General features: G+C 43.2%; 52 protein-coding genes, 1 tRNA gene, 1 pseudogene and 1 other annotated feature (1 of these 55 running past the window's edge). Of the genes and pseudogenes, 26 read left to right on the top strand and 28 right to left on the bottom strand.

The genetic code is table 11. From position 1 onward, the window contains the following. Positions 1 to 585, bottom strand: a 585-nt coding sequence (locus tag CSQ79_RS25900) for a transglutaminaseTgpA domain-containing protein (RefSeq protein WP_143755507.1), incomplete at its 3' end; no start/stop codon positions are given. A gap of 488 nt (positions 586 to 1,073) precedes the next feature. Here CSQ79_RS25900 and CSQ79_RS25905 point away from each other — a divergent pair. Next, positions 1,074 to 1,550 carry a hypothetical protein gene (locus tag CSQ79_RS25905; protein WP_099703995.1) on the top strand — a complete coding sequence of 159 codons (477 nt, stop codon included), beginning with the start codon at positions 1,074 to 1,076 and terminating at the stop codon, positions 1,548 to 1,550. A gap of 104 nt (positions 1,551 to 1,654) precedes the next feature. On the opposite strand, the gene sds is transcribed toward CSQ79_RS25905, so the two are convergent. From sds to CSQ79_RS25920, 3 genes are all read right to left on the bottom strand, one after another. After that, positions 1,655 to 2,626 carry a solanesyl diphosphate synthase gene (gene sds, locus CSQ79_RS25910; RefSeq protein WP_099703996.1) on the bottom strand — a complete coding sequence of 324 codons (972 nt, stop codon included), beginning with the start codon at positions 2,624 to 2,626 and terminating at the stop codon, positions 1,655 to 1,657. Between the two features lie 268 nt (positions 2,627 to 2,894). Next, positions 2,895 to 3,743 carry a glutamate racemase gene (murI, locus tag CSQ79_RS25915; protein ID WP_099703997.1) on the bottom strand — a complete coding sequence of 283 codons (849 nt, stop codon included), beginning with the start codon at positions 3,741 to 3,743 and terminating at the stop codon, positions 2,895 to 2,897. Positions 3,744 to 3,826: 83 nt separating this feature from the next. Next, complete coding sequence (locus CSQ79_RS25920; protein WP_099703998.1) at positions 3,827 to 5,695, bottom strand: N-acetylmuramoyl-L-alanine amidase; 1,869 nt, start codon at positions 5,693 to 5,695, stop codon at positions 3,827 to 3,829. Between the two features lie 1,512 nt (positions 5,696 to 7,207). On the opposite strand from CSQ79_RS25920, the gene hpsJ-B reads away from it, so the two are divergent. The 7 genes from hpsJ-B to argH all read left to right on the top strand — a co-directional run bounded on the left by hpsJ-B (position 7,208) and on the right by argH (position 15,610). Continuing rightward, the gene (gene hpsJ-B, locus CSQ79_RS25925; protein ID WP_099703999.1) at positions 7,208 to 8,017 is read left to right on the top strand and encodes a hormogonium polysaccharide biosynthesis protein HpsJ; all 810 of its coding nucleotides are present in this window, start codon (positions 7,208 to 7,210) and stop codon (positions 8,015 to 8,017) included. 246 nt (positions 8,018 to 8,263) lie between these two features. Continuing rightward, on the top strand, positions 8,264 to 8,947 hold the full coding sequence (locus CSQ79_RS25930; protein WP_099704000.1) for a DUF502 domain-containing protein: 684 nt from the start codon (positions 8,264 to 8,266) through the stop codon (positions 8,945 to 8,947). Positions 8,948 to 9,073: 126 nt separating this feature from the next. After that, entirely contained in the window at positions 9,074 to 9,709 is a 636-nt protein-coding gene (gene nusB / locus CSQ79_RS25935; protein WP_099704001.1) for a transcription antitermination factor NusB, read from the top strand. A 100-nt stretch (positions 9,710 to 9,809) separates the two neighbouring features. Further along, positions 9,810 to 11,561: a signal recognition particle-docking protein FtsY gene (ftsY, locus tag CSQ79_RS25940; protein WP_099704002.1), complete on the top strand. Its 1,752-nt coding sequence runs from the start codon at positions 9,810 to 9,812 to the stop codon at positions 11,559 to 11,561. Positions 11,562 to 12,029: 468 nt separating this feature from the next. Then, entirely contained in the window at positions 12,030 to 12,284 is a 255-nt protein-coding gene (locus CSQ79_RS25945; protein WP_099704003.1) for a DUF1816 domain-containing protein, read from the top strand. A 194-nt stretch (positions 12,285 to 12,478) separates the two neighbouring features. After that, the gene (locus tag CSQ79_RS25950; protein ID WP_099704004.1) at positions 12,479 to 13,891 is read left to right on the top strand and encodes a PP2C family protein-serine/threonine phosphatase; all 1,413 of its coding nucleotides are present in this window, start codon (positions 12,479 to 12,481) and stop codon (positions 13,889 to 13,891) included. 285 nt (positions 13,892 to 14,176) lie between these two features. Beyond that, positions 14,177 to 15,610 carry an argininosuccinate lyase gene (gene argH / locus CSQ79_RS25955; protein ID WP_099704049.1) on the top strand — a complete coding sequence of 478 codons (1,434 nt, stop codon included), beginning with the start codon at positions 14,177 to 14,179 and terminating at the stop codon, positions 15,608 to 15,610. A 41-nt stretch (positions 15,611 to 15,651) separates the two neighbouring features. Here argH and CSQ79_RS28505 read toward each other — a convergent pair whose 3' ends face one another. After that, positions 15,652 to 15,816 (bottom strand): Asl3888 family RNA-binding protein, encoded by a 165-nt coding sequence (locus CSQ79_RS28505; protein ID WP_193934777.1) that lies wholly within the window; start codon positions 15,814 to 15,816, stop codon positions 15,652 to 15,654. 680 nt (positions 15,817 to 16,496) lie between these two features. Between CSQ79_RS28505 and CSQ79_RS25960 the strand changes: the two genes are divergently transcribed. Beyond that, a complete protein-coding gene (locus CSQ79_RS25960; RefSeq protein ID WP_099704005.1) occupies positions 16,497 to 16,952 on the top strand; it encodes an NUDIX hydrolase in 456 nt (151 codons plus the stop codon). 214 nt (positions 16,953 to 17,166) lie between these two features. Here CSQ79_RS25960 and CSQ79_RS25965 read toward each other — a convergent pair whose 3' ends face one another. Further along, on the bottom strand, positions 17,167 to 17,976 hold the full coding sequence (locus tag CSQ79_RS25965) for a pantothenate kinase (protein WP_099704006.1): 810 nt from the start codon (positions 17,974 to 17,976) through the stop codon (positions 17,167 to 17,169). A gap of 154 nt (positions 17,977 to 18,130) precedes the next feature. On the opposite strand from CSQ79_RS25965, the gene CSQ79_RS25970 reads away from it, so the two are divergent. Then, the gene (locus CSQ79_RS25970; protein ID WP_099704007.1) at positions 18,131 to 19,858 is read left to right on the top strand and encodes a diflavin flavoprotein; all 1,728 of its coding nucleotides are present in this window, start codon (positions 18,131 to 18,133) and stop codon (positions 19,856 to 19,858) included. A gap of 160 nt (positions 19,859 to 20,018) precedes the next feature. Further along, positions 20,019 to 21,728 carry a diflavin flavoprotein gene (locus CSQ79_RS25975; protein WP_099704008.1) on the top strand — a complete coding sequence of 570 codons (1,710 nt, stop codon included), beginning with the start codon at positions 20,019 to 20,021 and terminating at the stop codon, positions 21,726 to 21,728. Between the two features lie 160 nt (positions 21,729 to 21,888). On the opposite strand, the gene CSQ79_RS25980 is transcribed toward CSQ79_RS25975, so the two are convergent. Then, positions 21,889 to 22,428 (bottom strand): phycobiliprotein lyase, encoded by a 540-nt coding sequence (locus CSQ79_RS25980; protein ID WP_099704009.1) that lies wholly within the window; start codon positions 22,426 to 22,428, stop codon positions 21,889 to 21,891. 376 nt (positions 22,429 to 22,804) lie between these two features. Here CSQ79_RS25980 and rplS point away from each other — a divergent pair, with 376 nt between their 5' ends. From rplS to rplL, 8 genes are all read left to right on the top strand, one after another. Continuing rightward, on the top strand, positions 22,805 to 23,167 hold the full coding sequence (rplS, locus tag CSQ79_RS25985; RefSeq protein WP_099704010.1) for a 50S ribosomal protein L19: 363 nt from the start codon (positions 22,805 to 22,807) through the stop codon (positions 23,165 to 23,167). Positions 23,168 to 23,258: 91 nt separating this feature from the next. Further along, positions 23,259 to 23,331 (top strand) — tRNA-Trp (locus tag CSQ79_RS25990). Positions 23,332 to 23,544: 213 nt separating this feature from the next. After that, the gene (gene secE, locus CSQ79_RS25995; protein WP_099704011.1) at positions 23,545 to 23,769 is read left to right on the top strand and encodes a preprotein translocase subunit SecE; all 225 of its coding nucleotides are present in this window, start codon (positions 23,545 to 23,547) and stop codon (positions 23,767 to 23,769) included. Then, entirely contained in the window at positions 23,766 to 24,398 is a 633-nt protein-coding gene (gene nusG, locus CSQ79_RS26000; RefSeq protein WP_099704012.1) for a transcription termination/antitermination protein NusG, read from the top strand. The genes secE and nusG overlap by 4 nt, the downstream gene beginning before the upstream one ends. A gap of 6 nt (positions 24,399 to 24,404) precedes the next feature. Beyond that, positions 24,405 to 24,830: a 50S ribosomal protein L11 gene (rplK, locus tag CSQ79_RS26005; protein ID WP_099704013.1), complete on the top strand. Its 426-nt coding sequence runs from the start codon at positions 24,405 to 24,407 to the stop codon at positions 24,828 to 24,830. 101 nt (positions 24,831 to 24,931) lie between these two features. Then, on the top strand, positions 24,932 to 25,645 hold the full coding sequence (rplA, locus tag CSQ79_RS26010) for a 50S ribosomal protein L1 (RefSeq protein WP_099704014.1): 714 nt from the start codon (positions 24,932 to 24,934) through the stop codon (positions 25,643 to 25,645). Between the two features lie 104 nt (positions 25,646 to 25,749). After that, positions 25,750 to 25,912: a sequence feature (ribosomal protein L10 leader region), on the top strand. Positions 25,913 to 25,946: 34 nt separating this feature from the next. After that, positions 25,947 to 26,504 (top strand): 50S ribosomal protein L10, encoded by a 558-nt coding sequence (gene rplJ / locus CSQ79_RS26015; RefSeq protein ID WP_099704015.1) that lies wholly within the window; start codon positions 25,947 to 25,949, stop codon positions 26,502 to 26,504. A 50-nt stretch (positions 26,505 to 26,554) separates the two neighbouring features. Then, a complete protein-coding gene (rplL, locus tag CSQ79_RS26020; protein WP_099704016.1) occupies positions 26,555 to 26,953 on the top strand; it encodes a 50S ribosomal protein L7/L12 in 399 nt (132 codons plus the stop codon). A 193-nt stretch (positions 26,954 to 27,146) separates the two neighbouring features. Here the strand turns inward: rplL and CSQ79_RS26025 are convergent, their stop codons facing one another. The 3 genes from CSQ79_RS26025 to CSQ79_RS26035 all read right to left on the bottom strand — a co-directional run bounded on the left by CSQ79_RS26025 (position 27,147) and on the right by CSQ79_RS26035 (position 30,382). Continuing rightward, the gene (locus CSQ79_RS26025) at positions 27,147 to 28,880 is read right to left on the bottom strand and encodes a serine/threonine protein kinase (protein WP_289501563.1); all 1,734 of its coding nucleotides are present in this window, start codon (positions 28,878 to 28,880) and stop codon (positions 27,147 to 27,149) included. 203 nt (positions 28,881 to 29,083) lie between these two features. Then, positions 29,084 to 29,620, bottom strand: coding sequence for a GIY-YIG nuclease family protein (locus tag CSQ79_RS26030; RefSeq protein WP_099704018.1), 537 nt, complete (start codon positions 29,618 to 29,620; stop codon positions 29,084 to 29,086). Positions 29,621 to 29,779: 159 nt separating this feature from the next. Then, positions 29,780 to 30,382: a TetR/AcrR family transcriptional regulator gene (locus CSQ79_RS26035; RefSeq protein ID WP_099704019.1), complete on the bottom strand. Its 603-nt coding sequence runs from the start codon at positions 30,380 to 30,382 to the stop codon at positions 29,780 to 29,782. 297 nt (positions 30,383 to 30,679) lie between these two features. On the opposite strand from CSQ79_RS26035, the gene CSQ79_RS26040 reads away from it, so the two are divergent. Then, on the top strand, positions 30,680 to 32,083 hold the full coding sequence (locus CSQ79_RS26040; RefSeq protein ID WP_099704050.1) for an efflux RND transporter periplasmic adaptor subunit: 1,404 nt from the start codon (positions 30,680 to 30,682) through the stop codon (positions 32,081 to 32,083). A gap of 166 nt (positions 32,084 to 32,249) precedes the next feature. Continuing rightward, the gene (locus CSQ79_RS26045; protein WP_099704020.1) at positions 32,250 to 35,399 is read left to right on the top strand and encodes an efflux RND transporter permease subunit; all 3,150 of its coding nucleotides are present in this window, start codon (positions 32,250 to 32,252) and stop codon (positions 35,397 to 35,399) included. A 253-nt stretch (positions 35,400 to 35,652) separates the two neighbouring features. Here the strand turns inward: CSQ79_RS26045 and CSQ79_RS26050 are convergent, their stop codons facing one another. Beyond that, positions 35,653 to 36,012, bottom strand: a complete 360-nt coding sequence (locus tag CSQ79_RS26050) for a Lin0512 family protein (protein WP_099704021.1) — start codon at positions 36,010 to 36,012, stop codon at positions 35,653 to 35,655. Positions 36,013 to 36,047: 35 nt separating this feature from the next. Next, entirely contained in the window at positions 36,048 to 36,512 is a 465-nt protein-coding gene (locus CSQ79_RS26055; RefSeq protein ID WP_099704022.1) for an EVE domain-containing protein, read from the bottom strand. 12 nt (positions 36,513 to 36,524) lie between these two features. Between CSQ79_RS26055 and CSQ79_RS26060 the strand changes: the two genes are divergently transcribed. After that, complete coding sequence (locus CSQ79_RS26060) at positions 36,525 to 36,989, top strand: hypothetical protein (RefSeq protein WP_099704023.1); 465 nt, start codon at positions 36,525 to 36,527, stop codon at positions 36,987 to 36,989. 20 nt (positions 36,990 to 37,009) lie between these two features. Here the strand turns inward: CSQ79_RS26060 and CSQ79_RS26065 are convergent, their stop codons facing one another. Both CSQ79_RS26065 and CSQ79_RS26070 read right to left on the bottom strand, forming a co-directional pair. After that, on the bottom strand, positions 37,010 to 37,408 hold the full coding sequence (locus CSQ79_RS26065) for a response regulator (RefSeq protein WP_099704024.1): 399 nt from the start codon (positions 37,406 to 37,408) through the stop codon (positions 37,010 to 37,012). Positions 37,409 to 37,421: 13 nt separating this feature from the next. Further along, positions 37,422 to 37,883 carry a response regulator gene (locus CSQ79_RS26070; protein WP_099704025.1) on the bottom strand — a complete coding sequence of 154 codons (462 nt, stop codon included), beginning with the start codon at positions 37,881 to 37,883 and terminating at the stop codon, positions 37,422 to 37,424. Positions 37,884 to 38,133: 250 nt separating this feature from the next. Here CSQ79_RS26070 and CSQ79_RS26075 point away from each other — a divergent pair, with 250 nt between their 5' ends. After that, positions 38,134 to 38,520: a hypothetical protein gene (locus CSQ79_RS26075; protein ID WP_143755508.1), complete on the top strand. Its 387-nt coding sequence runs from the start codon at positions 38,134 to 38,136 to the stop codon at positions 38,518 to 38,520. A gap of 24 nt (positions 38,521 to 38,544) precedes the next feature. On the opposite strand, the gene CSQ79_RS26080 is transcribed toward CSQ79_RS26075, so the two are convergent. The 14 genes and pseudogenes from CSQ79_RS26080 to CSQ79_RS26145 form a co-directional block, all read right to left on the bottom strand. Then, on the bottom strand, positions 38,545 to 39,210 hold the full coding sequence (locus tag CSQ79_RS26080) for a response regulator (protein WP_099704027.1): 666 nt from the start codon (positions 39,208 to 39,210) through the stop codon (positions 38,545 to 38,547). A gap of 9 nt (positions 39,211 to 39,219) precedes the next feature. Further along, positions 39,220 to 40,719: a sensor histidine kinase gene (locus CSQ79_RS26085; protein ID WP_099704028.1), complete on the bottom strand. Its 1,500-nt coding sequence runs from the start codon at positions 40,717 to 40,719 to the stop codon at positions 39,220 to 39,222. A 70-nt stretch (positions 40,720 to 40,789) separates the two neighbouring features. Beyond that, positions 40,790 to 42,109 carry a two-component system sensor histidine kinase RppB gene (gene rppB / locus CSQ79_RS26090; protein ID WP_099704029.1) on the bottom strand — a complete coding sequence of 440 codons (1,320 nt, stop codon included), beginning with the start codon at positions 42,107 to 42,109 and terminating at the stop codon, positions 40,790 to 40,792. Next, a complete protein-coding gene (gene rppA, locus CSQ79_RS26095; protein WP_099704030.1) occupies positions 42,096 to 42,800 on the bottom strand; it encodes a two-component system response regulator RppA in 705 nt (234 codons plus the stop codon). Before rppA ends, rppB begins: the two co-directional genes overlap by 14 nt. Positions 42,801 to 42,811: 11 nt before the next feature. Then, on the bottom strand, positions 42,812 to 43,282 hold the full coding sequence (locus CSQ79_RS26100; protein ID WP_099704031.1) for a hypothetical protein: 471 nt from the start codon (positions 43,280 to 43,282) through the stop codon (positions 42,812 to 42,814). Positions 43,283 to 43,382: 100 nt separating this feature from the next. Continuing rightward, the gene (locus tag CSQ79_RS26105) at positions 43,383 to 46,475 is read right to left on the bottom strand and encodes an efflux RND transporter permease subunit (RefSeq protein WP_099704032.1); all 3,093 of its coding nucleotides are present in this window, start codon (positions 46,473 to 46,475) and stop codon (positions 43,383 to 43,385) included. A gap of 239 nt (positions 46,476 to 46,714) precedes the next feature. Next, positions 46,715 to 48,352 carry an efflux RND transporter periplasmic adaptor subunit gene (locus CSQ79_RS26110; protein ID WP_099704033.1) on the bottom strand — a complete coding sequence of 546 codons (1,638 nt, stop codon included), beginning with the start codon at positions 48,350 to 48,352 and terminating at the stop codon, positions 46,715 to 46,717. 238 nt (positions 48,353 to 48,590) lie between these two features. Beyond that, a complete protein-coding gene (locus CSQ79_RS26115; protein WP_099704034.1) occupies positions 48,591 to 49,223 on the bottom strand; it encodes a class I SAM-dependent methyltransferase in 633 nt (210 codons plus the stop codon). A gap of 155 nt (positions 49,224 to 49,378) precedes the next feature. Further along, positions 49,379 to 50,056: a DUF305 domain-containing protein gene (locus CSQ79_RS26120; RefSeq protein ID WP_099704035.1), complete on the bottom strand. Its 678-nt coding sequence runs from the start codon at positions 50,054 to 50,056 to the stop codon at positions 49,379 to 49,381. A 229-nt stretch (positions 50,057 to 50,285) separates the two neighbouring features. Next, a complete protein-coding gene (locus CSQ79_RS26125; protein WP_099704036.1) occupies positions 50,286 to 52,223 on the bottom strand; it encodes a DICT sensory domain-containing protein in 1,938 nt (645 codons plus the stop codon). A gap of 80 nt (positions 52,224 to 52,303) precedes the next feature. After that, positions 52,304 to 52,555: pseudogene (locus tag CSQ79_RS26130) on the bottom strand (DUF1830 domain-containing protein); the annotation flags it as partial. Between the two features lie 27 nt (positions 52,556 to 52,582). Further along, on the bottom strand, positions 52,583 to 53,062 hold the full coding sequence (locus tag CSQ79_RS26135; RefSeq protein WP_099704038.1) for a pentapeptide repeat-containing protein: 480 nt from the start codon (positions 53,060 to 53,062) through the stop codon (positions 52,583 to 52,585). 216 nt (positions 53,063 to 53,278) lie between these two features. Beyond that, positions 53,279 to 54,241, bottom strand: a complete 963-nt coding sequence (locus tag CSQ79_RS26140) for an orange carotenoid protein N-terminal domain-containing protein (protein ID WP_099704039.1) — start codon at positions 54,239 to 54,241, stop codon at positions 53,279 to 53,281. A gap of 57 nt (positions 54,242 to 54,298) precedes the next feature. Continuing rightward, a complete protein-coding gene (locus CSQ79_RS26145) occupies positions 54,299 to 54,511 on the bottom strand; it encodes a CAB/ELIP/HLIP family chlorophyll-binding protein (protein WP_099704040.1) in 213 nt (70 codons plus the stop codon). Between the two features lie 222 nt (positions 54,512 to 54,733). Here CSQ79_RS26145 and CSQ79_RS26150 point away from each other — a divergent pair, with 222 nt between their 5' ends. The 3 genes in view from CSQ79_RS26150 to CSQ79_RS26160 are tightly spaced (at most 23 nt apart) and all read left to right on the top strand, a layout consistent with a single transcriptional unit that may run on beyond the window. Then, entirely contained in the window at positions 54,734 to 55,366 is a 633-nt protein-coding gene (locus tag CSQ79_RS26150) for a DUF305 domain-containing protein (RefSeq protein ID WP_099704041.1), read from the top strand. 23 nt (positions 55,367 to 55,389) lie between these two features. After that, positions 55,390 to 55,584, top strand: coding sequence for a heavy-metal-associated domain-containing protein (locus CSQ79_RS26155; protein WP_099704042.1), 195 nt, complete (start codon positions 55,390 to 55,392; stop codon positions 55,582 to 55,584). A gap of 16 nt (positions 55,585 to 55,600) precedes the next feature. Further along, positions 55,601 to 57,671 carry the 5' portion of a heavy metal translocating P-type ATPase gene (locus CSQ79_RS26160; protein ID WP_099704043.1) on the top strand. It continues 203 nt past the right edge of the window, so the window shows 2,071 of its 2,274 coding nt (coding positions 1–2,071); its start codon is at positions 55,601 to 55,603; its stop codon lies off the right edge, out of view.

The raw sequence follows: 57,671 nt of genomic DNA on the forward strand, positions 1-57,671 counted from the left end.
CGCCCCTCGCCCCTCTATCCCCAACCGCGAACGATAATCTAAGACTAATACTGGTAAGGCGATCGCCAAAAAGAGTAGTAACATTGGTGCAAATGTCAAAGTCTGACTCAACGTTCCTGCAACTGCGAGTAAAATTAGCCCGATGACAATCGAATAGCCTAAATCTTTACGACGGGGTAAATCAAAGCTATGACATACCTGAAGTTGAATCAAAAGTTCGGCTAGCAGTACCCTGGTATCGTGTAGTTCACCTAATAAACGTCCAAAAAAGACAGCAAGTGCTGCTAACATTGCGATCGCAATGCAAAACTTAGTAGGAACGTTGCGATCGTGACGGCGATACCAAGCCCAAACTGCGCCGACAATACTCAAAGGTACAGCCCACAAGCTAAATTGCGTTTCTGCTGCAACATCTGTAGCGATAATTCCTACAATGACTAATGCTTGAACAAGCGATCGCAGTAGTCGCGATTCTTCTACTTCGGTTACTTCTCTAGATCTAGGCTGTCGCTGCTGATTCCAACCAGATAGCGATAGCGATATTTTTATTCGATTTCGCTGACGCATTCTGGATGATTTGGTCATATTGAGATAGCAAGTTGATGTGAGTTATGTAACATTTTTAACGAACTTTATTAGAAACAGAGATCGCAAAGTATGTAGCAAGAGAGGATTTTATAAATGATTTTTGTTGATAAAGTTACGAAAAATTCACTGTACCTACTGAGTTTTTACTGTACTTTATTGAAGTTTATAGAGTAAATTGACGACTAATGCTGTAGTAGCATGTTTATCTTATTCAGTACACAAAAATAAGTTAACGAACAATTGCCTCAGTAACCTAGCGCAATCCTACTGATCAATTTATTGATATTTAAATGTTTTTGTTGAATTGTTTATGTAAATGTACTGAGATACAAGCAAATTATTTATGCTTGACACCATTAGGGAATTCTGTTTTGAGAAATTCAGTATAATTACAATCTTTCTACCAGCAGACTCATCACAACGAGCAACCATCTACATTTGCTCGCTAAACTCAAAGGGTAGCAAGAGCTTTTTTGCGCTCGATTATGAGTTTAGACAAACAAATTCAATTATTAATTAATGATGCCCCCCAAGATGGCATTACACCCAAAGTTGTTGCCGCGATCGCACCAGGGCTAAAGCTACTCGCCGAGAGGTTAGGTCACTTACAGTACTATATTCTGCAAAGTTTAGAACAAGAGTGGGTGGTCACAACTCTACGTAGTCGTGATGAACTCCATCATGAAAAGCGTGTTGTTTATGCTTTTCCCACCTTGAAAGATGTTGTCGCATCAGAACTTGAGCCACAACTAATTGCTATCCCAATTCCCGTAACTCTCATTTTGTTTCAGCTGATTGCTTTAGAAACAGTAGACAGTATCATCTTTTTTGAAACACCAGGTGATACAACTAACGGCATTGAAATTCGTCGCGAAGATATGCAGCGTCTGATTCAACTTCAGTTACAGCAATCTTCTCTATCCAATACACCTTCTAACTACATCCCTCCAGATATTGCCTAATATCCTTTTGCTTTAGGGTTGATACAAAGAAGTGCAGGAAAAGTAGAGGAGTAGAGGAGAATACCTTTTCTATCTACTCATAACTCATAATTAGCCAATAGTCACTAATACAACCGACTTAAAACATAATCAGCCATATTAATCAAGGCTTGGCGTGATTCAGAATGTGGTAGATCGTTGAGATGCTCAACGGCTTGAGTGGCGTGCTTGGCAGCTAATTCCCGTGCTTGTTCGAGACCTTTACTGTCTTGGATTAGGGCGATCGCTTGTTCTAAATCGCCTTCTTGAGCGAATTCTCTTGCGATCAAGACTTCTAAATATGGTTTTTCTGCTAAAGCGAATAACACTGGTGCTGTTAGGTTGCCACTTTTGAGATCTGAGCCTACGGGTTTACCTAAAGTGTCTGCCGAACCGGTAAAGTCGAAAATGTCATCGACAATTTGATAGGCTAAGCCTAAGTAACGTCCATAGCTATACAAATGGTCTGCAGTTTCACTTGATACATCGCTGAGTAAACCTGCTGCTTTACAACTATTGGCAAATAAAGTCGCTGTTTTGTAGTAGCTTTTCTTTAGGTAAGCTTCGATAGATAAGCTTGTATCAAATAGAATTTCGCCTTGCTGAATTTCGCCAGCAGCAAAATCCATAATGACTTCTGACAAAAGTTTAACGACGTCTAAATTATCTAAGTTAGCTAAATACCAAGAAGATTGAGCGAAAAAGAAATCTCCTGCTAACACAGCTACGCCATTGCCAAATAAGCTGTGAATTGTCGGAACACCTCGCCGCGTTACAGATTCGTCCACCACGTCATCGTGAATCAGACTCGCAGTGTGAATCATTTCTGTAATTTCAGCTAAGCGGCGGTGACGCAATGTAATGTCTTCATCCAACATAGTTGCTCGCGATACAAGTAGCACAATTGCTGGTCGCAGCCGTTTTCCTCCGGCTCCGAACAAGTGCTTTGCTGCTGCGAAGAGTTTAGGATGGCGCGTACCTACTAACTGAATTAAGTTTTCTGACAGTATCCGTAGGTCTGCTTCAACTGGGGAAAATAGGAAGGTGGCTGAGGTCATGTATAAGCCGACTCAAGCTTTAGTTAAGAAAATTTACATAATCTGTACTCATTTTAAGCTAAGCCTTGGCGTGGGGGAAGTTTTATGAGGAAATCAGCAGAAATTAGGTGAGGGACGAGGAGCGTGGAGCGAGGGGCGAGTGACTAATAGCTAGTTTTGAGTCCTGAAGAGTTTTGAATTTTAAGTTTTGTTAGCGTAGCGGTGCCTTAGCACGTTTTAAATTAAAAGAATTTTCTTAACTCAACACTCAACACTCATAACTCAACACTCACCTGCTCACCTGCTCTTCTTTCGTCACGCAGACAGATTCAACAGTCGGAGTATAGCCCAACCATTGTAAGGAAGACTGCGCAAACTGTTGCGGACAACCAGTAACACAGAAGCGTGTTGGAGAGGGAGGATGCGTACTGCTTAATCCTAATAGTTCAAGTTCCTGAACTGTAGCGGCGACAACATACTCAGCAGGATCGATAAATTTTACAGATTGTGGTAAGAGCGATCGCAGTACTGGCGCTAGATGAGGATAATGGGTACAGCCGTACACTAAAGTATCAATACGTTGCTGTAATAAAAAAGTTAAATATTGACGTGCAACCTCTTTTGTACAAGGGTCGTGAATGCGATTTTGCTCAATAAGAGGCACAAACTCAGGACAACCGACTTGCCAAACTTGGACACTCGGATCAATTTCCAACATTGCCCGTTGATAAGCATTGCTCGCCGCAGTTGCTGGAGTCGCAATTACACCGATCCGTTTACCTTGCTGGACTGCTGCCTTTGCCCCTGGCAAAATCAAATCGATAATTGGGATAGGAAATTCCTTTTGCACAACATCAAGTGCTAGCGCCGAACTTGTATTGCAAGCCGTAACCACCATTTTGACTTTTTGCTGAAGCATCCAGGTGAGAATTTCGCGCATGAATTGGACAATTTCACCAGGCGAACGATTGCCATAAGGAACCCGCGCTGTATCGCCAAGATAAATAATAGACTCTTGCGGTAGTTGTCGGTAAAGCTGACGTAGCACCGTCAGACCACCTAAGCCACTATCAAAAATGCCAATTGGAGCGTTTTGTACTTGAGGGACATACAAATAGGAGACAGAAGTATCAGCCACAGGTTGTTCACTAAATTAAACGAAGCACAGATGCCAAGTATGAATTTTGGCATAAAAGACCAAATTCACCAAAAATAACACACCTATCGCCCAAGATACTGCAAAATCCCGCGTGCGATCGCCTCTGCCATTTGTGATTGATAAGCAGCAGTTCGCAGCCTAGGATTATCTTCACGACCAGTTAGATAACCAATTTCAACGAGAACCGAAGGCATGGAAGATTTGCGCAGCACATAAAATCTGGCACGTCTCACTCCGCGATCGCGAATAGTCACGCGCTGCAAAATGTTGCGATGGATCGCCTGTGCTAAACGCTGACCACTAGAAAAATAATAAGTTTCTAACCCATTGACATCAGGACGACTCAACCCCATTGAATTCGCATGGATACTCACGAAAACATCTGCATTGGCGCGTTCGGCGATCGCGACACGAGGAGCCAAGTCTACAAAGTAATCGGAATCGCGTGTCATTACGACTTTTACGCCTTCTTTTTCCAGAATGGCGGCAATTTGTTTGGATAGAGGTAAAATGACCTGCTTTTCTTGTAATCCCCCAATTCCTATTGCTCCAGGGTCTTTACCACCGTGTCCTGGATCGATCACTACCACAGGACGCTGTTTAGGAGGACTAGGCTTAGCTGGAGGCGTGGCTGGTTGCGGTGGTGTAGTTGCTTGAGGAACTGGTACAGGAACAGGTTGTGGCTCAGGTGGCGGTGTCTGAGCATTTGCAGGTGGCAGTAAGATTGAGTTGGCACGGGAAAGTTGTAAGGCGAGTACGTCCTGTCCTGCTTGATTGAGTTCCCCGATCCGAATTCCTGTTGCAGGTTGTACCCAAATAGCTACTGTGCGCGGATCAGCTTGCTGTAAACGCACTCTTAGCACAGGGCTATTAGAAGTCAATGATGGTCCTCTAACGTTACTCGCTAACTGCGCATTGGGAATCGTAATGCGATACAGTCCAGTAGAACGGTCCCAGCCACCTGTATAGTTGACCTTTTGGCTCGCGCGAATCAACAATTGGGCACCATTAATCGTCAGTTCTGCGGCGTGAATTGTTGCCAAGCCTGACGACGAGGGAGTGTTCGTAGTTGTGTTCTGAGTTAGAGTATTGACAACAGTGTTGGTAGCACTTCTGCCCTGTGGTAAGACTACCAAACCACCAAAACGACTGACTGATGCTTGCCAATCAGGTCCGTTTCTGTCAACCCGCATCGTCATCCGCGTCACGGGCGGTGAATTTTGAACTTGATTCAGTTGAATGCGACTAACACCGTAGCGATTAACTGTCACAGTCGGCTTTTTGCTCAACTGTGGTGCTAGCGAAGCACCCACTAAATCAATATCAATCGTACTGCGATCGCTACTGCGATTCACTTTAACTTGAGGAGTTCCACCGCCACGGGTTCGGACAAACAGCCCGTCTCCTGTAACTTGAATATTTTCTACCTGTACTGTTGCAGTTGTCTGTGGAACTACAGAATTATTGTTTGGACGACTACTGCCTGGCACAATGGCTGATAGCGATCGCTGTGGTGTTACGGATGGTGGTGGGCTAACCGCAATTCTTTCAGGCTGTGGTAACTGTACTGTCCATTGACTTGGTGTTGCTCCTTCAAATTTCACCTTCTCCGGATCGATCTTGTAACCAGGACTTAATTCAATTACTACACGAGCCGTTTGGTCGTCAAATTGACCAACTCGAATACTGCGAATTGTACCGCCAAGCTCTTGTTTTACTGTGGGACGCTCGAGTTTGGTTCCTGGTAAATCGATCACCAATCGCATGGGATTAAAGATGAGTTGTGCTTTTGGTTGAACAGCACCATCCGTCTTGAAGTCCAATCGATTGCGATTAGCATCAAAATTCCACGATCGAAGTTTCGCCGCCTCTGCGGGAGACGATAACAGAAAAATGCTTAAAGTACTGGGTAGTAGCCAGTGAAATCTCACAATGCTTTCTCCTAATTCATCGCATTCATTTCGTGCAGTCTACGTCTCCTCTATCTGCTCTTAATTCACTCCATCACACATTGACATATCTGGTATGCCGCCCTTGAGTATACCTGAGGACAAGTACATAACACGTATGGCGGCGATAAAACTCACTTCACGATTTGAGAGCAGTGAGCTTGAAGACTCAATCTAGACTCAAAGGCGACATACACTAAGTCGTGAACCACAATCAACAGTAGCTAGCTCCAAGTAAAATGACTGGTACAACCGTGACTGTATGGCTGAGATTTCGTCTTGATTGAGCTGAAGGTTTGAGATGCATCCTTTGCTGCTAATAAGGTGACTGATACTGAAATCAGCTTCTCGTCTCAACTTTGGTGGCAAAATCCAGCTTGAGTTGAGAATTTTAGTTCAGCAAATTTATTAAACCTGCGGACGGAGATTGAGAGATTTAAGTTTCCGCTGTAGCCTACAAATTTAAACTGAGAATAAACTTGGAATAAATTTAACTTCAGATTTGTCTAAAATCAATTACTTATTCAGCTCAATTGAAAGTTATTTACCAAAAATCCTTTTTGAGTTTGGGTAAGTGCAAAAAAACTGTCTCGATTTGCTACAGAATCTTGACAGCTTGTATTTACTGCACAGCTAGCTGATGCAGCGCTAAAAACTGAGATTTTTGTCAGTGCTAGACAGCTTTATTAATGTAAAGCTGCTTTCTGCTATATAACTAGCAGCAAACATATTAACAGAATTGTGAGAAGAAAGTAATCGTGGATATTGGCAAAAGAGGAAGCGAACGATCTAAAAAGACTGTCTTGAGGCAAGTACGTTGGGTTATGCTCGGATTTAATTGCTAGTTGACTGAAATACTAACTGACCCAGGTTACTTAGTTCATGTAAGAGAGGATTCTTGATTTTCGATTTACATTAGAGTTTTCACTATAAGTGTCAGGATCTACCTTATTACAAAAGACTTCATTTCTGTTATCATCCTCGGTATCTATGATGCAAAGCCACAAACGCTAGTGAGTATTCAACCGAAGTTACATTACTACATTTGAGTTTGTCCAATCATTCGGTGCTAAAGTCTTCTCATTAGCTGCTGCGAATCATACCTGTCAAATAGAATTATGGAATATTTTGAGCTTATGCAGCATTTGCGACACCAAGGACGCATTGCACTTATCTCAGTTTGTGCGATCGCTTCAGTAGGTTGCTGGTTAAAATTAGGAGTGCAGCAAATAACAATTATTGTATTAACCAACTAGCAAGTATTGGCTATTTCCTAAAAATTCTCCCTCAGTAAAAGGTTTAATATTATCATTAAAATAATGATTTTAGCACCAGATCTTGACAGAATATTTTCTAGTTCTTTACAGCGTTCACTAATATTAATTTTTATCTATAAAACTTGTCATTGAAAAATAATTTCTCGAAAACCAAATTAAAGATAAAATACTTTCCTAACGTTCGCGCCCTGAACCTTACGCTGGAAAAATCACAACAATGAAAGCACTTAATAACAACATATTATTTTCTGTGCTAGCATCTCGAACTCTAAAAATAGTAGGAATTATCCTAATTTTGGCTTTTCTACTTGATTTTGTGATGTTGTTATTTCCGTTTCGAGCACAAACTCAAGAGTGGCAAATTAATTTTGCCACTCAAATTATTGACCGTGGAACAATCCCAATGGTGGGAACAGCTTTGCTCTTAGCTGGTTATTGGATAGAAAATATTGTTACAGATTCTTCTTTAAGTCGCCAATCAGGACTTAACTTAAGATTTCTAGTACTAGTGCTGGCAAGTCTATTAGGGCTACTCTTTCTGCTACTTGCTCCTCTACATATTAATAATATTTTACAAGCAAGAACAGAGGCGATCGCACGCATCAATCAAGAAGCATCGCAAGCCGAAACACAATTGCAAACCCAAATTGCGGCGCAACGAACTCAAATCCGCACTCAGATTTCCGCGATTTTGCAAGACGAACAGCAGGTAAATGCTGCACTCCAAAGTCCACAAGTTCCAGAACAAATTAGAAATATCCTCCAACAGGCAAGAGAAAATCCTCAAGCCCTCGATCAAATCATCGATCAACAACTTAACGCCGATGCACTACGCAATCAAGCTTTAGAGCAGATTCAGCAACGCAGGCAAGAAGTTGAACAACGCGCTCAAGAACAAGTTCAGTCAGGGATTGGCAGTGGTATTCGTAGTTTGCTACTGTCTATTGGTTACATCCTTATTGGCTGGACAGGGTTGAGAAATATGAACTCGCTGCCACCAGATCGCCCTAACTACACCGACTATTGATAGAGAAGGTAGTTTGAAGCAATTGATGACTAAATTTTCAGTGCTACACTGATTGCAATAAATCTTTACAGCTTCTTAAAGAATACAATAAGAGATATAACCAGTTACAAATGACGCTGATGAGTGCAAGGAGCGGTGTAAAGCATCAACAAATAACTATTTGCGATAAGCGGATCGTAGTCCTAAATTATCAAACCACAACAAAGACATTAATCAAGCGCCAGTTACAAGGAGAGTGGGCGATTTGTGTTTGAACGCCTTAAACAAGATTTAAAAAATGACTTGATAGCAGGGTTGTTAGTAGTCATTCCCTTAGCTACCACGATATGGCTAACAGTGACCATTGCCACTTGGGTTATTGACTTTCTCACACAAATTCCTAGGCAACTAAATCCCTTCGATGGTATGCATCCACTTTTAGTGGATTTATTGAGTCTAGCAGTAGGATTTACCGTACCTTTACTAAGCATTCTGCTCATCGGTTTGATGGCACGTAATATCGCAGGGCGGTGGTTGCTTGATGTGGGAGAGGAACTGTTACAAGCAATTCCTTTAGCAGGCTCAGTATACAAAACTCTCAAACAGTTACTCGAAACTTTGCTAAGAGATACCAACGGCAAGTTTCGCCGTGTCATTTTAGTAGAGTATCCCCGTAAAGGAATGTGGGTTATTGCATTTGTGACAGGTACAATCAGCAATGATATTCAGTCGCAATTGCAGCGTCCTGTGCTAAGTATTTTTATTCCTACAACTCCAAACCCGACAACCGGCTGGTATGCAATTGTTCCTGAAGATGAAGTCATTAACTTAAAAATGTCGATAGAAGATGCTTTTAAGGTCGTTATCTCCGGAGGCATCGTCGCTCCCAATACACTAATAACACCTTTGGTCATCTCCAAAGAACGTAAACTCGAATCTCCATTACAGTAGAAAGGAGCGAGGAGCAATTGACTAGTTTTGAATTTTAAGTTTTGAGTTTTGAATTAAAAGAATTGTCTCAACACTTCACAACTCACAACTCATAACTCACAACTCATAACTCATAACTCACACATTATGCAACCCCGTAGAATTGCCCGTGAACTTGCTTTGCTAAGCTTGAGCCAACTACCAAGCTCACAAGAGAAACTTGAAACACAACAATTGTCAAATATGGTATTGGCAGCGGTTAGAACTCTGACAACCGAAGTTCAAGATACTCTGACGACTGCAGCAGCAGAGTTACAACGTGCCAGCGATCGCCTATTAAGCAGCGAGACACGCGCTGGCGATTTACGTACTTCCAGATCGCTATTAGACGAATCCATTCAACTTACTCAAAGTGCAATTAATCGAGTTGGTGCAGCACTTGAGATACCAGAACTCATTCAACTGGCAAACCAACCAGACTTTGACGTTCGTACCTACGCACTCCAAATTGTCCGAGCAGTCAATATTCATCGTACAGAAATTGATGAAAAGCTTAACGATGCCTTAGTCGATTGGCAAGTATCTCGCTTAGCGCGAATTGACCGCGACTTACTCCGCATTGCAGTAGCAGAAATACTGTACTTAGGTGTTCCAGATCGCGTTGCTATTAATGAAGCAGTAGAACTTGCTAAGCGTTACAGTGGAGACGAAGGACACCGCTTTATTAATGGTGTTCTCCGCCGGATTAGCGAACAAGCACAAGCAACCTATCCAAAATCTTAGCAGTAACATCTCGCCTGCTCCCAAGAGTTGGTAAATTAAAGAATAGTTGATGTCTGCTATTTAAGTAGTCTGTTTTAGCTGGCAATTTACAGTAGGTGCAATGGTTTTTAATTGGTTCCGTCGTCAATTTAGTCAAGAGCAAGCTGCTCCCTCAACTGAGGAACAAGCTACAACCACTCCACCTGAGATAGAAGAATCAACAGCTGAAAAACAAAGTGATGCCTCACCAGAAATTTCAGCTGACTACTTAAGCTTTGCTAAGGCAGCCTACAAAAATATTCAGCAACGACAAGCACAAAGTGAGTCTGTTACTGAACCTGCACCTGTCGAATCAACAACAGATCAAGTCACCTCAAGCGAATCCTCAGAACCAGAAACGATTTCAGATGAACCTATTGTTGGTGAACCGTCAACTGAGATAGAACCAGTCGTTGTAGAAACAGAACTAGAGACTGCCTCAACAAAAGCAACTCTTAGCGAAACACCCACGCCTGAGATAGAACCAGTCGCTGTAGAAGCTGTAGAAACAGAACCAGAACCCTCTTTAAAATCAGATGCTCTTGAAAATGTCAGTGAATCGCCCGTAGCTGAGACAGAATTACTCACAGAAGATGAACCAGCAGCTAGTCAACCTGAAGCAGAATCAGCTATCACTGAAGACACACCAATAACGAGTGATGAATCAACAGAAGCCCCAGCTGAATCATTACCCTTTTGGGTAAGAGCAGAAGCTGACCGACAAGCGCGGCTAGAAAGACTCAAAGCAACAGCAATTGAAGAACCGGAACCAGTTCTAGCTGCGACGGAAACGCCACAAGTCGCAGACGAAGCTTCAAACCTTGATTTAGCATTTGATGAAGGTTTTCTGTGGTCAGCAGAAATTTTAGCGGCTCAAGGGCGCAAACCAGAAGATGTTTCAATCGAAGAAATTACTTGGCTTAAAAAGCTACGGCAAGGATTAGACAAAACTCGACGCAATCTTGTTAATCAAATTAAGGCGATTGTTGGGCAAGGACCACTCAACCAAGCAGCAGTACTTGAAATTGAGGCTTTGTTGTTACAAGCAGATGTTGGAGTTGAGGCAACAGACTATATTATTAATGCCTTGCAAGAGCGAATTAAGCAAGAGGCACTACCTCCAGAAGTCGCGATCGCCTATCTCAAAGAAATTCTACGAGATATGCTTGATCGCCCTTTAACGTCGCATAATGCTACTTTTGCTCCCGAAAAAGACACCCTCAACATCTGGTTAATGACAGGAGTTAATGGAGCAGGTAAAACGACAACTATTGGCAAAATTGCTCATATTGCTCAAAAATCAGGATACACCTGCTTGATTGCTGCTGCTGATACCTTCCGTGCAGCTGCTGTTGAACAAGTCAAAATTTGGGGTTCGCGCAGTGGAGTTGAAGTCATTGCCAACCCAGGACAAAATACAGATCCAGCGGCAGTCGTCTTTGATGCAATTACAGCTGCTCAATCACGCAACATTGAATTACTCTTGGTAGACACTGCGGGACGACTTCAAAATAAGAAAAATCTCATGGACGAACTGAGTAAAATTCGTCGCATTGTCGATAAAAAAGCTTCTAACGCCAAAATTGAATCGCTCCTCGTACTTGATGCGACTTTAGGGCAAAATGGTTTACGGCAAGCTGAGGTTTTTGCTCAAGCGGCTCAACTTAGTGGCGTTGTCTTAACAAAACTTGATGGCACGGCCAAAGGAGGAGTCGCATTGGCTGTGGTGCAGCAACTCAATCTCCCGATTCGCTTTATCGGTGCAGGTGAAGGTGTTGAGGACTTACGTCCTTTTTCCAGCTATGAATTTGTGGAAGCGCTGCTAAGTAGTTAATTCACGCACAAAATCTGAAACTGTAGCAAAAGTTAAAGTTCAAACTTAAAAGCGTGAATTCGCGATCGCATTCGCGCAGAAGGTGTTTTGTTCAACAAAGCAAAACTTATCTTTATCTTTTGCCGCCAGTGTTTCTCTAACTAAACTTAAAAAGTTCTGGTTGCTTTTTTGAACTATACCAATAGGAATAGTAGCAAGGACAACCAGTAGCAATCTCTAACATTATTAAAAACAAACTTGTTTAAACATTGAACTTTCCTACATAATCTGACAGTTCATACATTCTTTCCCTTCGGATTTATTTCAAAACAGAGGCGTAACAAAAGGCTTCTTCCGAGTAGCCTGTATAGCTCAACACAGGTCAACTTAATTTAACGGTCTAACATTTGATAGAAGTCGTTATTGAGAATCAACGTTTACTCTACTTATCAGTAAAACTCTTACCAAATCATCTTCCCACCAGTTCTTATGAAACTACTCCAACGGCTTAATCAGCTATTAAGAGGTAAGAGGCAAAAACAAAATTCGGCTTGGTGGGCAGAAGTTATTACGCATTCGCCTCATTGCATCTACTACTTTGGACCCTTTTTAACGTCAAATAGAGCTATAGTTGCAAGTACTGGCTATATTGAAGATCTTGAAGGTGAAGGAGCTGAAGAGATTGAAGTCGTTATTAAGCGCTGCCAGCCAACGATGTTAACAATATCTGATGAAGTTGAATAGTTAGCGATTATTAAATTGACTTACTAAAAAAACTTTGTAAAACAACTGTATTTTGTTATTTCAGTCATTATACTACACAAAAGACATTCTGCTTCCAAGCTCAATGTAGTGAGCAATACATTTTCATCTATACTAAACGAGATGATTTTTGCTTCCTCACTTAATGGCTAAAATCCTCAGGTAAGAGAATAAAGATGGTGTCTGTGCCTCAACCTTCTTCACACCCCACTGCCGATCGCGATAGCAATGCCAACACTGATGCCGCTCCTATTTTGGCACTCAAGCAACTTGTCGCGCGTCTGCATAAGGAACAGCACAAGATCCACGATTTACTTGGTTCTCTAGGATTTGCCTTGAGAAGCTTCAGTAACCTTAATCAGTTTTTAGAACTCATTCCGTTGATGGCAACACGAGTAACTGATGCTGATGGCGGTGCACTTGTTTTGTTTAAGCCTAATGGTCAAGTACGACTAGAACGACTTCATTGTCAAGATAGTCATCAAAGTAAAACTATCCGCAAAGCACTAGAAACCGCAATTGGAGTCGTTACAGCTTCTTTAGCAACTGCTACAGGAATTGTTCCAGCTACAGCTACGGCTGCTTTAGACGATCAAGTTAGTCAATATTTAGGTTCAGAAATTCAACTATTTGGCACAACAGTTTTTGTAAAACAAGTAGAACGCGGGCGACTGTACGTTTTTAGCAGTAATCCAGAATATAGTTGGACAGAAAGTAGACAAAAACTAGTCCGCCTTGTCGCAGATTTAACTGCGGTTGCTGTTGAAAATGATGAGTTAACAGCCGAATTGCGCAAAAAAGAACGCATGAACCGAGAATTGGAAATTGGTGCAGAAATTCAACTAAGATTGCTACCACGCCAATGTCCTAAAATCGCCGGAATTACGTTAGCTGCACGCTGTCAACCAGCAAGTCATATAGGCGGCGATTATTATGACTTTATTCCAACAAACTGTCACCCAAGTCAAGTAGCACTCGGTAATGGAAACGATCCTTGTCGTTGGGGAATTGTCATTGGCGATGTCATGGGAAAAGGCGTTCCCGCAGGTTTACTAATGACAATGACGCAGGGAATGTTACGTACAGAAGTTCCTAACGGTAATTCTCCTGCACAAATTCTGCAAAAATTAAATCAGGTAATTTATGCAGATTTAGAAAATTCTCACCGCTTTATTACGTTGTTTTGTTCAGCTTACGATCCCCAAACTCAAACGTTATACTACAGCAATGCCGCACACAATCCTCCTTTGTTGTGGCAAGCAGCTACGGGAAATATTAAGCGCTTGGATACGTGGGGAATGTTGATTGGATTAGATGCAGAAAGTCAGTACGAAGACGCCCATATTCAATTGCATCCAGGAGATACAATTATTTACTATACAGATGGTTTTACTGATGCCGTCAATCAAAGCGGCGATCGCTTCGACGAAGAAAACCTGATTCGCAAATTTTACTGGGCTTGTCAGCACTGTCAAGGACCACAAGCCATTCTTGAGTACTTATTTGAGCAAGTTTATCGCTTTATTGGTTCAGCTAATCAGAATAAAGACGATATGACACTGATTGTCTTGCAAGTTAAGAATGAGTAATATCAACCTTGGCTGAATAAGCAGACCATTGCGGGGGATTGGTAACTGGTAACTGAGAATTGGTAATTGTTTTGTCAAGTTATGAGTCACTCACCACTATAAGAACTTCTTTCTCACTCTTCCACTCTTGCACTAGCTACTAATTACTAGTCACTAGCCACTAACCCTTAAAAAAGCAGATTTGGTAACAGCAATTTAAAATGAATTACTCATATCATCTAATTTTCCATCAAAATTTTATGTTGATGGGACTAATGATTTTGAGTGAAGGAACATAAATTAGCTGTGAATCAACAAAAAACATGGAGCCAGCGATTTGAATCAGCGCTACACCCTGCGATCGCTCGCTTCAATGCTAGTATCGGCTTTGATATTGAATTAATCGAATACGACATCACAGGTTCAATTGCCCACGCCAAAATGCTGGGGCACACAGGAATTATTTCACCTGATGAAGCCGCACAACTTGTCGCAGGTTTAGAACAAATTCGTCAAGAATACCGACAGGGAAATTTTACTCCAGGGATCGACGCTGAGGACGTTCATTTTGCGGTTGAACGACGCTTAACTGAAATTACTGGAGATGTCGGTAAAAAACTGCACACTGCGCGATCGCGTAACGATCAAGTGGGTACTGATATTCGGCTTTATTTACGCGATCAAATCGGGCAAATTCGTCAAGCTATTCGCGAATTTCAAGGCGTTCTCCTCGATTTAGCCGAAACTCACATTCAAACTCTCATTCCTGGCTACACGCATCTGCAACGCGCTCAACCTGTAAGTTTGGCACATCACCTTATGGCATACTTTCAAATGGCACAGCGCGACTGGGAACGCTTAAAAGATGTGAATCAGCGCGTCAATATCTCACCACTAGGAAGTGGTGCTTTAGCCGGAACGACCTTCCCGATTGACCGACATTATACGGCGGAACTCTTGCAATTTAACCAAATTTATGCTAACAGCATGGATGCAGTGAGCGATCGTGACTTTGCCATCGAATTTCTCGCCAGCGCTAGCATTATTATGGTTCACCTCAGCCGTCTTTCAGAAGAAGTGATTCTGTGGTCGTCGCAGGAATTTAGCTTTGTCAAACTCAAAGATAGTTGTGCGACAGGTTCTAGCATTATGCCCCAAAAGAAAAACCCCGATGTGCCAGAACTGGTACGGGGCAAAACTGGGAGAGTCTGCGGTCATCTCCAAGCACTACTTGTTTTAATGAAGGGCTTGCCTTTGGCTTATAACAAAGACTTACAAGATGACAAAGAAGCCATTTTTGATACAGTCAAAACTGTCAAAGCTTGCTTAGAGGCAATGACCATTTTGCTAAGAGAAGGCTTAGAATTTTCTACTCCGCGTCTAGCCGCAGCAGTCGCCGAAGATTTTTCTAATGCCACTGATGTTGCTGATTATTTAGCAGCACGAGGAGTTCCCTTCCGTGAAGCTTACAACCTTGTCGGCAAAGTTGTCAAAACTTGCATCGCTGCGGGGAAGCTCCTCAAAGATTTGAGCTTAGAGGAGTGGAAAGCTTTACATCCCGCCTTTGAGCAAGATATTTATCAAGCGATCGCTCCTCAGCAAGTTGTTGCAGCTCGCAACAGCTACGGGGGAACTGGTTTTGAACAAGTGAGTCAAGCAATTACTGCTGCTCGTCAGCTCATGATTGTGGAAGATAGCTCCGCAACCACAGCCATATCAAATCAGCACCGAACAGTATAAGTAGTATGCTGGCTCAAGCCTTAACAAGTGCTGTTGGCAATTTATGTATCAGCTGCTGCTGTTGTATCTTCTTCTTCTCGTTGCTGCTGCGGATTTTGTTGATATCTTCGCTGGAAACGCCCTGTAGTAGTTCTCTTACGAAACTTACGGGCGTACGCCTGATTCCGTAGCGCCTTTTCTTTTTTTGGATTACGGCGCTTAGCCATGTTCACCTCATTAAATAAACAACAATTTCTGCCTCTAGATCTATAAAGGCAATACTAGATACCGATAATAAACGGTATACTTCCAGCCTAGCGAATTTAACTTGACAATTGCACATTTATCTGTGTAGCACACAGTTTTCTATGAGCGTTTGGTCATCTCATTCCCAGATTATGCTGCCATAAACTGAGTGTTGAGGCTAGACAAAATGTCATCAACTAGGGCACAAGCAACTGTTGTGCCACTGTGTAGAGTTCATTATAAGCTAACTAGTATTACTAATGGGCAATTCAAAGCAGTAAACCTCTTGCTTTTATGCTTCGTACTGGCAGGCAAACTAGCACAGTATATTAGAACTTGGCGAATTTATTCGCTGCCAGATAAACAAAGTCTACCTGTGTAGAGATACTGATTACTTAGTACCAATCGAAAAACAGTGGCAACAAATCATAATGGACTGACTTCTTTTTCCCCAGTTTCTCAGTACCATGTGTAGCAACTATCAGACAAGCAGTATCAGCGCTTTTTTTGTAGCACATGCAGATTGTGACTTGAGTATTTCTCTTTTCCTAGATAGAGATTATGACTATGCTTTAAATGTTATTGATGGTATTACTTACGGCAGTTGATTACAAAAATTGTAAGCTTGAATAATATTTCTCGCGTCCCAGCTTTTCGTTCTATGAGCCGCTTATGGCAATTTGGTCAAACTGTCTTAGGCATTATCTTTCGGCATCCAATTCCTGGTACTAGCATCATTCCTATTTTGCCAGATGGTCAAATCGTTTTGATTCGCCGCCGTGATAATGGTAAATGGTCGCTACCTGGAGGAATGGTAGATTGGGGAGAAGATATTCCTACAGCTGTGCGTCGGGAGTTAGCAGAAGAAACAGGACTTGAACTCGTTAAAATTCGCCGTTTGGTGGGAGTGTATTCCGCACCCGATCGCGATCCCCGAGTGCATTCAATTTGCGTGCTTGTCGAAGCCGAAGTTAAGGGAGAAATGAAAATTCGCGATTCTCTAGAAGTCATTGATATTAAAGCTTTTTCTCCAACATCTCTACCGCCAGGCGAGCTTTCTCACGATCATACCCAGCAGTTACAAGACTATTTTGCAGGATTGACGACTGTGGCTTAGGGAGTGGTTAGTAGCTAGTTTTGAGTTTTGAGTTTTGTTAGCGTAGCGGTGCCTTAGCACGTTTTGAATTGTTCGCGAAGAAAGGTGCCGGAGGCATTATTATCAGTTTTGAGTTTTGAATTAAAAGAATTTTTTTACTCAACACTTAACACTCAACATTCGTAACTCTCTTCAACTCAACACTCAACACTCAACACTCAACACTCATAACTCTCTATCTCCCCTGCTCCCCCAGATCTTCTCCTCGACTTGCCCAGCAACAACACATTCCTTGAAAGATTAAGTGCGGAGCAGGGATGATCTTAGCGGTAATATTTGGGTGTTCTGATTGAAGACAATTGAGGAGTAAAGCGCAATCGCCTCCTGTCATCGCAACACAACTTTCAGGAAATTTTTGCCACCAAGCATCAACAAAGTCTTTTATCCCAGCTATCAACGTGTAAATTACCCCACTTTGAATTGATTCTGGCGTATTCAATGCCCAGCGAGATGGCAATGATTTTGTGGTATTTACTAAGGGTAATGCAGCAGTTCTCTCACCTAGCGAGCGCAGTTGTAAGCGAACACCAGGAATAATCGCGCCACCAACCAAAGTGCGATCGCCGTTTGCACCTGTCAAAGTAAGCGCAGTTCCAGCATCAATAACGAGCGCAGGAAAACCCCATATCGCTCCTGCACCCCACACAGCTAATGCTCGATCAATTCCCAATGTTGGATAAACTTCTTGCAGTGGAACCTGATCCAACGTAATTTCGCGTAAGTTAGGGTATGTTCGCCAGATTACTGTTGCTTGAGGAACGACTGAAGCCAAGTAAATAGGGGGTAGCGATCTCATATTAATCGTCCCAGGAGCTAGAATTTCTCTAGAAAAATCGGCAATGTTTTGGCAGCTAGCAAGATTTTGTACTACCGATACTGGTAAATACTCAGTATCCCATGCAAATTGCAGCGCTTCTTCAACAAACCACGCCCAGTGCAACCGCGAATTACCAATCATCAAAGCTAGCCAGTGCGATTCACTCATAAATCAACCGCTATTTTACTCACTCCTCACCCCTCCTCACACACTTTTAGTTTTTTAAACTGAAACATAAATTTATTAATAAACCTTTACAAAGAAAGCATGAGAAAATGAAGGTAGATAAAAAAAAATTATAAATTGCTAAGGAGGCTGACTAATGGTAGCGCTCACCGAAAAAGTCCAGAACCGGCTGACAATGCAAATTGCTGATATTGCTCCAAATACAACAGCGATTCGCTCTCTAGATTGGGATCGCGATCGCTTTGATATCGAGTTTGGCTTGCAAAATGGCACTACGTACAATTCATTTATCATTCGAGGTGAGCAGACTGCTTTAGTTGATACCTCCCATGAAAAATTTCGTCAACTCTATCTAGACACGCTGCATCAGGTCATTGATCCAGCAGAGATTGACTATATCGTCATTAGCCACACCGAACCAGATCACAGCGGCTTAGTCAAAGATGTCTTGCAGCTTGTTCCCGAAGCAACTGTCGTGGGGTCAAAAGTCGCACTTCAATTTCTAGAAGACATGGTGCATCAGCCGTTTAAGCGGCAAATTGTCAAAAATGGCGATCGCTTAGATTTAGGTAATGGACATGAATTAGAGTTCGTCAGTGCTCCGAATTTACACTGGCCTGATACGATGTTCACCTACGATCGCAAAACGCAAGTTCTCTATACTTGTGATGCTTTTGGATTGCACTATTGCGACGACAATACATTCGATGAAGATCTCGGCGCAATTGAGGCTGATTTCCGTTTTTACTACGACTGCTTGATGGCTCCTAATGCGCGTTCAGTATTATCCGCAATGAAACGCATGGGTGAATTAGGAGAAGTCACCACGATCGCCACAGGACATGGACCACTCCTCTATCACAACGTGGAAGAATTGACTCGCCGTTATCGCGTTTGGAGTCAATCACAAGCTAAAGCAGAAACAACAGTTGCAGTTTTTTACACGTCCGATTATGGCTATAGCGATCGCCTTGCCCAAGCAATTGCTCAAGGTATCACTAAAACAGGTGTTGCGGTAGAAACACTTGACGTGCGATCGGCAGATCTCCAAGAAGTTCAAGAACTGATTAGCCGAGCATCAGGAATCGTGATTGGAATGCCCCCTGCATCAGGAGATGTCGCAGAAACTGCCCAGACAGTGCTCAGTACAGTATTAGCTGCTGCTAAAGCAAAACAATCTATCGGTATCTTTGAGGCTGGTGGTGGTGATGATGAGCCGGTTTACCCACTGTTAAACAAGTTCCGTGACTTGGGTCTTTCCGTTGCTTTCCCTGCGATTCAAATCAAAGAAGCCCCCACAGGAGCAATCTATCAGCGATGTGAAGAAGCAGGAACCGACTTAGGACAATGGCTAACGCGCGATCGCAGCATCAAAGTCATGAAATCTTTAGATGCAGATCTTGATAAAGCTTTAGGCAGAATTAGCGGCGGATTATATATCATTACCGCTAAAAAAGGCGATGCATCCAGCGCAATGCTGGCATCTTGGGTAACACAAGCAAGTTTTAAACCCTTGGGAGTGACAATTGCAGTTGCGAAAGACCGTGCGATTGAATCACTAATGCAAGTCGGCGATCGCTTCGTTTTAAATGTTCTAGAAGAAGGCAATCACCTACACTTAATGAAACACTTCCTCAAGCGTTTCTCGCCTGGTGCAGATCGTTTCGAGGGCGTTAAAACCCAACCTTCTCAAGGCGGTGCGCCAATTCTGACCGACGCTTTAGCTTATATGGAGTGCGAAGTCACAAGCCGCATGGAAGTCAGCGATCACCATATCGTCTATGCCACTATCGAGACAGGTAAAGTCAGTAATCCTGAAGCTCTCACCGCAGTTCACCATCGCAAAGTCGGTAATCATTACTAGGGGCGAGGAGTGAGGGGTGAGTGGAAGAGTGGTTAGTAGCTAGTGGCTAGTTATGAATTTTGAGTTTTGAGTTGATAGAAAAAAGTATTCCCCTCTGCTCCTGTGCTTCCTCTACCCCTGAAGCCCCTGAAGCTCCCTAATCCTTCACCTCATTTGACTTATGGAATCAAAACCACGCGACGTACAGTTTTTTCCAATTGGGATCGATACATCAGTATTGCGATCGCGCAGTTGGACGCGGTTAAGATTTGAAATTGAATATGCCTTAGCTCGCGGTACAACTGCTAATTGCTATATCATTCAAGGCGATCACCTTGCAATTATCGATCCTCCAGGAGAAACTTTCACTCAAATTTATTTAGCAGCTCTACAACAACGCATCGATTTACAAAAGCTAGATTATGTCATTCTCGGACACGTTAATCCTAACCGTGCGGCAACCTTAAAAGCTTTACTAGAAATTGCTCCGCAAATAACCTTTGTCTGCTCTAATCCAGGTGCGATCAATCTCCGTGGCGCACTAGAAAAACCCGATCTACACGTCAAAGTCATGCGTGGCGAGGAAACGCTGGATTTAGGGAAAGGTCATGATTTGCAATTTATCCCTACTCCTAATCCACGCTATCCCGATCATCTTTGCACCTACGATCCCCTGACAGAAATTCTCTATACAGATAAGTTCTTTGGAGCGCATATTTGTGGCGATCAGGTATTTGATGAAGGTTGGGAGAGTTTTCAAGAAGATCGGCGCTACTATTTCGATTGCTTAATGGCTCCCCACGCCCGTCAAGTAGAAACTGCACTAGACAAACTTTCCGATCTTCCTGTCAGAATGTACGCCACAGCACATGGTCCCTTAGTGCGTTACGGATTACTGCAACTAACTGCAGCATACCGTCAATGGAGTCAGCAGCAAACGTCTCAAGATACTACCGTTGCTTTAATTTATGCTTCGGCTTATGGCAATACGGCAACTCTAGCACAAGCGATCGCGCGTGGTATTACTAAAGCAGGTGTTGGTGTCGAATCGATTAATTGTGAAATTGCTGCTCCAGACGAAATTCGTACTGCTGTCGAAAAATCAGCCGGATTTATTATTGGTTCACCCACACTCGGCGGACACGCACCTACTCCTATTCAAACAGCGTTAGGTATAGTGCTATCGACTGCAACTAACAATAAACTTGCAGGAGTATTTGGTTCCTATGGTTGGAGTGGTGAAGCAATTGATTTAATCGAAAATAAACTCAAAGATGCTGGTTATAGATTTGGGTTTGACACTATGCGCGTCAAGTTCAAGCCCAACGACGTCACCTTACAACTATGCGAAGAAGCTGGAACTGACTTTGCTCAAAGTTTGAAAAAAGCTAAAAAAGTCCGCGCCCCGCGACAACCAGCTACTAATGTTGAACAAGCAGTTGGTCGAGTTGTTGGCTCATTGAGTGTGGTGACGACTAAGCAAGGAGATATCTCTAGTGCAATGCTAGCTTCGTGGGTTTCTCAGGCAACTTTTAACCCTCCAGGATTAACCGTAGCAGTTGCTAAGGACCGCGCGATCGAATCACTCATGCACACTGGTAGCAAATTTGTCCTCAATATCCTTCCAGAAGACAACTATATCAGCTTAATGAAGCACTTTTTAAAACCTTTCACTCCTGGAGAAGATCGCTTCAGCGGTGTAGCAACTCAAAGCGCAGATAATGGCTGTCCTGTTCTCTCTGACGCTCTTGCTTATCTTGAGTGCTCTATTCAAAATCGCATGGAAGCTGGCGATCACTGGATTGTTTATGCAGCAGTGAATAATGGCAAAGTCCTAGATTCCGATGGAGTTACCGCCGTTCACCACCGTAAGTCAGGAAACCACTATTAGAAGATGAGTAGTAGGGTAGTAGAGTTCAAGGGTAGTAGGGTATGAGGGTATGAGGGTATTAGGGTAGTAGGGTATGAGGGTATTAGGGAAAAATAGCATTTTCGTCTCTCCCACACTCTTACACTCCCACTCGCCCCTCGCCCCACACTCCTCACCCCTCCTACAGTCTTTTCTCTAAATACTGACCAATCATCTGCTGTTCGCCTGCGCGGGAAATAATTGTTTGCCGAGTACGGTAATTGTTACCGATCAACTTCAATTCTTCTTCAAATACAGAACCTTTGTACTCTGTACGCAAACACATTGTTTGAGGATTGGAGAAATAATACTCGGCTGTGACTGGCTTTGTTGTCGCAAAACCGCGATCGCGATACAACGTTGTTCCACCTACACCGAAAAGTGTCGTGCCTTTCGATTCTTTCTTTCCTGACACCGAATTTGTACTTTCCCAGCTTACTTTAGCACCACAAGTGAGAACTGTAGCATCATCAAGTTGGTGTAATTGAGCGAGTTGTTCTAGTTCTGCACACCCTGGTTCTAAAAACTGAATGGTAATAATGCTAACCATTTCCTTTGTTTCTCCATCTGGCAAAGTGTAATATCGCCTTTCTGAGCGCCATTTACCAGCGGAGTGTTTGAAAAATTCTGCAGCTAGCAGCGAAGCTTCTCTTGTGTAGGTCAGTTGTTGCGGTGATGTCACTATCAGCAAGCCTCATGGAAAGTTATATCAATCAAGGGTATTTTAGGATTAAATGCAATACCTTGTTACTATTTTTAATACATTAAATTATACATACAATCATAGCGACAAAAATTAAAAATGTGTCACTGTTTTACCAAAATCAGTCTGTAGAGTAACTCATGTAAGTCAACCGAGATTTTAATCTTCAAAACTGAATAGACAATGATTTTTTTTATTCAGTTGGTCTAACAAGCTCTATGAAAGGCGTTGAGCGCAATAGTTCTTTATGCAAGTCTCTATCGATTGATGGATAGCCGAAAGCTAACTACTTTACCCCTAGACTCAAAGCCAAGTATCAAGTTAATATGGATGATTGTGAGTTTTTCATAAGGCTATGAACGCGCAAGAGATTATCCGCTCGATAGAAGCGGAGCAATTAAAGTCGAATTTACCCGATATCTATGTCGGAGATACAGTTAGAGTAGGAGTCATTATTCAAGAAGGTGGCAAAGAACGTACCCAACCTTATGAAGGAGTAGTCATTGCCAAACGCAATGGCGGAATCAATGAGACAATTACAGTAAGAAGAATCTTTCAGGGAGTAGGCGTAGAGCGAGTTTTTCTACTACACTCACCCCGCGTTGCTAGTATAAAAGTACTGCGGCGTGGTAAAGTCCGCCGCGCTAAGTTATACTATTTACGCGATCGTGTTGGTAAAGCTACCCGCGTGAAACAACGCTTTGACCGCGCTTTGTAGAATACATTCAGTTAAATCAAGCTGAATTTAACGCATTCGCTCTCAAATTGCGTTACACTACAATTCAGTGGCTACAGCTACAGAAAGTTGTGCGCTCTTAGTTCAGTTGGTAGAACGCAGGTCTCCAAAACCTGATGTCGGGGGTTCAAGTCCTCCAGGGCGCGCTGTGCAGACTATAAGTCCGCTTGTAGCACATTCACTATAGACATACCCGAAAGCAGTATGAAGCGTTTAAGCGGCATCAAGATGTGAAACTTTCGGGTAAAATTATTTGTGTAAGTATGACTAAGACCGTCTCGCAAAGTAGGCAAGTTTGAGTGTCTGCGAGTGCAGAAATTCGTGTCATAGCTGCATTGTGATTGGGGAGACGATTGCTCGTGAATAAGAAGAATGAAGTTGAAATCCAAGAACCCAAGAATGGGGGTAATATTGGTAGCTTCTTCCAAGGAACCAAAGAAGAATTCGACAAAGTTGTCTGGCCAAGCAGACAGCAACTTGTAAGTGAGTCAGCTGCTGTATTGTCGATGGTAGTGCTTTCGGCAACCTTTATCTATCTGGTTAATGGCTTCTTTGCTTGGGCAGCAGGACAGGTGTTTCGATGATTTTTGAAGACGAATCACACAATCCCAATCAATCACAGAATGCAGGAGAGACAACTACTCCTGCTCTAACTCCGCGTTGGTATGCAGTTCAAGTAGCATCTGGATGTGAAAAAAGAGTCAAAGCAGACATAGAGCGGAGAGCACAGACCTTTGATGTTGCCGAGCGGATTGCTCAAGTTGAAATCCCGCAGACTCCTGCTGTGAAAATTCGGAAAGACGGCAGTAGACAGCATACAGAAGAAAAAGTATTCCCTGGCTACGTGCTTGTCAAAATGTCAATGGATGATGACACCTGGCAAGTTGTCAAAAACACGCCTCATGTCATCAACTTTGTGGGAGCCGAGCAAAAAAAAGGAGTTGGCAGAGGGCGCGGTCACGTCAAACCAGTTGCACTGAGTCATACAGAGGTCGAACGGATATTTAAACAGACAGCTGAGCAAGAGCCAGTCGTTAAAATTGATATGGCAGCTGGCGATAAAATTGTTGTACTTTCGGGTCCATTTAAAGACTTTGAAGGTGAAGTGGTAGAAGTCAGTCCAGAACGGAGCAAGCTTAAAGCATTACTCTCAATTTTTGGACGCGACACGCCCGTCGAATTGGAATTTAATCAGGTTCAGAAACAAGGCTAATAGAGAATGGCAAAAAAAGTTGTTGCGGTCATTAAGTTGGCTCTGACCGCAGGAAAAGCAAACCCAGCACCTCCAGTGGGTCCAGCGCTTGGTCAGCATGGCGTCAATATTATGATGTTCTGCAAAGAATATAACGCCAGAACAGCAGACCAAGCCGGAACGGTAATTCCAGTAGAAATCTCGGTTTTTGAAGACCGCAGTTTCACATTTGTACTCAAGACTCCACCAGCTTCAGTATTGATTTGTAAGGCAGCTGGAATCGAGCGCGGTTCCAACGAACCGAACAAAAAGAAAATTGGGCAGATCAGCCAAGCACAACTGCAAGAGATCGCCCAAACAAAAATGCCAGACCTCAATGCAAATGATATTGAGGCAGCAATGAAAATTGTGGCTGGAACTGCTCGAAATATGGGCGTAACAGTTGTTGATTAATTGTTAGGATGATTTTCTAGCAGTAGACATTAAAGCTTTTAACGTATACATATAGCGGGGGAGAAGCAGAGCTTCGTTAAGCAACCCCAAAGGAGAAAAAAATGGCGAAAAAAGAATCTCGCCGGATGCAAGAACTGCGAAAAAAGGTTGAAGATAAACCTTATCAACCAATAGAGGCGCTGAGCTTACTCAAAGAAACAGCAACAGCTAAGTTTCCTGAAGCTGCAGAAGCTCACATTCGCCTAGGAATTGACCCTAAATATACTGATCAACAGTTACGAACAACAGTAGCGCTACCTAAAGGTACTGGTCAAATTGTACGGGTAGCAGTTATTGCTAGAGGGGAGAAAGTGACTGAAGCAACAAATGCTGGTGCTGATATTGTTGGTTCAGAAGAATTGATTGATGAAATTCAACAAGGTCGCATGGACTTCGATCGATTAATTGCGACACCAGACGTCATGCCGCAGGTAGCAAAACTCGGACGACTTCTAGGACCACGCGGTTTGATGCCTTCACCAAAAGGTGGGACAGTCACGTTTGATATTACTCAAGCGATCGCCGATTTTAAAGCTGGTAAACTAGAATTTCGTGCCGATCGCACAGGCATTGTTCATGTTATGTTTGGTAAGGTGTCTTTCTCACCAGAAGATTTATTAGTAAATCTTAAGGCTTTACAAGAGACTATTGACCGCAATCGTCCTTCAGGTGCAAAAGGTCGTTATTGGCGGACAATGTTTGTGTCAGCAACAATGGGACCATCAATCCAAGTTGATGTCAATGCCCTGCGCGACATGAAATCTGAAGCTGCTTGATGAGAGGTCAGAGGTTAGTGGCTAGTGGCTAGCAAGTAGAGAAATTTATCTCATTTCTTGTCTTAACTTCTTCTACTCTCAGAAACCTGACCCCTGACCCTTCCACAATCAAATAGACAAAGCCAGAGACAGCAGGAGCTTGGATAGCTTAATACCCTGCCGAGGTTTGTAACTCAAATGCTGAAATGCCACCAACAAAGTGGCATGGCTGCAGAGGTATAACCTGATAACCCTGGCTGATAAAGCTAGGGTTTTTGCTTTGAGTTATTAGTACGTATAAAGTTAAGGAGGTGAGACACAGATGGGTAGAACGCTAGAAAACAAGCAAGAAATTGTTGCTGAACTTAAAGAGAGTTTGAGTCAATCGCAGTTAGCGCTTGTCATTGAATACCAAGGACTTACTGTTGCAGAGATTTCTGATCTGCGGCGACGACTGCGTCCTACTGGCACGATTTGCAAAGTGACAAAGAATACCTTTATGGGTATTGCCATCGATGGTCAGGAGAACTGGCAACCGATGTCAGAATTTCTTCAAGGTTCTTCTGCCTTTTTACTTGTTAAAGAGGACATCAGCGGTGCGATCAAAGCTTACCAAGACTTCCAAAAAGCCAGTAAAAAGACTCAATTGCGTGGCGGCGTGATGGAAGGTCGGGTACTGAAAGAGCCTGATATTAAAGCACTTGCAGACCTACCATCGAAAGAACAACTAATTGCTCAAATTGCTGGAGCGCTCAATGCTTTAGCAACCAAGATTGCTGTAGGGATCAACGAAGTTCCTGCTTCTTTGGGTCGCAGTATTCAAGCAATTTCAGAAAAAGATCAAAGCAATGACGCTGCTGAAAGTAGCGATGCTGCTTAGTAGCTAACTTGCATTTGTAGAAACAACTAACACATTACAGGAGTTAATCAATGTCTGCTGCAACTGAACAAATTTTAGAACAACTCAAGTCTTTAACTCTGCTAGAGGCTGCAGAGCTAGTCAAGCAAATTGAAGAAGCCTTTGGTGTCAGCGCGGCTGCACCTGCTGGTGGGATGATGATGATGGCTGCTCCTGGTGGTGCTGCGGCTGCACCTGCTGAGGAAGTCGAAGAACAAACTGAGTTTGATGTCATCTTAGATGAAGTACCTGCTGATAAGAAAATTGCTGTCCTTAAAGTGGTACGTACATTGACGGGATTAGGTTTGAAAGAAGCGAAAGATCTCGTAGAGTCTACACCTAAGCCAGTTAAAGAAGCTGTTGCCAAAGATGCTGCTGAAGATATGAAAAAGCAGCTTGAAGAAGCCGGCGCTAAGGTTACTGTCAAGTAGTCATTGTTGATTTGGGAAGCGGGGTAGGCGGGGAGACTAAGAGAGTTATGAGTGTTGAGTGTTGAGTGTTGAGTGTTGAGTTAAGAACACTCAAAGTTCAAATTTCTTTTAATAAATGCCTCCGGCACTTTTCTTCGCGAACAAAACTCAAAACTCAAAATTCAAAACTCAAAACTAATCACTCGCTCCTCCCTTAGTGCAAGTCAGCTTCCCACACTCCTATATAAATGCGATCGCGATTATTCCGCTCAATAACTCCTTTTAATTCACCTGTAGTAAACGAGTAGCGATCGCTACGGCGCTGATAAACTTGCTGCAATCCTTGATTAACTTCTGCAGAGGCGTTACCATCCAACAATTGCTGCAAAGTACTCTGCATAATTTGAGGATCGACAGATTGCGCAAATGAGACTTCAGTTTGCTGTAGACGTCCAGAATTACGATCAAACAAATAGCCTAAGGTAACTTGGTTAGGCTTTATATCATAAATTGCTGCACGAGTATTTCCCCAAATACCTCTAGATGTTGTTGTCGGATTACCGAGTGTTGCTCTTACTTGGCTTTCTGATGTACCTGTAGGAAACGCAGGCACGTTTTTGTTTCTTACTTGTGCTGGTACATTATCTTGTGGTGATGCAGTAGGCGAAGGTACTGGAGACGTTTTTATTATTGCTGGTTCTTGGTTTGGGCTTGGTGATTCCTGTACGGGTGATGGTTCCTCTTCCTGAGTTTGTGGGGGTGCTTCTTCTAACTGAGGAAACAAAGGAGAAGGAGATGCAGGAGACTCTACAGGTGGAAGTATTGGTGAGGCAACAGGTGCTGTCGGTGATGGTGATACTGGAGTTGGACTCGATTCAAGAGGAGGTTCCGCAATAGATTCTGACGGTTCTGTGCTGTTTGATATTGATGATTGTGGCGCTTGACGAAAATTAGCTAAGATACCAACTACTAAACCTCCTGCAAGTAAACCAGCGATCGCTAAAAATTGCCAATTGTGGTTTTTGCGGTACGGAGTTGTAATTACAGGAGATTGAGTTCTCTGTGTAGTAGTTTGCTGACGAGACCCTGAAATCAATAGTGTTGTTTTTTCATGTGTCGTTGCAGTAGGACTGGTATACTGCAAATCTTCTAACATTTTGATTGCCGTGGTGTAGCGATCGCGTGGGTGATATTGAATTGCTTTATTAATAACTGCTGCAAATTTTGGGCTAATGTGAGAGATATATTGCTGCCAGAGAATCTCTTCATTCTGTGAGGTTTCTAGTTCTTGAGGCAGTTTTCCGGTCAACAAATAAATTGCTGTCAAACCTAAGCCATAGATATCACTAGCATAAACTGGTCTTCCTGCTGCTTGCTCTGGAGACATAAACCCAGGAGTTCCAATGACCATGGTTTGGGTGAGTTTGCCTTGAGAATTAATTGCCGTTGCCATTGTTTGTTTGACTGCACCAAAATCAATGAGCACGGGCTGATTGTTGGACTCACGCAGAATGATATTATCAGGTTTAATATCGCGGTAAATTATTCCTTGAGTGTGTACGTAATCTAGCACGTGCAGCAAGCTAACTAGAATTTCTCGGACGGCGTTTTCACTCAGTACTCCTGTGGTTGCTACTTTACTTGCTAGCGTTTGACCGTGAATCCACTCTTGCACTAAAAAAAACTGACCTTGTTCTGAAAAATAGGCATACAGCTTAGGGATTTGGCTGCTTCCTTCGCCTAAAGCTTCCAAAGTTGCTGCTTCCCGTTGAAATCGCTGTTGAATTAACTGATACAGACTGGGATCGTTCACCACTGGTTTGAGTTGCTTAATGACACAGCGGCGGCGTGAAGGCATATAAGTATCTTCTGCTAGAAAGGTTTCGCCAAACCCTCCAGAACCCAACAGTTGAATAATTTGATAGCGGTTGTTTAACAGCGTTGTCATCACATCTTTTAAAGCTGTACGCTCAATTTTGATTGCGATCGCCTAGCTTTTCCGTAGTTCTTACGGTATCAGATTTATCTTCCACCTTCCACAATACAGCAAACAGTTTTGCTAGAAAGTTGCTATATCTATGAGAACAGCTCTAGGAAAACTTATGCTTCAAATAACTAGCGATCGGCTGTTAACTTAAGTAGTTAATTGATTTATGTTAAGTCTAAAATGCCTTTTTCCTTCAGTTTTGGATTAAAGCGAATTGCAACTCGGATACCACGCGATTCTAAATTTGATATTATTGTTGCTTCGACTCTACGAGCTACACTTTTTAGTAACTTAATTTGTGTTAGTTCGTCACCTGCTTGATAACTAATTTGCTCATCTGCTGTCATTGCTAATTTGGCATCAATCGGTTCAGTCCACTGTGTTGTAGCGGTAGTATTTCCTGGAGGAATTGAGCCATTTTCTGCTATCCAAGCTTCTTTGATTGATTCTAAAATTGTGCGACTAGGACGACTAATTGTTTGCACTTTCAGCCATTGACATTTTTCGGGCTGACGTACCAAGTGTTGCTTGAGGCTGAGAAACACATCGCGCGAATACCCAACAAACTGGAGTACGCGATCGCTGTCAAAAATAGCATAAACACCAACTTGACTTTGCAAGCCTTCAGGTAGTTGACCGTCTGCGTCAATGTAGGAGATATACTCTAGATCTGTTAAGGAAGTCTTTATTTCTGTAGTCATTAGTTAATTAAAATGATTTATTCACTACAATCATAAATTTTACAAAGGAGATTGAGTTAAAATTTTTCTCTGAATTTTATTTAATATTTAATTTAGTTAAATTACTGATTTTCTCAAGATTAAGCAATTAATTAACTGTATCTTGAGACTATACTGTAACTACAACAATTTTGAGGTAACGCCTTTAAGGAGAAAATCCAAGGCACGGCGCATATAACTTTCGATTTGCTCAGTTTCAGGTTGGAACAGGATCGACTTGAATAATAAGCCTGTCATTAGATCGCAAATCAAGTCAGCATCAACCTCTGGAGATAATTCACCTCTTGCTTTTGCTCGTTCAAAAATGACAGATGCAACTTTACGTCGAGGTATCACATATTTTTTCCAATAAATTTCAGCAAAATGGGGAACTGTTGAAGCAAGGCTGATAATCATTGCTATCGTTTGACGACCTAATGGGGAAAGGTCAATCTCGGCAGCTTGTTTATGTATTTCTTCCAAATCTGCCCATAAACTTCCCGTGTCTGGTATGACTAGTTGCGGTCGATTGTGTTCTATCGCTTCAGCAATCAACTCTTCTTTAGAATGATAACGACGGTAAATTGTTGTTTTTCCTACACCTGCACGCGCTGCGATCGCTTCAATACTTAATCCTTGATATCCTACTTCTGCCAACAAATCGAGCGTTGCTTGTAAAATTGCTTGATTAACTTCGGTACTTCGGGGTCTTCCTGGCGAGCTTTTTGTTGTTTGACTGATCATAATAGTAAGTATTCGTATCGTAGGTCGCTCAAGGATATCCCCTTATAAAGTTATCTTATCAAACAGGTTTTCACTGCTTTGCAATCGTCGGCTAATTCTCTGTGAACATTTTTATTGTAATACGATGCCGTATCGTATTATAATTTTAAAAGTTTTTTAAAGTTTAGTTATCGCTACCGCCACAGGTGTTGGGGATTTGTACTTAGCAGTGATTGTGTATTGATTAACCAATAAGTAACGCAATATTGCGTTCATGGGAAGACTTTGATTCTAAAAATGAGGGATAGAGCACAAGGTATGGCGCAATCTAATTCCGATTACCCAAAAGCACCTGAGCGGACTCTTGATGAGTCATCACCAAGGAGAAAATCTCGGTCGAGATCAAAACGTCGTAATCGTTGGATTGCAATTATTAGTGCAGTTGTTTTGTTGACTGGTTTGGGGTTTGGTTGGCGGTGGTGGGTAAGCAGTCGTAGCGGTGCTGAGAGTTCTGCAGCCGGACAAATGCAGGAAATTCCTGTCAAATTAGAAACTTTAGAGACGACAACAGTGGAAAACACCACTGATTTTATTGGCTCACTAGAATCGCAACGCGCCGTCACACTTCGTCCCGAAGTCACAGGGCGAGTCAGTCGCATTTTAGTAGATTCAGGCGATCGCGTCAGTGCGGGGACATCACTCATTCAACTGCGACCGGATCAGCAGCAAGCGAACCTCGCAAGTGTCCAAGCAAGCGTTAATTCAGCGCGAGCAATTCGTGCTAACGCCCAATCACAGATAGAAGCATTAGAAGCCGAGCGCATCGCCCAACAGGCAGAAGTTGAGCTGCAGGAAGAAGAATTTCGGCGAATTTCGACATTAGTGAATCAAGGTGCATTACCACGACAACAGTTAGATAGTGTTGTCCGCGATCGCCGCACTGCCCAAGCAAACCTCAACGCGATTAATCGTCGAATTCAAGCGGCACGGGCAAGCTTGCAAGAAGCAGAGGCAGGACTACAGCAAGCACAAGCGAATGCTCAACGAGCTACTGCCGAACTTCAGGAAACTACTATTACAGCACCCTTTAGCGGCATTGTGGGCGATATCCCAGTACGTCTTGGCGATGTTGTAACAAACAGCGATACACTTACCACAGTTACTCAAAACAGTCCACTAGAACTGCGGCTATCAATTCCTTTAGAACGCGCACCAGATTTACGCCAAGGTCAACAAGTAGAATTAACTGATACCCAGGGAAACATCATTACTACTGGACAAATCAGCTTTATTGCACCGCGAGTAGACCCTAACGCACAAAGTATTTTGGCAAAGGCAACTTTCAGTAACCAAGAAGAACGACTCCGCGATGGTCAATTCGTCCGCGCCAGGGTGATTTGGTCGGAACAACCAGGAATTTTGATTCCGACAACTGCAATTACGCGATTAGCCGGAGAACCTTTCATCTTTGTTGCTGAAACCCCACAACCAGGAGGTGATGCACCATTAGCAGCGCCGGAAGGTGCCCCCACACCTAAACTGATCGCACGACAGCGCCCTGTGGAGCTTGGTAGTCTTCAAGGTAATAATTATCAAGTACTTTCGGGTGTAGAACCAGGAGAGCAAGTTGTTGTTTCTGGAATTCTCAATCTGATGGATGGTGCGCCCATTGTACCGGATACCGCAATGTCTCAGCCGGTAGGAGCTAACGTACCACAGTAACGCAACGATTGTATCTCTACCTGCGCTCAACTAAAACACAAGTGTTCCATTCATCAAGGTTTTCAGGTTTGAGAAAAGCCTTTGTTTAATTTCAGCAGACTATTCTAAACCATCCTAAAAAAGAGCTATAAGCAAGTTCTTCCCTGCACCTCTACTCCCTGAGCCTATGTTTGTCGAACTGTTTATCAAACGCCCTGTTGTCTCGATTGTCTGCGCCATCATTATTGTCTTGATAGGCGCAGCGAGTATTCCTAATTTACCAATTGCGCAGTATCCAGAGATTGCACCGCCGCAGGTGACAGTCACAGCTAACTACATTGGAGCAAGTGCCGAAGTCGTTGAAAACACGGTGACAAACATTTTAGAGCAAGCAGTCAACGGGGCAGAAGGCGTTCGCTACATTTCCTCATCGAGTAGTAACAACGGCAATAGCTCGATTAATCTCACGTTTGAAACTGGACGCAATATTGATCTTGCTGCTGTAGACGTGCAAAACCGTGTTGCGACTGTTCAACCACAACTGCCAGAAAGTGTCCAGCGAACAGGAGTCACAGTTCTGAAGCAGTCAACAGGATTTTTGATGGCGATCGGGCTGTACTCGGATAATGGTCAGTACACAAATACCTTCTTGAGTAACTATGCTGACCTCTATATTGTCGATGCCCTCAGAAGAATTCAAGGCGTCAGTGAGGTGCAAGTATTTGGAGAACGTCGCTATGCGATGCGGTTGTGGGTCGATCCTGAACAGCTTGCAAGTCGGGCGTTAACGATGCAGGATGTAGTAGATGCCCTAAATGAGCAAAATATCCAAGTTGGAGCAGGGCAACTCGGACAACCACCAATTCCCAACGAACAACAGTATCAATTAGATTTAGAGGCACGCACGCAGTTCAACGATGCTTCCCAATTCGAGGATTTGATTTTAAGAACTGAAGAAAATGGCTCACTCGTGCGGTTTCGCGATGTTGGTCGGGTTGAACTCGGCGCACAAGATTATAGTACTATTTTGCGGTTTCGCGGTATTGAAGCAACAGGATTAGGAATTTCTCAACTACCTGGAAGTAATGCGCTTGAAGTTGCCGCAGCGGTAAAAGCCGAATTAGAACGACTTGGGCAGCGGTTTCCACCAGGGATGACGTATCAGATTGCGTTTGATACAACGGCATTTGTGCAACAATCACTCACTGAAGTTGTCACTACGTTGATTCAGGCGATCGCACTTGTTGTCTTAATCATTTTCATCTTTCTGCAAGACTGGCGCACTACCCTCATTCCGGCAATTACGATTCCAGCTTCGCTGATCGGTACGTTTATCTTTGTGCAAGTTTTTGGGTTTTCGATCAATACTTTGACACTGTTCGGATTAACGCTTGCTACAGGGATGGTCGTCGATGACGCAATTATCGTTGTCGAAAATATTTCCCGTCTGATTCAAGATCAAGGAATGAACCCGCGAGCAGCCGCCATTGAGTCGATGCGCGAGTTAACAAGTGCCGTTATTGCAACTTCGCTTGTGTTGATGGCGGTATTTGTTCCGGTGGCGTTTTTCCCTGGTTCTACAGGCGCACTGTATCGTCAATTTGCGTTGACAATTGCGTTTTCAATTACTGTATCAACCTTTCTCGCGCTGACGTTTACACCATCAATGTCGGCAAAGTTGTTGCGACAAGGACAGCACCCCCCACGGTGGTTAGCATGGTTTTTCAATCGTTTCAATCGTTTTTTGGATAATTCGCAACGCGGATATGCGCGATCGCTGCGCACGCTGATGCGGTTTAAAATGATCGTGCTGGGTGTTTTTGTCTTAGCTTTGGGCTTGACAGCTTGGATGTTTGCTCGCGTCCCTTCAGGCTTTTTACCCGATGAAGATCAAGGCTACTTTATTACACTCGTGCAAGCGCCCGAAGGTGTTTCCCTCAACTACACGAGCGATGTGATTGCGCGGGTTGAGCAGGAACTAAAACAAGTTCCAGAAATTGCGGCTAGCTTTGCCGTTGCAGGATTTAGCTTTACTGGTAGTAGTGCCAACAACGGTATTATATTTTCTAATCTCAGACCTTGGGAAGAACGCCGCGAAGCAGGACAATCGGTAGATGCAATTATTGGTCAATTGTTTGGTCGATTTGCAGCCATTACCGAGGCGAGGATTTTACCACTCAATCCACCAGCAATTCAAGGATTAGGAACCTTTGGCGGATTCAGCTTTCAGTTACAAGATCGCCGTGGTGTGAATGACCTCAATTCACTCGTGCAAGCTGCTGGACAAATTATGGGACAAGCCAATCAAACCCCTGGTTTGCAGCAAGTATTTACAACCTTTGCCGCAAGTACGCCTAAACTGTCAATTGATATTGACCGCGATACTGCTAAGGCACTTCAGGTTTCGGTTGATGATATTTTAAATACAATCCAAACTGCGATCGCGTCGCAATATGTCAACGATTTTACCTTGGGACAGCGCAACTATCGAGTTTACGTACAAGCTGACCAGCGATTTCGTTCTGAACCAGGAGATATTAGTCGTTTGTATGTGCGATCGGCAACGGGACAAATGATTCCACTCAGCAATCTTGTCTCACTGACTCCTGAAACTGGTGCGCAAACGATTAACCACTTTAATCTGTTCCGCTCAATTGAAATTACTGGTTCAGCCGCACCTGGCTTTAGTTCAGGTGATGCAATTCAAGCGATGGAAGAGGTCGCGGCTGATGTCTTGCCGCCTGGATTAGACTATCAATGGTCAGGAACATCATTGGAAGAAATCGAATCTGGAGGACAAGCCCCAATCATCTTTGGTTTAGGATTAGTCTTTGTTTTCTTAGTGCTGGCAGCACAATACGAAAACTTTATCGACCCTTTTATTATCATGCTGGCAGTGCCACTCGCGATTTTGGGTGCGTTGATTGCCCAGTCGCTACGCGGGTTGATTAATGATGTGTACTGTCAAGTAGGGTTAGTGATGTTGATTGGTTTAGCAAGTAAAAACTCGATTCTCATTGTCGAGTTCGCAAACCAACTACGCGCTGAGGGATTACCCCTGGCGAAGGCTGCGATTGAAGCGGCGCGGGAACGTTTACGTCCGATTTTGATGACCGCGATTTCTACCTTAGTTGGTATTTTTCCTTTGGTTGTTGCCACAGGTGCAGGCGCAGGTAGCCGTCAGTCATTAGGAACTGCGGTTTTTGGTGGAATGTTAGTGGCAACATTTTTGTCGTTATTTGTTATACCTGTGCTCTATGTTGTCGTCGTTTCAATCGAAGAAAGTGTGCGATCGCGCTTCGGTTGGTCCAAGTTCGATGAAAACCTTGATAGTTAGATAATCGCTATATTGCTCAATAAACAAAGTTCACCAATTTAGAGTATTGAGTTTAAGAGTAATATCCAGCTAATCATACGAAGGTTTGATATTCTTCAATTAAAATTCAAAACTCGCGCATTTAAAACCCAAAATTAGCCACTCGCTCCTAACTCCTCTCTAACTCTTGAAACTTTGCTTGAGTAAACTTGAAACAAGTGAAACGGCATCTGTGATTCATACAGAAGGCTAACCTTAACCTGTAGGCTGAAATTTACTCAATCCAAACTGTTACAGCAGCAACGGCAATCAACATCTCATCATTTTTATCGTTCAAATCAGGAATTGCTTTGCCCTGAACGATCATGCCGCCTGATTCAACACTCAGAGTTTTCTGACCAAAAGGCAAGACTGCTAGAACCTCGGCTGCGCGAACTTGTTCGGGATAGGGAACAGCGACCTTTACTTCGACAATCATCTGATTAGGATCTTCTAAGCCCGCAACTTCCCAAACCCCAGGTAAAGCATTATGCGCGATCGCATTTCGCACCGCCCTTGCTGCAGCAACTGTTGGCTCTTGCCCGTGCTGATCGATTCCCATCCCCATTTCAATAATTAAACGTTTGCGAGTCACAGTAACCTCTAAACATGAGTTAAACTAAGAACTACTCAACTTTGAGCTATTTTAGAATTAGCCAGTATTAAAATTTGGCGGGCGACTTCTTCTGCTACTGGCATCACCGACAGACGATTGCCCTGTCTAAGGACGATAAGTTCTTCTGTACTAAATTCTTGCTTGAGCGTTTCTCGCGATATTAATGGAAAAGTTTCTACAAATTCGACGCGCACTGTTTGCCAGCGGGGAAATTCAGGAGTCGATTTAGGATCGTAGTAACGACTATTAAAGTCAAACTGAGTCGGATCGGCAAGTGTAGCAACAACGCGCACTAAGCCAACCAAACTAGGAAAAGCTATGTTGGAATGGTAGAAAAAAGCTAAGTCCCCAACTTGCATTTGTCGCAAGAAGTTACGCGCTTGATAGTTACGCACTCCATCCCAAACAGTTTCACGATCGCGCTTGAGATCGTCGATACTGTAAATTTTTGGTTCTGATTTTATTAGCCAATAATTCATTTATCGCTTTTGATGAATCCTTTAAATTTACACGACTCTTATCCTTGTCCTGTCTGTCGCATAGGAAACATAACACCTTTACCTTTAATGGACGCGATGGCTTGTGACTTGTGCGCACAGATTTTTACTGTTGACTTAGAACAGCAACAAATTAAAATGCCTGCTCGACAACCACCCTTATTGTGGAACTGGAATGGCAAACATTGGCAAGACGCACAACTTGAAGGTGTAGAATTTGGCCGGGGCTATATACTTGCAGCGATCGCCCTAGTACTACTTCCACCTACCTTAATTGGGTTAGTTATTTGGATTCATCCTCCTGCTGCTCATACGCCTTTATCTTGGCTGCCTTACGTATGGGCTGGACTAGGCTTTTTTGCACATTTAGGCATCATTGTTTGGTTAATGATTGAATTTTATCAACTTCCTCTTAGGTTGTGGTTCAGAAGTTTACCACAGCAGTTACGACAACGCTGATTGACTACCAAATGCGTACTCTATTGCTTTATAGTGTTGACAATTGCATTTATTAGTGTTGTGGGTTCGATTGGTTTAGCAAGGAGTTTTTCAAAGCCTGCATTTCTAGCCTGCTGCTGATTAATGGTACCTGCATAAGCTGTGAGAGCAATTGCGACAATCTGCTGATGTAGTTGTGATTTAATCTGACGTAGCAGTGTATAGCCATCAATATTAGGCATCTCAATATTGCATAGCAGTGCATCAAAATCTTCGTGGAGCACTTGTAATGCTTTATCAGCAGATGCGGCTGTAACTACGTTTGCTCCTGCCTGTTCAAGGATAATCGCAACTAGCTCGCGATTATCTATTTCATCGTCAACTACTAACACCTTAATACCTTCAAGTTGCAGGGGAGGTATATTGATATATGAGCACATACTTTTAATTGAGTTAGGTAACTAATTCATTGATTGCACGAATAAGCTCATCTAAATCGACTGGCTTGAGCAAATATTTCTGAAATCCAGCTGTAAGAGCTTGTTCTCGGTAGGTTTCTGAAAGAGAACTTGATAGTGCGATCGCTGGGATTTGGCTTTGTGATGGTAGAGATAGCTCCCTGATTTTTTTGATCAGAGTATAGCCATCCTCACCAGGCATACAAATATCACTGACTAAAACATTAATATTGACTCTTTGACAGCAATCGAGTGCTTCGTTTGCCGATGCTGCTAAAACAACTTCTCCTCCTTCTTGCTCGATTATCAATGCCAAAAGTTCGCGATCGTCTGCGTTATCGTCTACAACTAAGATTCGCAACTTCTCAAGCGATCGCCAAGATACAGAACGATCTATTGAAATCAGATTTTCCTGAAAGCTGTCATGACCGAACCCATTCATTGAGTTATATGTCATGAAGACATGCAAAGGTAGGAAGTTACGATGCAACCTTTGGTTACGATCTACACGTCTTGAAATTACTGAACTTACTGAGATGCTATGTAGTACGTGCAAAATAAAAAAGGCAAGATGAGCTAAATAGCTTTTCTAGTGTCGCTACTATCAAAACTGCTTTAACACTTGCTAACGGATAGTTCATGGTTTTACCTAACCTTAGTCCAAGGGATAGTTAAAAGTCGATGTAGATTATCCACTTGACTATCCAGTGAGGCGTAGTATTTGTGTTGCTGTTATGCCACACTGGCAAAAATCCCGTCTTACTAACTTTATGATTGGCTTAGCTGCGAATAGCCGTAGAAGGCAGCGGATTATGGTTGTTGGCACAAATGTTACAACTGTGCAACAAGTCAGTGGTTATTGCTTGGAGTGGGGAGCAGAAGTTTTACCTTTTTATGGAACTCCTAGTGAAGAGGAGATTCGCTTGTTTGAACCACAAATTTGGGTGATATGTCTACCAATTCCTGCAAATCTCCAACTGCCAACAAATGCCCATTTGATTATTTGGGAAGAACCACCTGCGGTGTTGCAAGCTGTTAGCAGTCAAGCAGAATTATTAATTGATTTAGAACAATTATCAATCAAATTGATGTAGTAAACAGACAGATTAGTCTGACTTCTAAATAAGTCGCTCGCGCACTGCCTTAGCTGCTGCTTGGACGCGATCGTCAACACTAAGTTTGTTTAAAATCATGCGTACATAAGATTTTACTGTTCCTAGTGATAGATAAAGTTGTTGAGCAATTTCTTGATTAGAACATCCTTGAGCAATGAGTTTGAGAACTTCGCGTTCGCGCTGACTCAGGAATTCGGATTGTACTACTGAGGTATTTGATTCAGATGTTGGTTTGATCATTTGACATACCTTACGTGCTACTTGAGTATCTAAATACGTTCCACCAGTTTGAATTAAGCGAATCACAGCAATTAGCTGCTCCCACTCCATACTCTTGAGGCAATAACCATCAGCACCAGCTGCTAGCATACCAATGACTTGAAAATCTTGGTCAAAAGCTGTCAAAGCTAGTACATGAGATGTCAGGCAATTACTTTTAATCTGCTGCGTTGCTGTAATGCCATCCATCAAAGGCAAGTCAATATCCATCAAAACCATATCCGGTTTGAGTTGCTTTGCTAGTTCTACTGCTTGAACACCATCAGCAGCCTCACCAACAATCAGAAAATCAGGCTCTAAGGCAAACTGCGATCGCATTCCCCGACGCATTAAAGCATGATCCTCAACAAGTAGAATGCGAATAGGTGAGTGTGTTTGAATTTCAGACATTACTCCAAACTATGGATTGGTAATTTGTGACAAATGGTTAGTGATGGTAGGTAGCGTAAACCAGAAGGTACTGCCTTTTCCTAGCGTACTCTGTACTCCAATTGTGCCGTGATGCGCTTCCACAATTTGGCGACAAAGATAAAGCCCCAAACCCGCACCGCCACGCCGCCCGCGCCCTTGAATAAAGCGGTGAAAGAGATATTCTTGCTCTTGTGGGGCAATTCCACAACCGCGATCGCTAACACTTACTCTCACACTACTGTTTTCTGCTGTCACCTCTAACCAAACTCGATTTTCTGGTTCACTAACTCGCACCGCATTACTCAGCAGATTTTGAATGACACGCCCAATTTCTAACTCGTCGCCATACACAGTAGGTAATTGCTGGGTAACTTTAAACTCAAAGTTTACCTTGCTTTTTGAGGCAATGCACTCTTGATGAATTGCTTTAGTAAAGATCTTATGCCAGTCGAGTGGCTCGTAAATCAGATGTTTACTACCCGCTTCGTAGCGAGAAACTTCTAATAGCGCTTCCACAAGTTTGAGGAGATCTTCATTTGTTTGATAATACTCTTGCAGTACTTCACGCCAGGTATCACTAACGGAACCAAATGCACCATTTAACATTGAGCGTAAAGTACCCCGAATTGCCAGTAAAGGAGTGCGTAAATCGTGCGAAAGTGAGGCAATGAGATCGTCAAGTTGGCGATTGCGTTCGTCACTACGAGTTTGGCGCGAGTCAATTTCGCCAGCCATGCGATCGAGAATTTTCGCTAGTTGACCAATTTCATCCGCAGCTTGAAAATTCAAACGTGGCTGCATCTGCCCAGTTTCCCAAGCTTGTGCTACGGATGTCAGTTGATATAAAGGAACTTCAACTCGACGATGGAGTAGCCACAGATTTATCCCAATACCAAGTAATAGAAGTACTGGCGCGAGGGTGTTGAAAATGCGAAAGGTTTGATCGAGTCGATAGAGTTGTTGGTTGCGTTGGGCTAAAAGATCTTCTTCATATTGCAACATTGCCATTACTTGCGATCGCAGCGGATCAAATAACAGTTTACCTGCGAGCGTGGTACTTGATTCTGGCACTGCACCCAAAACAACCGGCTGCGCAAATTCGCGTTGCCAGCGATTATAAAGTGTAATGATTTCATTCACGCGATGCTGTTGCTCTGGATTATCTGCTACGAGGTTGTCAAGCAGAGTGAGGGCGTTATTGAAGTCAATTTGTCCTGATTTGTAAGGCTCTAGTGAAGTTTCTGCCTCCGTCAGTAAGTACCCGCGTATTCCTGTTTCTTGATCTAAAGCAGCATTCAGCAACAGTTCAGCTTGACTTTGAACTTGTAGAGTGTGTCGCACCCAACTCGATGCATCCTGACGGCGAAATTCTAACCAAAACCCTATACCTGCTCGTACGCAGACAAGGATCGCCAACACCAAAACACTCGTATATAGAGGTGCTAACAGCCGAGTTCTTAATAGTAAATGTCTAGGAAGACGCGGCACGCTCGCCGATTACACTCCGTGAAAAATAAATGACCTTATCCTATCCATACTAAATGCTCCTGAAATTTACTCAATGAGTTTTGTGATTTGAGGTTATGTTCAAGGGCAAATAGATCGCAAACGTGCTACCTTTACCTAACTCACTTTGTATCTGTAAGCTTCCTCCGTGTACTTGTACAATTGCCTGGGCGATCGCAAGTCCTAGCCCAGAACCACCTGTATGACGCGAGCGATCGCTACTAACGCGATAGAAGCGGTCAAAAATTTTTTGTTGTGCTTGCGGCGCAATGCCAATGCCGGTATCTTGCACTTGAATCACAGCATGGCGATCGCTACGGTCTAAACGTACAGTTATCGCACCACCTGGAGGGGTATATTGAATTGCATTATCGATCAAATTAGACACCAAGCGGTACAGTTGCTCTTCATCACCGACAATCAGTAATTGCTGATTTACTTTTAGTTCAGCATTGAGTTGTACCTCGGATGCGATCGCCCAAGCAGCTAGTTCTTCGACTAAATCGTTGATAATGTCATTGAGACAGCATTCGCGGCGAACTGATACGCGCTGTCGTTCCAGACGAGCTAGCAAAAGTAAATCTGTTACTAGAGTAGTTAACCGTCGATTCTGACGCTCAACAGTACGTAAAGTATCTCGTGCCTCTGATTCAGATAAACTAGGCATCAAGAGTGCTGATTCTACGGTTGCTCCTAATGCAGCTAAGGGCGTTCGCAATTCATGGGCAGCATCTGCGGTAAATTGTTGAATTTGACTATAAGATTGGTAAATCGGTTGCATAGCTAACCCAGCTAACCACCAACTGGCACCACCAACTAAAATCATTGCGATCGGCAACCCCAACAATAAAATCAACCTGACATTTGCCAGATAATCATCGATATCTTGCAAACTCCGCCCTACCTGCATATAGCCCCAATCAAGGTTATTTCGGGTATGTAACGGCAACGAAATTTGGTGATAGCGATTTCCGTGTGGATCTTCGAGCGTTTGCCAAGTGACTTGCGGCGATGTCAGCGGTAATCCTTCAGGTTGAAACCCTGCTACTGCAACAACTTGTTCTGAGTTATTGAGCAATCGAATATAGTAATCACCTTGATGAAGCGCTCCGAGAACGTGTTCTGTTCTTGGTTCAGGTAAGAGTTGTTGTGCTTTTAAATTTAACTGTCCAGGTTGTTGTAGTGTAGCTTCAATACTATCATGTAGTGTTCCTGCAACCGATTCTAGCTCGCGATCGAGTGTTTGCTGATGCGCATGATCGACTGCCTCATACAATCCCAAACCACACATACTAAGGATAAAGCCCATAACAAGCGTATACCAGCCTGCCAATTGCCAACGAGTCTGCTGAAATAATTTATTTTGATGCATCGGTCGCATGAAAACGATATCCGATACCGTGTACAGTTTCGATAAAGCGATCGCTACTCGATTGAGCTAGCTTGCGTCGTAACAATCGGATTTGTGCAGCTACTACATTACTTACTGATTCTGCATTGACTTCCCATAATTGATTCCGAATTTGGTCACTAGTCACAATCTGATTAGGATGCTGCAAGAAATACTCTAACAATTGAAACTCTTTTGCTGTTAACACAATCACCTGCTGCGTTCCCAAGCTATCTTGCGCACAAACTGTATGAGTTTGATAGTCAAGAGTAAGATTGCCAACTTGCAGTTGTTGCGGTTGCATCTGAGGGACTCTCCGTTGCAAAGCGCGCAACCGTGCCAATAATTCTGCCATACCAAACGGCTTAACCAAATAATCATCAGCACCAGCATCTAATCCTGTAACTTTATCCTCCATTCGGTCTTTAGCTGTTAGTATCAACACTGGCAAAGAATTGTGTTGCTGTCGTAGCCGCTGACATAGTTCGATACCTGACATTCCTGGTAGCAACCAGTCAAAAATCGCTAGCGTGTACTGCGTCCAATCAGTCTCTAAATAGTGCCACGCCTCAGCACCATCTAAAACCAAATCAACAATATACTTTTCTCGATTCAAAATGCGCTTAATCGCCCTTCCCAAATCCGGCTCATCTTCAACAAGCAACACTCTCATTGCATTAGCCCTTATCGCTTGAAAGCAAAACGACCATTCACTTTTTCACCGTTCACCTCCGAAAGAATTGCAATTTTATACTCTCCAGACCCTTGTTCAGGCAACATTGCTGTATAGTGCTTACCCGCAGCATCATAATTCATATTAAGCGTTTTCGGAGTACCATCAGGAAGTTGCACTTGAGCCGTTACATTCGCATCGGGTATCGGTTCATGATTATTACCGCTTTGCAAATAGAAATCTAAATGCGTTCCATTAGGTTCTGCTGCGTGAACAAACTCCAAATGATACTGTCCCGATTCAATCACTTGACCACCTGCTTGTGGTATCGCAGCATGAGTAGTATCACCTTGTGACGTCGCCTCAGCAGAATGATTAACAGCAGCAGGGCTACTATCAGGACTTACTACTTGATTGCCATTATTACAAGCACCTAAAAAAATCAGACCTAAGCTACCAAGAACAACAAATTTTGTTTTCATATTTTCCTTAATTTTTTCTACTACAAGAAGCCTAAAAATACTTACAAACAATCACTTCTTTCCTCTGCACCTCCGCATCTGAAGTAGTTTATTAAACGCATTAAAATTCTTCATGCAACACAACTTTCTGCGGAACCAAAAACTTATTAAACTGTGCATACAAAGCAGGCAAAACCAACAAAGTCAAAGCCGTAGAAGTAAACAATCCACCTAGTACAACAACAGCTAAAGGTTGTAATATTTCCTTACCAGCACCACCACCAATAACCAAAGGAACCATACCTAAAGCCGAAGTAAGCGCCGTCATTAAAATTGCAACCAGTCGTTCCATCGAGCCTGTCAACAAAACTTTTTTGATTGGCATTCCTTGAGCAAATTTACTATTGTAATTTTCAACAAGCAACAGTCCATTACGAGTTGCAATACCAAACAACGTAATAAACCCTACCATAGATGCAACCGAAAGAACTCCACCACTCAAAGCAACCGCAAAAATTCCGCCGACTAAAGCCAAAGGAAGATTAATCATAATCATCAACATTGCTGTCATTGATTTAACAGCAAAATACATCAGTACAGCAATAACAACCAGTGCCAAAGTACCAAAGAAAAGTAAGTTTTGTGTTGCACGTTGTTCAGATTCAAATTGTCCGCCGTACTGAATAAAATAGCCAGCAGGCAGTTGAAGCTCGTTAATATTATTCCGAATATCTGCAATTACCGACCCTAAATCGCGACCAGACACATTTGCAGAAACAACAATTAACCGCGAAACGTTTTCGCGATTAATTGTATTTGGACCAGTACCATAATTAATTTGAGCTACTTGAGCCAAAGGAATCTTTTGTCCATTTGGAGTATCAATTAATAAATTACGAATCGTGTCTAAATTGTTACGCGCATCGGCTTGTAACCACACTAATAAATCAAATAATTGTTGTTCTTGTAAAACTTGCGAAACAACGCGCCCATTCAACGCAGTTTCAATCACTGCTGATACTTGACCTACTGATAAACTATAACGTGCAGCCGCAGCACGATCAAACTGAATTTGTACTTGTTTAATCGGAACTTGTGGTTCGAGTTGCAAGTCTACAACGCCTGCAACATTGCGCATAGCGGCTTCAACTTCAGTACCAATGCTGCGTAACTGATTGAGTTGGGGACCAAAAATTTTCACTGCGATCGCACTGCGCACCCCAGATAACACTTCATCCATGCGATGCGAAATAAATCCGCCAATACTCGGAGCAACTCCTGGTAATTTGGCAAACTCTTCACGGACTTTCTCTACCGTTGCTGCGCGATTTCTCATTCCCTCATCGCTAATTTCGATATCGACGTGTCCAAAATTGACACCACCCGCATCTGCATCTCCTGGCGCGCGCCCAGTGCGGAGTTGAATAGTTTCAAAGCGCGGATCGTCTTTGAGTGCGGCTTGAAGTGCCATTCCAGCTTGATTTGTCGTTTCTAAAGAAGTCCCAGGATAAAGCACCATCGCATTCACCAGCGATCGCTCTTGAAACTCTGGTAAAAATACGCGCCCTAGGAAAGGTAGAATAAGCATTGCGGCAATAAATGCGGCGATCGCCACTGTCAAAATCACACTGGGGACATTAATTGCAAACTTCAGCAACGGGCGATATAGTCGTTGTGCAGCGCGAGAAATCCAAGTTTCTTCAGTAGGTAATTGCTGATGTGCTAGCAAAATCGCACATAATGCAGGTGAAAGCGTCATTGCGACTAAAGTAGAAGCGAAAATCGATACTAAATACGCCACGCCCATAGGGGCAAAAATGCGCCCTTCGACTCCTGTTAGCGTAAAAATTGGCGCAAAAACAACCGCGATAATTACGGTAGAAAACAACACGCTGACTCGCACTTCCACAGACGTGTCATACACAACTTGAAACGGATGCACAGGATTTGTGGCTAACTGATTTTTGCGCAGTCCCCGATAGGCATTTTCCATATCCACAATCGAGTCATCAACGACTGAACCAATTGCAACAGCTAATCCTCCTAGTGTCATCGTATTAATACCTTGCCCAAACAAGTTGAGAATCATCATACCGACGAGTACAGAAAGTGGAATTGCACTCAACGTAATCAACGCAGTCCGCCAATTCATCAAAAACAGCAACAGGATAATTGAGACAATAATGACGCCATCGCGTAACGCACCTTGCACATTAGCGATCGCATCATCGATAAAATTTTCCTGACGAAAAGTAACAGTTACACTTACATCTTGCGGTAGACTCGACTGAACTTCTGCCATGGCAGTTTCAATTGCCTGTGTTACCGTAGGCGTGTCAGCTTGTGGCTGTTTGTTAATTGTCACAACAACAGCGCGTTGACCATCTAAACTACCATCCCCGCGTTGCAGTGCAGCACCAATCTGCACATTAGCAACATCACTCAACAACACAGGTGTTCCATTACGGGCAGTCACAACGGATTGCTGCAAGTCTTCCAGGGCTGTAATTCTGCCAATACCGCGAATTAATATCTCTTGATCGGGAGTTACCAGAAAACCCCCCGCTGCATTTGTATTCGCTGCTGCTGCTGCTTCTGTGACTTCGGCTAACGTGACATCAAATGCTTGCAACCGCGCTGAATCAACTAGAACTTGATATTGACGAATATCTCCACCGTAGGCGATAACTTGTGAAACCCCAGGAACTGCCAATATGCGGTTTGTGATATCGCGATCGACAATTCGCCGTACCTCCATTAATGGTGTTGTTTCAGCAGTCAAAGCATATTGAAAAACTGTCCCAATGGGCGAAGCGATCGGAGAAATTTGTGGTGGCTCAATGCCCTGTGGTAGCTTACTTTGCGCTTGCTGCAATCGTTCTGTCACGAGTTGACGCGCTTGATAAACATCGGTTCTCCAACCAAAAATGACTTTAACAACCGAAATACCCACAGCAGATGAAGAACGAACGGTTGTCACTCCAGGAGTTCCGTTAATTGCACTTTCAATCGGTAGTGTAATCAGCGCTTCAACTTCTTCAGGCGCGAGTCCTGGGGCTTCTGTTTGAATCTCGACTTGGGGCGGGGCAAAATCTGGAAATACATCTAATGGCATTTGTGTCAAGTTATAAATTCCTAACACAGTTACCGCGATCGCTCCCAAAACAACAAGCCAGCGTCGGACAATCGACCACTTGAGGATGGCATTTAACATATAGCAGAGGTCAGGGATCAGAGGTCAGGGGGACGGAGAGTTATGAGTTCTCAGTGTTGAGTGTTGAGCTGAAGAGAGTGATGAATGTTGAGTGTTGAGTGTTGAGTTAAGAATGCCATCAAGGTCTTCTCATAACTCATAATGTGCTAAGGCACCGCTACGCTAACAAAACGTGCTAAGGCACCGCTACGCTAACAAAACTCAAAACTTTAATAATGTTCTAATCATATTGATCGCTGCTATGGCTGATCGATTTGAGGATTTGGCTCGTGGTGTTGCTTGTTGAAAATAACTAAGCGGCGTTGGTGGCGACGACTCGACCAAACACCCGCCATGAACGCTCCTGTGGCAATAACTGCACCTCCCCCGACTCCAACTAACCACCAAGGAAGAGGATTTTGAGTTTGCGATTGTGGTTGACTTGGGGTTTCTTCAGGAGTATCTGCTGTTGTCGTATTACCAGCGCGTAAAGATTGGGCATAAAGTTGCGGCGATCTCTGCGTCACGACTAAATCTCCTTCAAATAAACCGCTCTCAACTTCAACCATGTCACCAAAAGTTTCACCCAAGGTCACTTCAACGGGCAAATAAGCACTACCATTTTGAACATAAACGAGTTGACTACCATTTGCCTCAACAACTGCACTACTAAGAATTGCTAATCGAGGTGTTGCAGTGCGATCGGTGAGAATTTCTAACTCGGTAAACATTCCTGGCTTAAGTTGTCCTTCAAGATTATCAAGTTCTGCTTGCACTGGTAGAACTCGCGTTTCTCCTGCTACGACTGAGCCAATGCGCGTAATTCGTCCGCTGAAGGTGCGATTAGGTAGCGCCGCCACCTTAGCATTAACACGCTGATTTGTTTGAATTTGAGCTAAATCTTTTTCATAGATATTTGCCGTAGCAAATACGCGGCTGTTATTCATAATCGTCATCAGTTTACCACCAGCATCCTGAAACGATTGACCAAGCGTAACTTCGCGATCCACAATCGTACCGGATATAGGAGCAGTTACCGTGACTAACCCCCTAGCATTCGCTTGCGTACCAAGTTGTTGCAGTCTTGTTTGATAAGTCGCATTACTCAAATTGATGCGCGACTGCGCGACTTTAACTGCTGATTGAGCGCGTTTGAGTTGTGTTTCTGCTGCTAATACATCTCGGCGACTGGTTGCTTTTGTTAATTCAGCTTGAGCTTGCGCTAGTTCGGTTTGCGATTCGAGGGCGTTGCGACGTGGTAGCGCACCTGCTGCGACTAACTCGCGATCGCGGTTGTACTTTTCTTGAGCAAAGTTAACTTGACTGCGGGCTTGGGCAATTTCTGCGGCTGCGATCTGTGCGTATTGCTGATAATTTTGTTGCGCTAGATTCAAATCAGCTTGCGCTTGCTGTAAATCTGCAATTCCCTCGGCTTGTTTCTCTTGAGATTCTACTCGCAGTTGCACTAATTCTGGACTGGAAATAACAGCAACTGCTTGCCCTTTCCTGATTGCATCACCAGGATTAACTAACAACTCCACTACTGTACTGTTCAGTGGTGCTGTCACCTCAACTTTTTGATTGGGTAAAGTTTCAATTTGTCCTGTTGTTTTAATTCCAATTGCTAACTGCTGACGTGTCACGGGTTCAACTTTGATACCAATACGTTTAGCAGTTTCTGCATCAACTTGAATCTCACCAGGAGCTTGATTTGCACTGCTTCCCTCACCAAATTCATGGCTGTGTCCACCATGCGGTAAAACCCTACTAGAAGTTGCAAAGAAGATAAAGCTGAATACTACTCCAGAACACAAAATTGTTGCTGGTTTAATATAGCTAAGAAGCACACTGTTTCCCCATGTCCTTAAAGGCTCAAGTTGAAGTTTAGTTACCTGCATCGGTATTTGTATGTATTGTAAGTAGCTGAGTATGGAAACCTTAGATGTTCAGCTTCTCATGTAAAAATGAAATTAGGATGAAATATTTTATTCTTGGTAATTTATCAAAACGTCAATTTGACGGAAGAGCTAAGCGGTTGAAACCGCAGCTACACATACAAAACCTATCTTTATAGGTTTCTACAATCCTAATTTTTCGTAGTCCACGGAGGTGGATTTGGTTTATTGAGTTGCGAATTTATTCGCCAAGCTCTACAGAAGCTGTAGCAATCATTAACCCCCATACAATCCCAAAGCGAACTCTTGTAGCACGGGAAATTTGATATCCTGCGGATGTTAGTAAAGAATGAAACTCTGCTTGCGTGTAACATTGCTTGTAAGCAGAATCAAAAATTGGTAACACCCAGTCGCAGATTCTACACAGTAAGTAATCTTTGCACCAATCTAAAATGACGACGTGACCATGAGGCTTGAGAACGCGTTTCATCTCTAGCAAAGCCGCCTGAGGATCGTCAAAATAGTGAAACGAACTCGCACACACGATCGCATCAAAACTGCGATCAGCAAAAGGTAACGCCGATGCAGGAGCGGTATAAAATGAAACATTAAGATACTTGCGACATTTTTCGCGGGCGATCGCGAGCATCTTCTCGGAAATATCCACCCCGACAATCTTTTGCTGAGAATTATCAGCGAGTAGTAGCCGTTCAAACTCTCCTGTTCCACAGGCAACATCGAGTACAGTTGCAGTTGGTGAAATATCTGCCCAAGCTTGGAGAAACGATAACGTACTACCAACATAGCTGCTCCAGCGTTGATCGTACACCGCTGCCATTTGGTCATATTGCTGACGAACCTTAGTTTCAGTCATGCTAAATCTCCACGGTGCCATGAAAAAATCACACTCTTCCTCCGACTGAAGTCGGCGCTACCTAAGAAAAGTGTACCTTCGTACACTAAAACAGAATATTTGTCAGTAATTACACGGTGTTAGACTTTGTTCGGTAGCGAATTTATCAAGGAATTCTATTGCTTATACCAAGCTTGTCGCCACTCTTGCATCTGCTCGATTTCTGTCTCTTGTGAATTGATAATTTCTTGAGCCAAATTTCTAATTTCAGGACGCTGAGATTTCTCTAAAGCATCTTGCGCCATAATGACAGCGCTTTCGTGATGAGGAATCATCGCATCAATGAGGCGTCGATCAAATTCAGCATCAGCAGCCCCTAGATCGCCATGCATCATCATGCTATGCATCTGCTGTTGAGACATTGGTACGGTTTCACCTGTCTGAGGATCGTAAGCGACGGGAGCGTCACTGGCTTGCGGATACCATGCTTGTCGCCACTGCTGCAATTGTGTAATTTCCCGTTGTTGCGCTGCAATGATCTCTGTCGCTAGCTCTCGAATTTCTGCGCGTTGAGATTTTTCTAAAGCTTCTTGCGCCATTTCTACAGCACCTTGATGGTGGGGAATCATCGCATCTATAAATCGCAAGTCGTAGTTCTCATCCGCAGGACCTAAATTCATTGCCATGGCATGATCCATACCATTATGCGGCATTCCCTGCATATCATGAGTACCTGACGCTGGTGTATTTGTTACTTGCGTTTGAGTCGGCGGAACAGCTGCACAAGATACGATGAATCCACCTGTTGCAGCGATCGCCATAATATTTAACGCAAAACGCTTTTTTAAAAGCATCTTTGAATCACTCCTCAAAACAAACATTTTCATCTTATAATCTCTAGTCAACTGGAGAGTCAATAAAAGAGGCGATCGCACCATACCCCATTTAGTTTGCTCTGTAAAAATGAAATAAAGATGAAATGCAGATGAGTGGTTAGTGGCTAGTTACTAGTGGTCAGTGGTAATAAAAGAAAAGTTTATATGTAATATTTCTCCCCTACACCTCAGCTTCTTCTACTCATAACTAACTTACTGGCACTGTAAAGTAAAACTGACTGCCCTGATTTTTACCTCTAGACTCAGCCCAAATTTGTCCTCCCAAACCTTGAACAATCTGGCGACAAATTGCGAGTCCTAGCCCTGTTCCACTGGAGATGCGTCGGAGATATTCTTCTTCTTGCGAGAAACGAGTAAATATGGCTTCTAACTGACTTGGTTCAATACCTCTACCTGTGTCAGCAATACAGACTTCAATCAGAGAAGTGCGCTTGGATGCTAGCTTATTTTTTAGCGATCGCGCCTTGATTGTGACTTTACCATCAGGTGCAAACTTTAAAGCATTATCAATTAATTTAGTCAAAACTTGAACCAGTCCTTCACCATCTGCCAAAACAAGCGGTAATTTTGATGGTAGATTGACAGCTATACGAGCCAAATCTTGTGGCGACCACCAAGCTTTGAGACTATTCAGGGCTAAATTAAGACATTCCTGGAGTGAAATTGGTTCTAATTGCCAATGAACCTGTCCACTTTCTAAGCGAGAAAGCGTAATAAAATCTTGAGTGAGCTTTCGCAGACGCTCAGCATCAGTCAAAGCTGTTTGCAGCATGACTTGCTGCATTTCTAACGTCATTTCTGGTTCAGATGCTAAAGTTTCCAAACAAATTTGGATTGTAGATAAAGGAGTACGCAATTCATGACCAACAATCGCAATTAAGTTGCTCCGAGTGCGTTCTAATGCAGCTAATTGATTGTTAAGTTCTTCGAGGCGAATATATGCTTGCGCTTGAATTAAAGCAACACCGACTTGATTTGCGATCGCTTCTACTAAACCAACATCTTGCTCTTGCCAAATATAGGGTTCCGCGCCTGTGTGATGAATTTCCAACATCCCAAGTAGTGTTTCTTGGTAAATCACAGGAACGAGTAACCACGAGCGAATCCTAGAACGTGATAGCAGAGTTGTTAACGCCGGATTTGCTTGTAAGCTAGGAAGTTTGGTTACGTCTGTAACAGCGATCGCTTTTTCGGTTGCTACAGCAGCTTGAAACAAGGGATTATCAACTAAAAGCCAAGTTTCTCCTTTTAACGCCGTCATTCCAGGCGCTAGGGCTTCGTACTCAATCGTGACATCTTGATAAATGCGATCGCAACGATACAGTAAACAGCGACAATGCTCAAAAGTTCGTCCTAATTCCTCTACAGCCGTCGTGAGAATCTCGTGTAAATTCAACGAACGGCGAATTGCAGTAGTGATTGAGTTAACGAGACGTTCTTGGCGTTCTTGGGTTGCGATCGTGCGATAAGCTTTCAACAAGCGATACTGACTTGCTTGCAAATGAGTCACTAAGCGTTCAGTAAATGTTACAGCGTCAATACTTCCTCGTCCCACTGACGCCATGAGTGGAATTGCATTTAAACTGAACCTTACTCGCGCTTGTTGTATTTTCTGGGCTAACTCTGGTCGGTAAACTAGAATCCTTGCAAGTAAAAGATGAGCGACTTGACAGCTAATTTGCCGATCAAAAGTCCAGATTCCCTCAAACTGTCGCGCTTGATCGATGACTGGAGGCGCGTCTGGCGTGAAATGCTCTTGACAAATTAAACAAGCCGTGTATTCCTGCCCCACAACAACTAAGTGCCACTCATTTACCAGCTGATCGCGATGATCGAAAGGAATTGTTTCGTAAGGTTCGGCTGCAGATGCAAAGTTAGACTCTGGTGTAGCCAAAACGTAAACTTGATCAGTGCGTTGGGCAATTTGCTGATAGCGTCTTGTTTCGGTGCGATAAAAGCGTTCGCGTTGAAAATTGGCGATGACTAACGGTTTATCTTTCCCATTGAGGACTAAATCTTCGATCGCGTGCGATAGCGCCGTTAAGGAAGACTTGAAATACCTTTGAGGATGTAAGTCAGGTCGGGCTTGAAGTAACTCCTGGAGTGGAGAATGCAAAATCCTCATCACCAATCTACGTAAAACCTAATCTGTAATGTCCCTCAGCCCAAATGGTGAGGGATAAGTTAAATTATCTCTCCAGATCCCTCATGAACCTGCAAACGAGAACAAAGAATTTTATCGGATAAAGTCGCATTAACGAGCTTACTGGTGTGGATTTCTAACTCAGCTTCTGGTGGTGCTGTAAAAAAAAGTCTTTGTCCAGGAAAAACAGTTCGTTCAAAGTACCAGCTAGGGATGTTAGAAATGCGGGTAATCTGCAACAGACTAGTATGATTGACGTAGCAACATAAGATTTGGCGATCGCATTCTGTTGTTGAGGCAAAACTTTGGGTCATAAAATAAATCCTTACTCAGTTGTACTGCTAATTTGCAAGTAAGTCTCCACTTAAGTTTGCCCCATTTAGAACGGTTTGGCTTAAATCTGCACCACTAATATCTACTAATCTTATCTCTGCATATCGCAAATCAGCACCTTTTAACTTTGCTTTGGTTAACTTAGCGCGATTTAGTTGGGATAACCTCAAATCTGCTTTAACGAGTAGTGCTTCGCTCAAATCTGCTTCCCTGAGGGTTGCCTTAATTAAAATTGACTTACTCAAGTTTGCTTGATGTAAAGTTGCTTGAGTCAAGTCAGCCCTCCACAGAATTGCTCCAGCTAAGTTTGCAGAACTTAAGTTAGTTTTTCTTAGGTTAGCAGCAGTCAAGTTAGCTCGCGCTAAGTCTGCGCCCCAAAGAATGGCACCTTGTAGATTAACTTCACTTAAGTTAATTCCCCGTAAATTGGCAAAGCTAAAATCTCTCTCTCCTGCTGCATATCGCCGATTCAGTTCATCAGCATCCATACGGTTTTTTCTCAAACTTATATGAGCTTAAGAAAGTTATGAGTTATGAGTGTTGAGTTTAAGAGAGTTAAGAAATTTCTTTTAATTAATTCAAAACTCAAAACTCAAAATAATTGCTTCCGCACCTTTGTTTGCGAACAATTCAAAACGTGCTAAGGCACCGCTACGCTAACAAAACTCATAACTCATAACTCTTTATGATTCAACACTCTAGTTTTATCGAGGGCGTAGATTTAGTAGTTCTTGTGGAGACGCCAGCATATCAATTGCAACGAAGAAAATTTTGCCTTGAGGATTGAGTAAAAACCGCCAACCAATGTTCATTCCTACATTCACACCAAACCAAGGCGTTTGAACGACTCCGGTGACTTTCAACTGCTTAGAACCATCGGGCAAAGTCTCTGATATACCTTGTTGTGGCATAAGATTTAGCCCTTGTGCTTCGGATCGCATGTATTTTGCGATCGCATCAGGACCTACAATTGGCTTTTGAAAAGGTGGTTGCAAAGCACCATCAGGGGTAAATAATGCCAGCGCAGCCTCAAAGTCATCAGCATTCAACGCAGCAAAATAGCTGAGAACTGTAGAGTCTGAAATTCCTTCAACTTTAAGCTTTGTCGGCGCAGGTTCAGTACGTGGGAACATCGGCTCATCGGCTGTTTCTGTGGGACTAGGTGCGACAGCATCTTCAAATCCCATATCGACTACAGCATTACGCAATACTGTAATTTGTTCGCCTGGATCGAGTTGCTGAATTGCCGCAAGTACTGCTTTGACACCAGGAGTCATTTGATAGTCTGGAGGAATAGGAGCAACAACTCCTTGCTTCATTAGTTCCCCTAGCTCATACCAAAAAGCCAACTTAGTATTAACACTAAAGAACCCATAAGAACGACTGAGTGGCGTATTCGCACGGCTAGCCAAATCGCGCATAAATTGTGTCTGATCAGCAGCTGACATCTGCTTGACTTGATTGAGCAAACCCTCTGCGAGTTGTAAGCGGGCTGCGCCTACCGCAGCCGGAGTGATTGTCCGCCCCATCTCGGTATAGGCATACCACAGTAGTGCCAATTTATCATCGACGTTAAGTTGCTCGAATAGCGCGATCGTTGCCGGAATCGGACTTGGTACTTGTGTATCAGTGAAGATAGTTTGTGCTGATTCGAGTGTATAAGTCATGGTTGGAAACTCCGATGGCGTTTTTTAATTTGCTTTCAAAATTTAGAGACGTTAAACCTAAGAAAGATTAGCAAAAAAGCCTATTAAGCCGTGTCCAGTGAATACTTCCAATGCTAGTAGTGACACAAACCCAATCATTGCTAAGCGACCGTTAAGCAATTCAGCATAAGGTGTAAAGCCAGTTTGGCTTTCTTGTACATACATCTTGGGTTCAATCGCAAAGGTGTTTGCTAAACCTCTGTCATCAATAACGTATTGGCGTGCGCTCATAAAACTCTCCGGCTCTGTGTCTCTTTTATGTAACTAAATGTAACAGAAACTCTTAAGTTTTGTAAAGTTTTTTAGAAAAATTGTTACACAAATTGCCTAAAAGAACTTTTTGCATACCCCTTGACTCTCTAGTTGAGTAGAGAGTTTACCATATAGTCATAGCAAAACGGTTTGACCTACCGTAAACCGTCAGATAGTGCCTTTGGCAAAGAAAGGAGCAATATGCTCAAAAAATCAATACTTTACGGGCTTGTAGGTGTACTTGCAGGTAGTGCAATTCCAGCTTTGATCGTCAGTGGTAGAGCAAATAGCCAAGCACTGCAGTCTTCTCCTTGCAATATGACCATGCATAGCGCCATGGCTGGGAGACAACAACAGCACTTCATCGAAATGATGATTCCGCACCACCAAGAAGCAGTAGATATGGCAGAGTTAGCACTGGCAAAAGCTCAACGTCCTGAAATTAGAAAATTGGCTGAAAGTATTAAAACCGAGCAGACACGAGAAATTGAGCAGATGCGATCGTGGTACAAAAAATGGTATGGCACCGAAGTACCTGCAACCACGATGACTGGCATGGAAATGCGTCACGGAAGAGGACAAAGAATGCAGGGAATGGCAATGCGATCGCCCATGATGAGCATGGATATGGAATCTCTGAGAACTGCATCTGACTTCGATCGAGAATTCATTCGTCAGATGATTCCGCATCATCGATCAGCAATCATGATGGCGCGAATGGTTGCCAACCGAGCAGAACGTCCAGAAATTCGTAACTTGGCGCAAACAATTATTCAGTCGCAATCCGCTGAAATTAACCAAATGCAGCAATGGTATCAAGCCTGGTATCAGTAGATTTTTTATTCATCTCTAAACTTATGACACTCACACTCAAAGTTCCTAAAATGGCGTGTTCAGCTTGCGTAAATACAATTACCGAAGCAATTAAGTCAGTAGATGCTACCGCAACTGTTCAAGCTGAACCAAAAACCAAACTTGTCAACGTCGAAACTCAAGCATCCGAAACCGTAGTTAAAGAAGCTTTAGCATCTGTTGGATATCCCACTGCTTAATTGAAAGGATTCTCTTATGGAGACACTCACACTAAAACTCAGAGGTATGAGTTGTGCCTCTTGTGCTAACAACATTGAAGAAGCCATTCGCGCAGTTCCAGGGGTAACTGAGTGTAACGTCAACTTTGGTGCAGAACAAGCCGCAGTCACATACAACCCCGACAAAACCAACATTGAAACAATTCAAGCTGCGGTTGATGAAGCAGGATATTCATCCTACTCACTCCAAGACCAAGAAATGGTAACTGGAGAAGACGACGCGGAAAAAGCCGCACGGCTAGCCGAATCAAAAAAGCTGCAACGTAAACTTTGGTTGGGAGGTGTCATTAGTATCATCCTCGTCATTGGCGGATTACCGATGATGACAGGGCTGCATTTACCTTGGATTCCTATGTGGCTGCACAATCCTTGGTTTCAACTTGTGCTGACGACTCCGATTCAATTTTGGAGTGGAGAATCCTTTTATCAAGGAGCTTGGAAAGCCTTTAAACGCCATACCGCCACGATGGATACGCTAGTAGCACTGGGTACAAGTGCGGCTTATTTCTATTCACTAGTACCAACGTTTTTCCCAAACTTTTTTCTCGCGCAGGGGCTTGAGCCAGCAGTTTACTACGAAATTTCTGCGGTTGTGATTACGCTAATTTTGCTAGGAAGGTTGCTGGAAAATCGAGCTAAGGGTCAAACTTCAGAAGCAATTCGCAAACTCATTGGCTTGCAAGCACGCGATGCGCGTGTGATTCGTAACGGACAAGAAATAGATATCCCGATCCAAGAAGTCAGAATTGATGATGTGATTTTAGTACGTCCTGGGGAAAAAATTCCGGTTGATGGTGAAGTGATTGAAGGTGCTTCGACGGTTGATGAAGCAATGGTGACGGGTGAAAGTGTCCCTGTGAAGAAGCAGCCAGGGGACGAAGTTATTGGCGCAACGATTAACAAAACTGGTAGTTTTAAGTTTCGTGCTACACGGGTTGGTAAAGATACTTTTCTGGCGCAAATTGTGAAGCTTGTACAACAAGCGCAAGGTTCTAAAGCACCAATTCAGCAACTCGCCGATCGCGTTACCGGATGGTTTGTACCTGCAGTGATTGCAGTAGCGATCGCAACTTTTATCATTTGGTTTAACTTCTTGGGCAACTTAACACTCGCAACCATTACTACCATTGGTGTATTGATTATTGCCTGTCCCTGTGCTTTGGGGTTAGCAACTCCTACCTCAATTATGGTAGGAACGGGTAAAGGAGCAGAAAATGGTATTTTAGTCAAGGGGGCTGAAAGTTTAGAACTCGCACACAAAATTCAAACGATTGTTTTAGATAAAACGGGGACAATTACCGAAGGTAAACCTACAGTGACAGATTTTGTGACTGTCAACGGTACAGCCAACCGTAATGAATTAAAACTCATTCAGCTAGCAGCATCGGTAGAACGTAACTCAGAACATCCCCTAGCAGAAGCAGTAGTGAGGTATGCCCAAGCGCAAGAAGTTGATCTTGCACAAGTGAAAGACTTTGAGGCGATCGCTGGTAGTGGCGTGCAAGGAATTGTGAGCGATCGCTTAGTACAAATTGGTACGCAACGCTGGATGGAAGAGTTAGGCGTTGATACTCGCGCCCTTGTAGAACGCAAAACAACATTAGAAGTTGCGGGAAAAACTGCGGTTTGGATTGCTGTTGATGGCAAAATGCAGGGACTTATGGGTATTGCAGATGCGCTCAAACCATCTTCAGCACAAGCTATTAGAGCATTAAAACAATTAGGGTTAGAAGTCGTCATGCTCACTGGCGATAACCGTGCCACAGCTGATGCGATCGCGCAACAAGTCGGGATTGATCGTGTTTTTGCCGAAGTGCGTCCCGATCAAAAAGCGGCAATTGTTCAATCATTGCAAAGAGAACGAAGTAGACATTCAAAGTCTAAGATAGTTGCAATGGTAGGTGATGGTATCAATGATGCACCAGCTTTAGCCCAAGCTGATGTCGGAATTGCTATTGGTACGGGAACTGATGTGGCGATCGCGGCAAGTGATATTACTTTAATTTCTGGCGAACTCCAAGGAATCATTACCGCAATTCAACTCAGTC

This window comes from Gloeocapsopsis sp. IPPAS B-1203 (assembly GCF_002749975.1).
In the GTDB taxonomy this organism is placed as follows: Bacteria; Cyanobacteriota; Cyanobacteriia; order Cyanobacteriales; family Chroococcidiopsidaceae; genus Gloeocapsopsis.

Coding starts and splice junctions, on each gene's coding strand:
- rplK (WP_099704013.1), top strand. CDS start 24,405: ATGGCAAAAAAAGTTGTTGCGGTCATTAAGTTGGCTCTGACCGCAGGA.
- CSQ79_RS26100 (WP_099704031.1), bottom strand. CDS start 43,282: ATGAAAACAAAATTTGTTGTTCTTGGTAGCTTAGGTCTGATTTTTTTA.
- CSQ79_RS26115 (WP_099704034.1), bottom strand. CDS start 49,223: ATGACTGAAACTAAGGTTCGTCAGCAATATGACCAAATGGCAGCGGTG.
- nusG (WP_099704012.1), top strand. CDS start 23,766: ATGATTTTTGAAGACGAATCACACAATCCCAATCAATCACAGAATGCA.
- CSQ79_RS26105 (WP_099704032.1), bottom strand. CDS start 46,475: ATGTTAAATGCCATCCTCAAGTGGTCGATTGTCCGACGCTGGCTTGTT.
- CSQ79_RS25960 (WP_099704005.1), top strand. CDS start 16,497: ATGAGCCGCTTATGGCAATTTGGTCAAACTGTCTTAGGCATTATCTTT.
- CSQ79_RS26125 (WP_099704036.1), bottom strand. CDS start 52,223: ATGAGGATTTTGCATTCTCCACTCCAGGAGTTACTTCAAGCCCGACCT.
- rppA (WP_099704030.1), bottom strand. CDS start 42,800: ATGAGAGTGTTGCTTGTTGAAGATGAGCCGGATTTGGGAAGGGCGATT.
- CSQ79_RS25945 (WP_099704003.1), top strand. CDS start 12,030: ATGAAACTACTCCAACGGCTTAATCAGCTATTAAGAGGTAAGAGGCAA.
- rplA (WP_099704014.1), top strand. CDS start 24,932: ATGGCGAAAAAAGAATCTCGCCGGATGCAAGAACTGCGAAAAAAGGTT.
- CSQ79_RS26150 (WP_099704041.1), top strand. CDS start 54,734: ATGCTCAAAAAATCAATACTTTACGGGCTTGTAGGTGTACTTGCAGGT.
- CSQ79_RS26120 (WP_099704035.1), bottom strand. CDS start 50,056: ATGCTTTTAAAAAAGCGTTTTGCGTTAAATATTATGGCGATCGCTGCA.
- ftsY (WP_099704002.1), top strand. CDS start 9,810: ATGGTTTTTAATTGGTTCCGTCGTCAATTTAGTCAAGAGCAAGCTGCT.
- CSQ79_RS26030 (WP_099704018.1), bottom strand. CDS start 29,620: ATGACTACAGAAATAAAGACTTCCTTAACAGATCTAGAGTATATCTCC.
- CSQ79_RS26055 (WP_099704022.1), bottom strand. CDS start 36,512: ATGAATTATTGGCTAATAAAATCAGAACCAAAAATTTACAGTATCGAC.
- CSQ79_RS26145 (WP_099704040.1), bottom strand. CDS start 54,511: ATGAGCGCACGCCAATACGTTATTGATGACAGAGGTTTAGCAAACACC.
- CSQ79_RS28505 (WP_193934777.1), bottom strand. CDS start 15,816: ATGGCTAAGCGCCGTAATCCAAAAAAAGAAAAGGCGCTACGGAATCAG.
- rppB (WP_099704029.1), bottom strand. CDS start 42,109: ATGCATCAAAATAAATTATTTCAGCAGACTCGTTGGCAATTGGCAGGC.
- nusB (WP_099704001.1), top strand. CDS start 9,074: ATGCAACCCCGTAGAATTGCCCGTGAACTTGCTTTGCTAAGCTTGAGC.
- CSQ79_RS25975 (WP_099704008.1), top strand. CDS start 20,019: ATGGAATCAAAACCACGCGACGTACAGTTTTTTCCAATTGGGATCGAT.
- rplL (WP_099704016.1), top strand. CDS start 26,555: ATGTCTGCTGCAACTGAACAAATTTTAGAACAACTCAAGTCTTTAACT.
- CSQ79_RS26070 (WP_099704025.1), bottom strand. CDS start 37,883: ATGACATATAACTCAATGAATGGGTTCGGTCATGACAGCTTTCAGGAA.
- CSQ79_RS25970 (WP_099704007.1), top strand. CDS start 18,131: ATGGTAGCGCTCACCGAAAAAGTCCAGAACCGGCTGACAATGCAAATT.
- CSQ79_RS26040 (WP_099704050.1), top strand. CDS start 30,680: ATGGCGCAATCTAATTCCGATTACCCAAAAGCACCTGAGCGGACTCTT.
- CSQ79_RS26065 (WP_099704024.1), bottom strand. CDS start 37,408: ATGTGCTCATATATCAATATACCTCCCCTGCAACTTGAAGGTATTAAG.
- CSQ79_RS26135 (WP_099704038.1), bottom strand. CDS start 53,062: ATGGATGCTGATGAACTGAATCGGCGATATGCAGCAGGAGAGAGAGAT.
- CSQ79_RS26045 (WP_099704020.1), top strand. CDS start 32,250: ATGTTTGTCGAACTGTTTATCAAACGCCCTGTTGTCTCGATTGTCTGC.
- CSQ79_RS26025 (WP_289501563.1), bottom strand. CDS start 28,880: ATGACAACGCTGTTAAACAACCGCTATCAAATTATTCAACTGTTGGGT.
- rplJ (WP_099704015.1), top strand. CDS start 25,947: ATGGGTAGAACGCTAGAAAACAAGCAAGAAATTGTTGCTGAACTTAAA.
- CSQ79_RS25950 (WP_099704004.1), top strand. CDS start 12,479: ATGGTGTCTGTGCCTCAACCTTCTTCACACCCCACTGCCGATCGCGAT.
- hpsJ-B (WP_099703999.1), top strand. CDS start 7,208: ATGAAAGCACTTAATAACAACATATTATTTTCTGTGCTAGCATCTCGA.
- CSQ79_RS25905 (WP_099703995.1), top strand. CDS start 1,074: ATGAGTTTAGACAAACAAATTCAATTATTAATTAATGATGCCCCCCAA.
- rplS (WP_099704010.1), top strand. CDS start 22,805: ATGAACGCGCAAGAGATTATCCGCTCGATAGAAGCGGAGCAATTAAAG.
- sds (WP_099703996.1), bottom strand. CDS start 2,626: ATGACCTCAGCCACCTTCCTATTTTCCCCAGTTGAAGCAGACCTACGG.
- CSQ79_RS26155 (WP_099704042.1), top strand. CDS start 55,390: ATGACACTCACACTCAAAGTTCCTAAAATGGCGTGTTCAGCTTGCGTA.
- CSQ79_RS26060 (WP_099704023.1), top strand. CDS start 36,525: ATGAATCCTTTAAATTTACACGACTCTTATCCTTGTCCTGTCTGTCGC.
- CSQ79_RS26035 (WP_099704019.1), bottom strand. CDS start 30,382: ATGATCAGTCAAACAACAAAAAGCTCGCCAGGAAGACCCCGAAGTACC.
- CSQ79_RS26140 (WP_099704039.1), bottom strand. CDS start 54,241: ATGACTTATACACTCGAATCAGCACAAACTATCTTCACTGATACACAA.
- CSQ79_RS26110 (WP_099704033.1), bottom strand. CDS start 48,352: ATGCAGGTAACTAAACTTCAACTTGAGCCTTTAAGGACATGGGGAAAC.
- CSQ79_RS26080 (WP_099704027.1), bottom strand. CDS start 39,210: ATGTCTGAAATTCAAACACACTCACCTATTCGCATTCTACTTGTTGAG.
- CSQ79_RS25965 (WP_099704006.1), bottom strand. CDS start 17,976: ATGAGTGAATCGCACTGGCTAGCTTTGATGATTGGTAATTCGCGGTTG.